Origin of the sequence: Mesorhizobium sp. M7A.F.Ca.US.011.01.1.1 (assembly GCF_003998295.1) — a bacterium.
Taxonomy (GTDB): Bacteria; Pseudomonadota; Alphaproteobacteria; order Rhizobiales; family Rhizobiaceae; genus Mesorhizobium.
Genome location: NZ_RZRT01000019.1, coordinates 28,030 through 83,317, shown reverse-complemented (window position 1 = coordinate 83,317; position 55,288 = coordinate 28,030). Strand labels below are relative to the sequence as shown.

56 protein-coding genes are annotated in these 55,288 nt (G+C 63.1%); 29 read left to right on the top strand and 27 right to left on the bottom strand.

Annotation, left to right across the window (positions count from 1 at the left end; genetic code table 11):
• The first annotated feature begins 125 nt into the window (after positions 1-125).
• The 5 genes from EOA13_RS18915 (at position 126) to EOA13_RS18895 (ending at position 6,593) form a co-directional block, all read left to right on the top strand.
• Positions 126-1,169 carry a LacI family DNA-binding transcriptional regulator gene (locus tag EOA13_RS18915; RefSeq protein ID WP_127294884.1) on the top strand — a complete coding sequence of 348 codons (1,044 nt, stop codon included), beginning with the start codon at positions 126-128 and terminating at the stop codon, positions 1,167-1,169.
• A gap of 63 nt (positions 1,170-1,232) precedes the next feature.
• Complete coding sequence (locus EOA13_RS18910) at positions 1,233-2,480, top strand: sugar ABC transporter substrate-binding protein (RefSeq protein ID WP_127294882.1); 1,248 nt, start codon at positions 1,233-1,235, stop codon at positions 2,478-2,480.
• Positions 2,481-2,812: 332 nt separating this feature from the next.
• Complete coding sequence (locus EOA13_RS18905) at positions 2,813-3,733, top strand: sugar ABC transporter permease (RefSeq protein ID WP_127294880.1); 921 nt, start codon at positions 2,813-2,815, stop codon at positions 3,731-3,733.
• Positions 3,733-4,590 carry a carbohydrate ABC transporter permease gene (locus tag EOA13_RS18900; protein ID WP_127294878.1) on the top strand — a complete coding sequence of 286 codons (858 nt, stop codon included), beginning with the start codon at positions 3,733-3,735 and terminating at the stop codon, positions 4,588-4,590. Before EOA13_RS18905 ends, EOA13_RS18900 begins: the two co-directional genes overlap by 1 nt.
• Positions 4,591-4,613: 23 nt before the next feature.
• Positions 4,614-6,593: a glycoside hydrolase family 127 protein gene (locus tag EOA13_RS18895; RefSeq protein ID WP_127294876.1), complete on the top strand. Its 1,980-nt coding sequence runs from the start codon at positions 4,614-4,616 to the stop codon at positions 6,591-6,593.
• Here EOA13_RS18895 and EOA13_RS18890 read toward each other — a convergent pair.
• Entirely contained in the window at positions 6,580-7,731 is a 1,152-nt protein-coding gene (locus EOA13_RS18890) for an acyltransferase (protein ID WP_127294874.1), read from the bottom strand. The two genes, EOA13_RS18895 and EOA13_RS18890, sit on opposite strands and share 14 nt — an antisense overlap.
• Before the next feature lie 213 nt (positions 7,732-7,944).
• A complete protein-coding gene (locus EOA13_RS18885; RefSeq protein ID WP_127294872.1) occupies positions 7,945-8,655 on the bottom strand; it encodes a gamma-glutamylcyclotransferase in 711 nt (236 codons plus the stop codon).
• A gap of 158 nt (positions 8,656-8,813) precedes the next feature.
• On the opposite strand from EOA13_RS18885, the gene EOA13_RS18880 reads away from it, so the two are divergent.
• Positions 8,814-9,506 (top strand): DUF2270 domain-containing protein, encoded by a 693-nt coding sequence (locus EOA13_RS18880; RefSeq protein WP_023809351.1) that lies wholly within the window; start codon positions 8,814-8,816, stop codon positions 9,504-9,506.
• Positions 9,507-9,610: 104 nt separating this feature from the next.
• Here the strand turns inward: EOA13_RS18880 and EOA13_RS18875 are convergent, their stop codons facing one another.
• Positions 9,611-9,754 carry a hypothetical protein gene (locus EOA13_RS18875; protein WP_127294860.1) on the bottom strand — a complete coding sequence of 48 codons (144 nt, stop codon included), beginning with the start codon at positions 9,752-9,754 and terminating at the stop codon, positions 9,611-9,613.
• 441 nt (positions 9,755-10,195) lie between these two features.
• Here EOA13_RS18875 and EOA13_RS18870 point away from each other — a divergent pair, with 441 nt between their 5' ends.
• The 3 genes from EOA13_RS18870 (at position 10,196) to EOA13_RS18860 (ending at position 12,468) form a co-directional block, all read left to right on the top strand.
• Positions 10,196-10,639 (top strand): SRPBCC family protein, encoded by a 444-nt coding sequence (locus tag EOA13_RS18870; protein ID WP_127294858.1) that lies wholly within the window; start codon positions 10,196-10,198, stop codon positions 10,637-10,639.
• Between the two features lie 163 nt (positions 10,640-10,802).
• Positions 10,803-11,951, top strand: a complete 1,149-nt coding sequence (locus EOA13_RS18865; protein WP_127294856.1) for an amidohydrolase — start codon at positions 10,803-10,805, stop codon at positions 11,949-11,951.
• A 43-nt stretch (positions 11,952-11,994) separates the two neighbouring features.
• On the top strand, positions 11,995-12,468 hold the full coding sequence (locus EOA13_RS18860) for a VOC family protein (protein WP_127294945.1): 474 nt from the start codon (positions 11,995-11,997) through the stop codon (positions 12,466-12,468).
• Between the two features lie 20 nt (positions 12,469-12,488).
• Here EOA13_RS18860 and EOA13_RS18855 read toward each other — a convergent pair whose 3' ends face one another.
• Together EOA13_RS18855 and EOA13_RS18850 are read right to left on the bottom strand one after the other, a co-directional pair.
• Positions 12,489-13,490 (bottom strand): NADP-dependent oxidoreductase, encoded by a 1,002-nt coding sequence (locus tag EOA13_RS18855; protein WP_127294854.1) that lies wholly within the window; start codon positions 13,488-13,490, stop codon positions 12,489-12,491.
• 66 nt (positions 13,491-13,556) lie between these two features.
• A complete protein-coding gene (locus tag EOA13_RS18850; RefSeq protein WP_127294852.1) occupies positions 13,557-14,372 on the bottom strand; it encodes an oxidoreductase in 816 nt (271 codons plus the stop codon).
• Between the two features lie 103 nt (positions 14,373-14,475).
• Between EOA13_RS18850 and EOA13_RS18845 the strand changes: the two genes are divergently transcribed.
• Complete coding sequence (locus EOA13_RS18845; protein WP_127294850.1) at positions 14,476-15,039, top strand: TetR/AcrR family transcriptional regulator; 564 nt, start codon at positions 14,476-14,478, stop codon at positions 15,037-15,039.
• Positions 15,040-15,096: 57 nt separating this feature from the next.
• Here EOA13_RS18845 and EOA13_RS18840 read toward each other — a convergent pair whose 3' ends face one another.
• From EOA13_RS18840 to EOA13_RS18830, 3 genes are all read right to left on the bottom strand, one after another.
• Positions 15,097-16,026, bottom strand: coding sequence for a sigma-70 family RNA polymerase sigma factor (locus tag EOA13_RS18840; protein WP_127294848.1), 930 nt, complete (start codon positions 16,024-16,026; stop codon positions 15,097-15,099).
• Positions 16,023-16,781, bottom strand: a complete 759-nt coding sequence (locus tag EOA13_RS18835; RefSeq protein ID WP_127294846.1) for an SDR family oxidoreductase — start codon at positions 16,779-16,781, stop codon at positions 16,023-16,025. The genes EOA13_RS18840 and EOA13_RS18835 overlap by 4 nt, the downstream gene beginning before the upstream one ends.
• 212 nt (positions 16,782-16,993) lie before the next feature.
• The gene (locus EOA13_RS18830) at positions 16,994-18,055 is read right to left on the bottom strand and encodes a hypothetical protein (protein ID WP_127294844.1); all 1,062 of its coding nucleotides are present in this window, start codon (positions 18,053-18,055) and stop codon (positions 16,994-16,996) included.
• A 74-nt stretch (positions 18,056-18,129) separates the two neighbouring features.
• On the opposite strand from EOA13_RS18830, the gene EOA13_RS18825 reads away from it, so the two are divergent.
• On the top strand, positions 18,130-19,332 hold the full coding sequence (locus tag EOA13_RS18825) for a cytochrome P450 (protein ID WP_127294842.1): 1,203 nt from the start codon (positions 18,130-18,132) through the stop codon (positions 19,330-19,332).
• 83 nt (positions 19,333-19,415) lie between these two features.
• Here the strand turns inward: EOA13_RS18825 and EOA13_RS18820 are convergent, their stop codons facing one another.
• The 4 genes from EOA13_RS18820 to EOA13_RS18805 form a co-directional block, all read right to left on the bottom strand.
• The gene (locus EOA13_RS18820; RefSeq protein WP_164780162.1) at positions 19,416-20,999 is read right to left on the bottom strand and encodes a GH3 auxin-responsive promoter family protein; all 1,584 of its coding nucleotides are present in this window, start codon (positions 20,997-20,999) and stop codon (positions 19,416-19,418) included.
• Positions 20,989-21,732, bottom strand: a complete 744-nt coding sequence (locus EOA13_RS18815) for a hypothetical protein (RefSeq protein ID WP_127294838.1) — start codon at positions 21,730-21,732, stop codon at positions 20,989-20,991. The genes EOA13_RS18820 and EOA13_RS18815 overlap by 11 nt, the downstream gene beginning before the upstream one ends.
• Before the next feature lie 401 nt (positions 21,733-22,133).
• Positions 22,134-22,331, bottom strand: a complete 198-nt coding sequence (locus EOA13_RS18810; protein ID WP_023809368.1) for a hypothetical protein — start codon at positions 22,329-22,331, stop codon at positions 22,134-22,136.
• Between the two features lie 120 nt (positions 22,332-22,451).
• Positions 22,452-22,685 carry a hypothetical protein gene (locus EOA13_RS18805; RefSeq protein ID WP_127294837.1) on the bottom strand — a complete coding sequence of 78 codons (234 nt, stop codon included), beginning with the start codon at positions 22,683-22,685 and terminating at the stop codon, positions 22,452-22,454.
• Positions 22,686-23,092: 407 nt separating this feature from the next.
• Between EOA13_RS18805 and EOA13_RS18800 the strand changes: the two genes are divergently transcribed.
• Genes EOA13_RS18800 through EOA13_RS18785 form a run of 4 tightly spaced genes read left to right on the top strand, consistent with a single transcriptional unit; the run spans position 23,093 to position 26,980 of the window.
• Entirely contained in the window at positions 23,093-24,097 is a 1,005-nt protein-coding gene (locus EOA13_RS18800) for a substrate-binding domain-containing protein (RefSeq protein ID WP_127294835.1), read from the top strand.
• On the top strand, positions 24,094-25,095 hold the full coding sequence (locus EOA13_RS18795; RefSeq protein ID WP_127294833.1) for an ABC transporter permease: 1,002 nt from the start codon (positions 24,094-24,096) through the stop codon (positions 25,093-25,095). Before EOA13_RS18800 ends, EOA13_RS18795 begins: the two co-directional genes overlap by 4 nt.
• Complete coding sequence (locus tag EOA13_RS18790; protein ID WP_109660272.1) at positions 25,092-25,856, top strand: ATP-binding cassette domain-containing protein; 765 nt, start codon at positions 25,092-25,094, stop codon at positions 25,854-25,856. The genes EOA13_RS18795 and EOA13_RS18790 overlap by 4 nt, the downstream gene beginning before the upstream one ends.
• Positions 25,857-25,894: 38 nt before the next feature.
• Entirely contained in the window at positions 25,895-26,980 is a 1,086-nt protein-coding gene (locus EOA13_RS18785; RefSeq protein ID WP_127294831.1) for a Gfo/Idh/MocA family oxidoreductase, read from the top strand.
• Between the two features lie 15 nt (positions 26,981-26,995).
• Here the strand turns inward: EOA13_RS18785 and EOA13_RS18780 are convergent, their stop codons facing one another.
• A complete protein-coding gene (locus EOA13_RS18780) occupies positions 26,996-27,271 on the bottom strand; it encodes a hypothetical protein (protein WP_127294829.1) in 276 nt (91 codons plus the stop codon).
• 150 nt (positions 27,272-27,421) lie between these two features.
• Between EOA13_RS18780 and EOA13_RS18775 the strand changes: the two genes are divergently transcribed.
• Positions 27,422-29,443 (top strand): amidase, encoded by a 2,022-nt coding sequence (locus EOA13_RS18775; RefSeq protein WP_127294827.1) that lies wholly within the window; start codon positions 27,422-27,424, stop codon positions 29,441-29,443.
• A 10-nt stretch (positions 29,444-29,453) separates the two neighbouring features.
• Here the strand turns inward: EOA13_RS18775 and EOA13_RS18770 are convergent, their stop codons facing one another.
• From EOA13_RS18770 to EOA13_RS18735, 8 genes are all read right to left on the bottom strand, one after another.
• Positions 29,454-29,939 (bottom strand): hypothetical protein, encoded by a 486-nt coding sequence (locus EOA13_RS18770; RefSeq protein WP_245490424.1) that lies wholly within the window; start codon positions 29,937-29,939, stop codon positions 29,454-29,456.
• Positions 29,940-29,991: 52 nt separating this feature from the next.
• Positions 29,992-30,639 (bottom strand): ThuA domain-containing protein, encoded by a 648-nt coding sequence (locus EOA13_RS18765; RefSeq protein WP_127294825.1) that lies wholly within the window; start codon positions 30,637-30,639, stop codon positions 29,992-29,994.
• A gap of 42 nt (positions 30,640-30,681) precedes the next feature.
• The gene (locus EOA13_RS18760) at positions 30,682-31,704 is read right to left on the bottom strand and encodes an LLM class flavin-dependent oxidoreductase (RefSeq protein ID WP_164780166.1); all 1,023 of its coding nucleotides are present in this window, start codon (positions 31,702-31,704) and stop codon (positions 30,682-30,684) included.
• A 70-nt stretch (positions 31,705-31,774) separates the two neighbouring features.
• A complete protein-coding gene (locus EOA13_RS18755) occupies positions 31,775-32,662 on the bottom strand; it encodes an ABC transporter permease (RefSeq protein WP_127294821.1) in 888 nt (295 codons plus the stop codon).
• Positions 32,659-33,618 (bottom strand): ABC transporter permease, encoded by a 960-nt coding sequence (locus EOA13_RS18750; protein WP_127294819.1) that lies wholly within the window; start codon positions 33,616-33,618, stop codon positions 32,659-32,661. The genes EOA13_RS18755 and EOA13_RS18750 overlap by 4 nt, the downstream gene beginning before the upstream one ends.
• Positions 33,619-33,625: 7 nt before the next feature.
• On the bottom strand, positions 33,626-35,263 hold the full coding sequence (locus tag EOA13_RS18745) for an ABC transporter substrate-binding protein (RefSeq protein ID WP_127294817.1): 1,638 nt from the start codon (positions 35,261-35,263) through the stop codon (positions 33,626-33,628).
• Positions 35,264-35,297: 34 nt separating this feature from the next.
• The gene (locus EOA13_RS18740; RefSeq protein WP_127294815.1) at positions 35,298-36,074 is read right to left on the bottom strand and encodes a DUF427 domain-containing protein; all 777 of its coding nucleotides are present in this window, start codon (positions 36,072-36,074) and stop codon (positions 35,298-35,300) included.
• Between the two features lie 14 nt (positions 36,075-36,088).
• A complete protein-coding gene (locus EOA13_RS18735; RefSeq protein ID WP_127294813.1) occupies positions 36,089-37,447 on the bottom strand; it encodes an LLM class flavin-dependent oxidoreductase in 1,359 nt (452 codons plus the stop codon).
• A gap of 190 nt (positions 37,448-37,637) precedes the next feature.
• On the opposite strand from EOA13_RS18735, the gene EOA13_RS18730 reads away from it, so the two are divergent.
• The 13 genes from EOA13_RS18730 to EOA13_RS18675 all read left to right on the top strand — a co-directional run bounded on the left by EOA13_RS18730 (position 37,638) and on the right by EOA13_RS18675 (position 49,776).
• Entirely contained in the window at positions 37,638-39,446 is a 1,809-nt protein-coding gene (locus tag EOA13_RS18730; RefSeq protein WP_127294811.1) for an ABC transporter ATP-binding protein, read from the top strand.
• A gap of 162 nt (positions 39,447-39,608) precedes the next feature.
• Positions 39,609-39,977: a hypothetical protein gene (locus EOA13_RS18725; RefSeq protein WP_245490423.1), complete on the top strand. Its 369-nt coding sequence runs from the start codon at positions 39,609-39,611 to the stop codon at positions 39,975-39,977.
• 126 nt (positions 39,978-40,103) lie between these two features.
• A complete protein-coding gene (locus EOA13_RS18720) occupies positions 40,104-41,546 on the top strand; it encodes a multicopper oxidase family protein (protein WP_127294809.1) in 1,443 nt (480 codons plus the stop codon).
• Positions 41,547-41,587: 41 nt separating this feature from the next.
• Positions 41,588-42,028: a DUF411 domain-containing protein gene (locus tag EOA13_RS18715; RefSeq protein WP_127294807.1), complete on the top strand. Its 441-nt coding sequence runs from the start codon at positions 41,588-41,590 to the stop codon at positions 42,026-42,028.
• A 195-nt stretch (positions 42,029-42,223) separates the two neighbouring features.
• Positions 42,224-42,751, top strand: coding sequence for a TlpA disulfide reductase family protein (locus EOA13_RS18710; protein ID WP_127294805.1), 528 nt, complete (start codon positions 42,224-42,226; stop codon positions 42,749-42,751).
• A gap of 13 nt (positions 42,752-42,764) precedes the next feature.
• Complete coding sequence (locus EOA13_RS38795; RefSeq protein ID WP_245490422.1) at positions 42,765-43,085, top strand: hypothetical protein; 321 nt, start codon at positions 42,765-42,767, stop codon at positions 43,083-43,085.
• A gap of 56 nt (positions 43,086-43,141) precedes the next feature.
• A complete protein-coding gene (locus EOA13_RS18700) occupies positions 43,142-43,831 on the top strand; it encodes an SCO family protein (RefSeq protein WP_127294938.1) in 690 nt (229 codons plus the stop codon).
• Between the two features lie 27 nt (positions 43,832-43,858).
• Complete coding sequence (locus EOA13_RS18695; protein ID WP_127294803.1) at positions 43,859-44,647, top strand: DsbA family protein; 789 nt, start codon at positions 43,859-43,861, stop codon at positions 44,645-44,647.
• Entirely contained in the window at positions 44,644-44,898 is a 255-nt protein-coding gene (locus tag EOA13_RS38350) for a hypothetical protein (RefSeq protein ID WP_206535294.1), read from the top strand. Before EOA13_RS18695 ends, EOA13_RS38350 begins: the two co-directional genes overlap by 4 nt.
• A gap of 2 nt (positions 44,899-44,900) precedes the next feature.
• Positions 44,901-45,167 carry a hypothetical protein gene (locus EOA13_RS18690; protein WP_206535293.1) on the top strand — a complete coding sequence of 89 codons (267 nt, stop codon included), beginning with the start codon at positions 44,901-44,903 and terminating at the stop codon, positions 45,165-45,167.
• A gap of 153 nt (positions 45,168-45,320) precedes the next feature.
• Positions 45,321-45,743, top strand: coding sequence for a hypothetical protein (locus EOA13_RS18685; RefSeq protein ID WP_127294801.1), 423 nt, complete (start codon positions 45,321-45,323; stop codon positions 45,741-45,743).
• A gap of 281 nt (positions 45,744-46,024) precedes the next feature.
• The gene (locus EOA13_RS18680) at positions 46,025-47,887 is read left to right on the top strand and encodes an ABC transporter ATP-binding protein (RefSeq protein ID WP_127294799.1); all 1,863 of its coding nucleotides are present in this window, start codon (positions 46,025-46,027) and stop codon (positions 47,885-47,887) included.
• Positions 47,887-49,776, top strand: coding sequence for an ABC transporter ATP-binding protein (locus tag EOA13_RS18675; protein ID WP_127294797.1), 1,890 nt, complete (start codon positions 47,887-47,889; stop codon positions 49,774-49,776). The genes EOA13_RS18680 and EOA13_RS18675 overlap by 1 nt, the downstream gene beginning before the upstream one ends.
• 26 nt (positions 49,777-49,802) lie before the next feature.
• Here the strand turns inward: EOA13_RS18675 and EOA13_RS18670 are convergent, their stop codons facing one another.
• From EOA13_RS18670 to EOA13_RS38790, 6 genes are all read right to left on the bottom strand, one after another.
• On the bottom strand, positions 49,803-50,585 hold the full coding sequence (locus tag EOA13_RS18670) for an ABC transporter ATP-binding protein (protein WP_127294795.1): 783 nt from the start codon (positions 50,583-50,585) through the stop codon (positions 49,803-49,805).
• A gap of 10 nt (positions 50,586-50,595) precedes the next feature.
• Entirely contained in the window at positions 50,596-51,363 is a 768-nt protein-coding gene (locus tag EOA13_RS18665; protein WP_206535292.1) for an ABC transporter permease, read from the bottom strand.
• 100 nt (positions 51,364-51,463) lie between these two features.
• A complete protein-coding gene (locus EOA13_RS18660) occupies positions 51,464-52,471 on the bottom strand; it encodes an ABC transporter substrate-binding protein (RefSeq protein ID WP_127294934.1) in 1,008 nt (335 codons plus the stop codon).
• A 200-nt stretch (positions 52,472-52,671) separates the two neighbouring features.
• On the bottom strand, positions 52,672-53,970 hold the full coding sequence (locus EOA13_RS18655; protein WP_127294793.1) for a hypothetical protein: 1,299 nt from the start codon (positions 53,968-53,970) through the stop codon (positions 52,672-52,674).
• Positions 53,971-54,076: 106 nt separating this feature from the next.
• Positions 54,077-54,808 carry a histidine utilization repressor gene (hutC, locus tag EOA13_RS18650; protein ID WP_127294791.1) on the bottom strand — a complete coding sequence of 244 codons (732 nt, stop codon included), beginning with the start codon at positions 54,806-54,808 and terminating at the stop codon, positions 54,077-54,079.
• Between the two features lie 32 nt (positions 54,809-54,840).
• A partial coding sequence (locus tag EOA13_RS38790; RefSeq protein WP_245490421.1) for a zinc-binding dehydrogenase occupies positions 54,841-55,288 on the bottom strand: 448 nt, incomplete at its 5' end.

Here is a 55,288-nt window from a genome sequence, read left to right as displayed (position 1 = left end):
TCGATCTGGCTTAGCTTCATTTGAGAAAAGGTTTTCCCAATCAATCGTCGTCGGGCTCGGCCACCTGCCGGGCCTCATCCGGCTCGGCAAGAGAAAACCTTTTTCCAACCAAGGATCTCGGCGCGATGCCATCGGACGATCTGCCTGTTCCGGTCTTTTCCAAGCCAGTCACCTTGCGTGACGTGGCCGCCCAGGCCGGAGTCAGCGTCGCCACCGCATCCAAGGCGCTCAACGGCCAGGGCCGGATGACAGCCGAGACGCGCGAACGCATTCGCGAGACCGCCCGGCGGCTCGGTTTCCGGCCCAACAGCCTGGCGCAAAGCCTGCTCCGGCGGCGCAGCTTCACCGTCGGCCTGCTCACCAACGATACCTATGGCCGCTTCTCGCTGCCGTTGATGTCGGGCATTTCGGACGCGCTGGTCGACAATGGCGTCTCGGTGTTCCTGTGCAATGTCGAGGAGGATCCGCGGCTGGGCCAGATGCATGTCGACGCCATGCTCGACAAGCGCGTCGACGGCATCATCGCCACCGGCAAGCGCATCGATCGCCATCTCCCCGTCGACCTCTCCGATCTGCGCGTCCCGGTGATCTATGCTTTCACGCAGCCAGATCCCGACGCCGTCGCTTTCGTCTCGGACGATGTTGGCGGCGCCCGGCTGGCCGTCGAGCATTTCTGCCGGCTGGGCCGGAAGCGCATCGCCCACGTCACCGGGCCGGCGAGCTTTGCCGTGGTGCACGCGCGCGTCCAGGCCTACCGCGACGTGCTCGTCGAAAACGGCCTGACGGTCAGCGAGCCGCTGCTCGGCTCCTGGTCGGAAGCCTGGGGTCACCAGGCGGTTGCGCAACTGTTCGACGGCAAAAGCGAAAGGCCGGACGCGATCTTCTGCGGCAACGACCAGATCGCGCGCGGCGTCATCGATGCTCTGCGCGAACGCGGGCTCGACGTCCCCAGTGATGTCGGCGTCATCGGTTTCGACAATTGGGAGATCGTGGCCGAGGCGACGCGCCCGCCGCTGACCTCTGTCGACATGAACCTGGTCGCGCTCGGGCGCGAGGCCGGGTTGACCCTGCTTTCGCTGGTCGGCGGCAAGCCCGCCGCGCCAGGCATTCGAAAACTGCCGTGCCGGCTGGTGGTGCGGCAGTCATGCGGCCATCCGCCGGGTGGCTGAAAACGAAGCGCCGCGCAATCGGCGCCAAGCCGCGGATCGCGGCCAACCTTGGAGGAGGAGAACATGAGGAACCTGATTGCCAAACTGACCCTGGCCGCTGCCGTTCTGGGTGGCGGTCTCGGCACTGCCGCCGCCGAGACGGCCAACATCTGGGTGCGCGCCGACGGCTCGAATTTCATGCCGAGGATCGTCGATGCCTACAACAAGGCGCACACCAACCAGGTCAAGCTCGACATCATTCCCAATGCCGAGATCATCCCGAAATACGGTGCCGCGGCCGCCGGCGGCACGGCGCCCGACGCGCTGTCGCTCGACTTGATCTACACGCCGTCCTTCGCCGCAGCCGGCCAATTGGAGGACATCACCGACTGGGCAAAGTCCCTGCCCTATTTTGCCAGCCTGTCGCCGGCGCATGTGAAGACCGGCACCTACAAGGATCACATCTATGGCCTGCCCTTCTCCGCCGACGCCTCGGTGCTGATCTGGAACAAGAAGCTGTTCAAGCAGGCCGGCCTCGACCCCGAAAAAGGTCCGGCCAACTGGGCCGAGATCGCGGCCGATGCCGAGAAGGTCAACGCGCTCGGCGGCAACATCAAGGGCTTCTACTTCTCCGGCAATTGCGGCGGCTGCAACATCTTCACTTTCACACCCCTGATCTGGGCGTCGGGCGGCGACATCCTGAGCGAAGACGGCTCGAAGGCGACGCTGGACAGCCCGCAGCTGCGCGGCGCCATCGATCTCTACCGCTCGATGGTCAAGGAGGATCTGGTGCCGGCGGGCGCGCAGACCGATACCGGCGCCAACTTCTTTGCGGCATTTGCCGCCGGCAATATCGGCATCTCGCCGTCCGGCGCCTTCGCCATCGGCGCGCTCAACACCCAGTATCCCGATATCGACTACGGCGTCACCTTCCTGCCGGGCAAGGACAGCGGCTGGTCGTCCTTTGCCGGCGGCGACAATTTCGTCGTCACCAAGGGCACCACGAAACTGCCGGTGGTGAAGGAGTTCCTCGACTTCGCCTATTCGCTCGAGGGCCAGACCATCCTCGCCAAATACGGCAGCCTGCCGGTGCGCGGCGACATCGCCAAGGAGGCGCTGAAGGATCTCGATCCGCGCTACCAGATCGCCGCCGAGGCCATGGCCAAGGGCAAGACACCCTATTCGGTGGTGTTCAACGACCTGATCAACTCCGCCAACGGGCCGTGGACGCAGATGATCAACGAGGTCTTCTTCGGCGACGATGTCGATGGCGCCATAGCCAACGCACAAGAGACGATGCAGTCGATCATCGACCAGGCGCCGCAAAAATAGCGGACGCCTGCCGGCCGCCCGCCTGTCTCCCTGGGCGGGTGGCCGCCCCAACTCCCCTTGAGGGGAGGATGACATCGCATCCGTCAATGCAGGCTATTCGACATGGAAGCTTTGAGACATCCGCTCGGCCTATCCAACTTGGGTTCCTCGCCCCCACGTGAGTGGGGGAGAGGTGGCTCGGCGAAGCCGAGACGGAGAGGGGGACTGCGCCCTACGAAGGCCCCCTCTCCGGCCGCTTCGCGGCCACCTCTCCCCCGCCTCTGGCAGGGGCGAGGAACCCAAGCTGGAATTCCCTCCTCACAAGGGGAACGGAAAGCAAGAGCAGAGCAGCCATGACCTCCATCGCAGTAGCAACCACCGCACCGCGCATCGGCAAACTCGCCAGCCGCCAACAATGGATCGGCCTGCTCTATGTCGCGCCGGCTGTCGCGCTGGTCGTCGTCTTTTTCCTGATCCCGCTCGGCATGACGGCGTGGATGTCGCTGCACAATTGGCCGCTGATGGGCGAGCACAGCTATATCGGCCTCGGCAATTACGTCGCCATCCTGCGCGACACCAGGTTCTGGAACGCGCTGCGCTTTACCGCCTTCTACACGGTGATCGTCACCATCGCGATCTTCGTGGTGGCCTTTCCGCTGGCGCTGTTCGTCGAACGGCCGCGGCCGCTGACCAATCTCTACCGCACCATGTTCTTCATGCCGGCGGTTGTCGGTTTCGCCTCGGCCAGCCTGCTCTGGTCGTGGTTGCTGAATGTCGATTCCGGCCTGTTCAGCCCGGCCGCTTACGACCTCGGACTGATCGACAGAAAGTTCAACCTTCTGGCCACCTTCCAGCCGGCCTTCTGGTCGATCATCGCCATGGTTGTCTGGAAGGTCGCCGGCTTCACCATGATTATCCTGATGGCCGGCCTGCAATCGATCCCGCAGGACCTGCAGGAGGCGGCCGTCATCGACGGTGCCGGGCCTTTCGCCAGGTTCAGGGCGATCACCTTGCCGCTGATGCGTCGCACGCTGGCGCTGGCGCTGATCCTGTCGGTCGCCGGCTCGATCCTCGCCTTCGACCAATTCTACATCATCCTGCGCGGCGGCCCGCGCAACCAGACGCTGACGGCGGTCTACTGGATCTTCAACCAGTCCTTCGTGTCGTTCAAGCTCGGCTATGGCGCGGCACTTTCCATGGTGCTGCTGGTTATCCTGGTGGCGCTCAGCCTCGTCCAGCTATGGTTGTTGCGCAAGCCGGAGGGTCTCGACTGATGGCGCAGGCCGCCTCCCGTAGCCGCCGGCTCCTGAGCCGCGTCGCAGAGCATTCGACCGGCATCATCGCCTCGGTGCTGTTTGCCGCGCCGATTGTTTGGGCGGTGCTGTCGGCGTTCAAGCCGGCGGCCGAAGCACGCCTGCCGCCGCTGCCGCCTTGGCCGACGTCGGGGTTCTCGCTGGAGAACTATGCCACGCTCAACAGCTTCGGTGACGGGCTGTGGGCTTCGGCGCAAAACAGCATCTATGTCTCGGTGATGACCGTCGTGCTCTCGGTCGCCGTCAGCGTGCTGGCCGGCTACGGCTTTTCGCGGTTTCGGTTTCCGTTCAAGGACCTGTTCTTCATCCTCATCCTGTCGACGATCATGATCCCGTTCCAGTCGATCCTGACGCCGATCTTCCTGGTGCTGACCAAGCTTGGCCTGCACAACACCCTGACCGGCCTGGTCGGCGTCTATGTGACGCTGCAACTGCCGTTCTCGATCTTCATGATGCGCAACGCCTTCGACGCCGTGCCGCGCGAAATCGAGGAGGCCGCCCGCATGGACGGTGCCAGCAATCTCACAATGCTTTTGAAGGTGATGCTGCCGCTGGTCTGGCCGGGCGTCGTCACCATCGCCCTGTTTGCCTTCCTCGGCGCCTGGAACGAATTCCTCGCCGCCCTCGTGCTGATGACCGACCAATCCAAGTTCACGCTGCCGGTGATGATGACCGCACTGCAGTCGGGCCGCTTCGGCGCCATCGACTGGGGCGCGGTGCAGGCTGGCGTCACCGTGATGATGGTGCCGTGCCTGATCCTGTTCCTGGCGCTGCAGCGCTTCTACATCCGCGGCCTGATGGCCGGGGCCGTCAAATAGACAGACCGAATGGAGTAAGTTTCATGACCGCATCGCCATCCGCAAAAACCGGAAACCCGAAGCTCGCCTTCCGCCCGCTGCCGGTGCCGCAGGTCGACGTGTACGGCTTCTGGGGCGACCGCGCCGACGCTGTCGCCACATGCACCGCCGACATCCTCTACGAGCGCTGCGTCGAGGCCCGCATGCTGGAGCAGATCGATCCGGACCGCCCCTCGCCCGGCATAGTCATCCCCTTTCACTCGCCCTCTCCCGACGAAGCCGATCGCCAGGGCGCGGAATTCACCGGATCGACGGTGACCACGCAGATGTTCTGGGATTCCGATCTCGGCAAGACGATCGAGACTGCGGCCTATTCGCTTTACCGGCGCAAGAACCCCGAACTGGAGAAGAAGATCGATGCCGTCATCGACATGTATGGCAAGCTGCAGCAGGAGGACGGCTATCTCTCGAGCTGGTATCAGCGCATCCAGCCCGGCAAGCGCTGGACCAATCTGCGCGACTGCCACGAACTCTATTGCGCCGGCCACCTGATCGAGGGCGCGGTCGCCTACTACCAGGCGACGGGAAAACGCAAGCTGCTCGATATCATGTGCCGCTATGCAGATCATATCGCGTCCGTGCTCGGCCCCGAGCCCGGCAAGAAGAAGGGCTATTGCGGTCATGAGGAGATCGAGCTGGCACTGGTCAAGCTGGCGCGGGTGACCGGCGAGCGGAAATACATGGAGCTGGCCAAATACTTCATCGACCAGCGCGGGCAGCAGCCACATTATTTCGACGAGGAGGCCCGCGCCCGCGGCGCCGACCCGAAGGCCTATCATTTCAAGACCTATGAATACAGCCAGTCGCACATCCCGGTGCGCGAACAGCACAAGGTCGTCGGCCATGCGGTCAGAGCGATGTACCTCTATTCGGGCATGGCCGACATCGCCACCGAATATGGCGACGACACGCTACGGTCCGCACTCGACCTTCTGTGGGACGATCTCACCACCAAGAGCCTCTATGTCACCGGCGGACTGGGACCATCGGCGCACAATGAGGGGTTCACCAGCGACTACGACCTGCCCAACGAGAGCGCCTATGCCGAGACCTGCGCAGCGGTGGGCCTTGTGTTCTGGGCCAGCCGCATGCTCGGCATGGGGCCGAACGCGCGCTACGCCGACATGATGGAACGCGCGCTCTACAATGGTTCGATCTCGGGCCTGTCGCTCGACGGTTCGCTGTTCTTCTACGAGAACCCGCTGGAAAGCCGGGGCGCCCACAACCGCTGGAAATGGCACCGCTGCCCCTGCTGCCCGCCCAATATCGGGCGCATGGTCGCTTCGATCGGCAGCTATTTCTACAGCCTGGCCGACGATGCGCTGGCCGTTCATCTCTATGGCGACTCGACAGCTCGCTTCGACATATCAGGCGTCCCGGCCAGCCTGACGCAGACGAGCAGGTATCCCTGGGACGGCGCCGTCGAGATCGCGCTCGAACCGCAGGCGCCGGTCGAATTCACCTTGCACCTGCGCATTCCCGCCTGGAGCGCCAGTGCCCAGTTGAAGGTGAACGGCGAGGCCATCAAGCCGGCTGAGATCACCAGCGACGGCTACGCCGCGATCAAGCGAACATGGACGAAGGGCGATGATGTCCGGCTCGATCTCGAAATGCCGATCGAGCGGCTCTATGCCAACCCGCAGGTGCGCCAGGATGCCGGCCGCGTCGCGCTGTCACGCGGCCCGCTGATCTATTGCGTCGAGGCATCAGACAATGACAGCCAGCCGCATCGCCTGACGCTGCCGCGGACGGCCACCATCGAAGCGCAGCAGCGGCCGGAACTTCTCGGCGGCGTGGTGACGCTGTCGACCGCGGCACTTGCCGATGTCCCCGACGGCTGGCAGGACGGGCTCTACAGGCCCGAGCCGCCGACCACCGCCGAGACGCGCCTGACCGCCATTCCCTATTTCGCCTGGGACAACCGCGAGCCCGGCGAAATGCTGGTGTGGCTCAGGGACGGCTGAACGAGGTCGGTCTACGGGCGATAACCGATCCAAGCTCAGCCGCGGTCGATGCCGCAGTTTCGGGCTTTCGGTCCATATAGCGCAGACGTAGGCGCAGGAATGGCGCCTCGACGCACGTGTAGCTGAGATAGCCGATCGGGATCGTCGCCACGAAGCACAATGCGGACCAGAGGCATGCGACGTAGAAATTGCTGATGCTCATGACATTCGTGTCTATGAACGCCGCCAATTGCATGACGAAGAACAGGTGCAGAAGATAGATCGAATAGCTGTAGGCCCCCGCCTTCTCCAGTATCCTGAACGGCGGGCTTGTTCGCTTTTTCGAAAAGCTCGTGTCGTAGTAGGCGATGCCGAATGAATAGGCTGCCGCCTCCAGGGTCGGCAGGATGATCCATATCCAATGAGGCGACGGATAGCGGCCCAGCTGGTAAAATCCGCCGGCTGCATCGAACCACCAGAAGAACCCCGAAAAAGCCATGAGAACGGCCAGCGCCAGCCAGTGTTGGTTCTTCGCGTGGGCACGCAGGTGGAAGGCAAGAATGCCGGCCAGGAACTGATCCGCATGGCCTATGATGGTTACGGACGCCACCGACTGCACTTCGCCGATCTGCACATACAGGACGGACCTCAGCACAATGGCTGCCGCGATGAACAGCAAGGGCGCGAACACAAACCGCCTGGATGCCATCAGCAAGAACGGCAGCAACAGGTAGAAGTGCGCTTCGATCGTTACCGACCAGCCGCCATTCGGGAGGGTGGGAAAAAGAAACCCCAATCCGACGCCCGTGAAATACCCGTCGAGGGACTGTCCGGCCAGGTACCTGCGGCAAGCCTCGATACATATCACGACCAGCAGAAGCGGAAGCAGCCTGAGGGCCCTGTTGGCAAAGAAGGGCAGATAGTTGATCTGCTTTCCATCGAGCAGCTTGGCGAACAGGTACCCGGAAAGCGCCATGAACAGGGAAACGCCAGTATGCCCTTCATCCAGAACGCTGAAGAGGGGAAGAGCCGGCATGAAGTCATAAGGCACCGGGCCTTCAGGAGACGCATGAAGGAAATGCCAGGAAAAGACAAGAAAGGCCGCCAGGCCACGAACATGATCCAGCGCTGGGTAATGCTCTCCGGTCGAGGATTTCATGATTGGCCTACGCGCACCGTGTCCTGCGCCGGTGTTCAGGTCATCGTTGGGCCAGAACTGTTTTCAATTCATTAAATCCTCACTGTAGAGACTTCCGAAATCAGAGATTTGCTTCGCAAGGTGCTGTGGCCTGCAAACATCCGAGGCCGAACACGACTGAAGCGTGCCGCGTCTGAACGGATCACTTCTGGGCGGATCACTTCTGGGCGATGGTCAGCCCGATCTCCACGGCACCAATTCCTGCAACCGCCACAGATTGCGGTCGCGGATGCCGCAGGCTTCGAGGTGGCGGATCGTCTCGAAAAGATATTGCGCGCCCGAGCCCCAATGACCGGCGGCTGTCACCAGCGTCGCCGCGATCGCCTGCTTGTCGAGCTTGCCGGCATAACGCGGATTGGCGGGATCGACGACGAAGCCAAGCGCGCGACATGGGCCGCCTTCGGTCCTGACCTGCAGCCAGCGCGGCACGTTGACGGCGGGCAGGATGGTCATTTCGCGGCGCAGCAGCGCTTCGAGGTTAGCCGCCACCGGCTCCGCGATCTCGAACACCATGCCCTGGCACTGGCCGCCGCGATCGAGCGCCATCATCAGGCCGGGCTGCTCGACCGTGCCGCGAAAACGCTGCACCGTGAAGCAGAACGAACGATGCCAGCCGCTGGCCACCGCGCGTTCTCCGCCCCTCACCTCGCCGGCGGGCTTCCACAACAGCGAGCCATAGGCAAATAGTTTCAGCGGCCCGGCCGGAGCGCCGGCCAGCACCTCGTCGCGGATGCGCGCATAGTCGGCATCGGTCATGTGAACCATGCCCGGCGTCGGCCCGGCATCCTCGACAGCACGCATGGTGCGCGCGATGAGATCCTCGGTCAGCGCCATCGGCGCCTTGCGCGGGACCCTCGATGATGCGGTGGAAATAGCCTTGCTCATCTTCGCGCTCCCAGTCCTACCGCCATGTTGCCGAAGGCTGAAGGATTCTCAAGGGCCGTGCAGCCGAGATAGATCACGAGTGGCCGATGCCGCTCTTGCGTGACGCGTCTTGGAACGATGTTGCCGGCAAACTGTTCTGTTCCTTGCCGGAGGATGCCATGAACGACGCGTCGGCAAAGCCCGCTGGCCCCGTCCTGTCATCGGCGGAGCGCGTCAACACGCTGTCCCATTTCCACCGCGCCGAGATCGCTCGCATGGCGGGATGGCGCGACCGACTGGACAGGACGACCAACTGGGCGATCACCGTGGTGGCGGCGCTGCTTTCTGTGTCGCTGTCGACAGCCAGTGCGCATCACGGCGTTCTGCTGTTCGCCATGCTGCTCATCCTGCTGCTGCTGTGGATCGAGGCGCGCCGCTATCGGTTCTTCGATTTCTATCGGGCTCGCGTGCGCCAGTTCGAGCGCCACTATTTCGCGCAGATCTTCTCTCCGCAACCCGACTTCGCCTCGGATTGGCTGCTCATCGTCGGCGAAGGCCTGCGCGCGCCGAAATTCCTGCTGTCGCAACGTGTCGCGCTGGCGCGCCGCCTGCGGCGAAATTACCTCTATCTCTTCCTGATCCTGCTGCTGGCCTGGGTGCTGAAGATATCGACCCCCAGCCTTCAGTCCGCAGGTGTCAGGACCGGCTTTGTCGGCTCGCTTCGCGAGGCCGTAGACAGCGCCGCCCTTGGCCCGATTCCCGGTGTGGCGATCGTGGTCTTTGTGGCGGCTTTCTATGTCGGGCTGCTCGCCTTCGCCTTCTTTGCGGCCGGCGACGACGGCGAACTGTCCTTTGGCGACGTGCATGTTTGACGTTGATGTCCGGCGACACGCCGCTGCAATGTCAACGGCGCCCCGCGGCGTTGACATGGTTGGTCCGCCGGGACGCTTGGGGAACGGAAGACCTGTCTTCGCGGCTAGATGCCGAAGAACTGCCTGCCAATCATGTAGCCCAGTGCCGCCACGACCAGCGGAAAAAGTGCCGGCGCGGCTTTGCCAAGAAGGGAGACCTGCTGGTCCTTCGCTGGCGTATGACGTGCATTGCCGAGGTTCTTGGTCATTGCTTGCCTCAGGTTCGAAAGACTTATTAGCAAGCGCTGATTAACAGCATGGCCGCATTAACGGCCAGATAGGAAATCAACTCTGATCAGATGCAAATTCTAATGATCGGCACTTGGACGGCAAAGACGCGCTGCCCTATTTAGCGGCACACGAAGCATTGGCCGCGGACGCGCGGCCGTTCGCGCCAATCGGGAAAACCGCGCCTGAACAACAAGATGGCTCAGGAACCCGATTTAGCAGGTGAACGCCAGCTCCAGAGCCGGTGCAGTTCGTCCGCCACCTCGCCCGACAGGCGCGGGGTCGAACGGTATGACTGTGGGTACGCAGGCCGTGCGCCCTCAAAAAATTTGCAAACCCAAAAAATTCGCAAACCAATGTCGGACTGGCTAGCCTTCGTCCGTCCTTGGGGTATCGAACAGGCATCATGAAAGGATCCAGCAATGCCCGGCACCGTACGTTTGCACCGCGTTCTGACGACCAGCCCGGAAAAGGTCTATCGCGCCTTCGTTGAAGCGGACGCGCTGGCCAAGTGGCTTCCGCCAAACGGCTTCACCTGCACGGTCCATAGTTTCGAGGCAAAGGTCGGCGGCACGTTCAAGATGTCGTTCCGCAATTTCACCACCGGCGACAGCCACTCCTTCGGCGGCGAGTATCTCGAACTTGTTCCGGGCGAGCGCCTGCTTTACACCGACAGGTTCGACGATCCCAACCTGCCCGGCGAGATACGAGTGACCGTGGTCTTGAAAAAAGTGTCGGTCGGCACTGAAATCGACATCACCCAGGCGGGCATTCCGGACGTCATTCCGGTCGAGGCCTGCTATCTCGGCTGGCAGGAGTCGCTCAGAAATCTGGCAAAGCTCGTCGAGCCCGAGATCAATCAATAGGCTGAGAATGGCTGGGAGAACGGTCGTTTCTGGCCTGCCGAAGCCCGAAACTTGGACTGTGGCGGGAACTGCCCTTTATCGCTAGCAATTTATCATTGCGTTTGACACCCCCTGGGACTGGACGTGTCAATGAAATGAAGAGTGCAGCGGAGGCTGAAAAAGCATGACTTTGACCAATCGAGACATTGTCGAACTAACCGAATGGCGGCGCAAGCTGCATCAGCAACCGGAAATCTCGAATGAAGAGGAGAAGACCGCAAAGGAGGTCGTCGCCTTCCTCGCCGATACGGGGCCGGACAAGGTGCTGACACAGCTCGGCGGGCATGGCGTCGCGGCCATATATGACAGCGGCAAAGCGGGGCCGACGGTGCTGTTCCGTTCGGAACTCGATGCCTTGCCTATCGAAGAACTTTCAGGCGTGCCGCATTCGTCGCGCGTACCGGGCCAGTCGCATATGTGCGGCCATGACGGACACACCGCGATCCTGGCATCCCTCGGCCGTCAGTTGGGGCGCGAGAGGCCTGCAAGCGGCCGCATCGTGCTGATGTTCCAGCCGGCGGAGGAAACCGGCAATGGCGCGGCTGGCGTCGTCGCCGATCCGCGCTTCGGCGAGATCGCACCGGATTTCGCTTTCTCATTGCACAACCTGCCCGGCGTGCCGTTCGGCGAGGTGCGGCTCAAAGCCGGCGTGGTCAACTGTGCATCACGCGGCATGCGCATCGTGCTGGAAGGCAAGACCGCCCATTCGTCCATGCCGGAGACCGGCATCTCGCCGATGCTGGCGATCAGTGAGCTGATGCCGGCGCTGCCGGCGCTCGGGCGCGGGACCTTCGCCGATGACGACTTCTCCATGCTGACGGTCACCCATGCCGCAATGGGCGAAGCCGTGTTCGGCATCGCGCCGGCTCACGCCGAGGTGTGGGCAACGCTGCGCACCCGGCGTGACGAGCGCATGGCAAACCTGTGCGCTGCTGCCGAAGCACTGGTCGCCAGGATCGCGGGCGAGCATCGCCTTTCCGTCCGCTGGGACTATCACGAGATCTTCGTCGCCAGCGTCAACGCGCCGGACGCGGTGGAGCATCTGAGGCGCGCGCTCGATGAAGAGGGCGTCGCGCACGGCGAAGAAGCCCTGCCGATGCGCGCCTCTGAAGATTTCGGCCTGTTCGGCCATAGTGCCAAGTCGGCGATGTTCTTCCTCGGTGCAGGCGAGCGGCACCCTGCCTTGCACAATCCCGACTATGACTTTCCCGACGACCTGATCCCGATCGGGTCGAGGATCTTCATGCGCACGGCACGTAATTTGCTGGGCTGACCTGCGCCAACTCTAATACCGAAAGGAACACGCAATGCCAACGATGCCAAAGAACACGATTTGCCTCTGGTTCGACAAGGACGCCGAGGCTGCGGCTCGCTTCTACGCGGAGACCTTTCCCGACACCAGGGTGGGCGCCGTTCACCCTGCGCCGAGCGACTTTCCGTCCGGCAAGAAAGGCGACGTGTTGACGGTCGAATTTACCGTTGCCGGGATTCCCTGCATCGGATTGAACGGCGGCTCCACATTCAAGCAGAGCGAGGCCTTCTCGTTCCAGATCGCCACCGACGATCAGCAGGAAACCGACCGCTACTGGAATGCCATCGTCGGCAATGGCGGCCAGGAGAGCGCGTGCGGCTGGTGCAAGGACAAATGGGGCGTGTCCTGGCAAATCACGCCGCGCACGTTGACCGAGGCCATGGCGGCCGGCGGCGAGGAAGCCAAACGCGCCTTTGATGCGATGATGGAGATGACGAAGATCGACGTCGCGGCGATCGATGCAGCCCGGCGCGGCTGACCTCGATCGCAGCTGAGTTGCTATCTGACCTTGATGACGACCTTGCCCTTGGCGCGTCCTGTTTCGACATAGGCCAGCGCCTCGTTGGTCGCCTCGAAGGGAAAGACCCGGTCAACAACCGGGCGGATCGAACCGGCTTCGATGAGCGATGCGATCTTGCTCAACTGCTCGCCCTGCGCCCACATGAAGAGAAACGAGAACGTCACGCCACGGCGCTTGGCTCTCGCTCGAATACCGCGGCTCAGCAGGCGAAGCACCAGCTTCAGCACCATGTTCAATCCCTTTTCCCTGGCGAAGTCGGGATCCGGTGGGCCGGAGATGGAGATGAGCTTGCCTCCCGGTTTCAGCACATTCAGTGACTTTTCAAGTGTCTTTGTGTCCTGGCTGTTCAAGACGACGTCGTAGCCCGACAGCACTTTTTCGAAATCGTCTTTCCTGTAATCGACGACGACATCGGCGCCGAGCCCCTTGACCAGACCGGCACTCGCCGCGCTGGCGGTGGTCGCAACGGTCGCGCCGAGATGCTTTGCCAGTTGGATGGCGAATGTCCCCACGCCGCCGGATCCGGCTTGAATGAAGACCTTCTGTCCCCTCTTCAGGTTGGCCCTTTCGATGAGCGCCTGCCAGGCGGTCAGGCCGACCAGCGGGATCGAGGCCGCCTCTTCCATGCTGAGGTTCCCGGGCTTCAGCGCCACGTCCGCCTCGTCCATGGCTATGAACTCGGCGAATGTCCCGATCCGGCCATCGCGCGGCCGCGCATAGACGTCGTCGCCGAGTTTGAACTTGCGGACTTTCGATCCCACGCGGACAACCCTCCCGGCCACGTCGTGACCCAGGATGAATGGTCGGCGATAGGGCAGGATCAGCTTGAACTCTCCGGTTTTGATCTTGGAATCCAGCAGGTTCACCGCCGCGGCGTGGACCTCGACCAGGACATCGCTGTCCCCGAGTTTCGGCTCCGGCATTTCGGCCAGCCGCAGCGTGCCGTTCTTGCTATATTTGTCGACGACGAATGCTTTCATGGCAGTGACTTTCTGAGAGTATTTTTGGCTAGTCGCATGTGCGTGAAATCCTCTGCTCGCTGTCGTTCAGACCGGCAGGCGGAACTGTTTGCGCAGGCTCTTGTCGAATATCCCCGCAGGGGCAAAGCGGCGCAGCAGGCTGACTTGGCGCGCTGCCTTGCCGGCGGTGTAGCGCCGTTGCGGACGGGCATCGGTCGCTGCTTTGACGACCACCTGCGCCACCACTTCGGGCCGATCGGCGACAGGCATCACATCGCGAAGCAGCGCTTCCAGCGTAGCTCGAGCCTGATCGTATTCCTGCAAAGGCGAATCCGGCTGGATCCCGTTCTGGTCGAAGACAGTACGAACGAATGCCGGCTCGATGACCGAGACGCGGATATTGAAGGCACGAACCTCATGGTCGAGCGATTCCGAATAGCCCTCGAGCGCGTGCTTGACTGCCGAATAATGCGCTGAATACGGCGCCGGCACCAGTCCCAGCACAGAGCCGATATTGACAATGCGCCCTTCGCCACGCCGCCGCATCGACGGCAGCACCGCATTGGTCACGCGGATGACGCCGAACAGATTCACGTCAAACAAGGCCTGCACCTGTGCAATCGAGAATTCCTCGGCGCCTCCAAGCTGGCCGACGCCGGCATTGTTGACCAAGAGGTCGATCCGGCCGGTCTGCGACAGCACCGTCGAAACGAGTGCGGCAACGGCTTCACCGTCGGTCACGTCGCAAACCAGCATGGTCACCCCGTCCGGGCCGTCGTCGGCCTTGCGCCGGCTGGTTCCGAAGACCGTGAACCCCGCCCTTGCCAGAGCCTCGGCACTGGCGCGGCCAATGCCCGAAGAGGCTCCCGTTACAACAGCGGTTTTTCCGGAATTCGCATTCATTTCGTGCTCCAAAATCATGAGGGCTAGCTTTTTTGCGCCCGTTGAATTACAGTCGTAATATCAGATTACGTTCATAATGCAATAGCAGAAAGGAATAGCAGCCATGCGCTACGAAAAGGGCCGGAAGGACGCCTCGCGCGGACGGATCATGGAGGTCGCAGCGGAACGCTTTCGCGGCGACGGCATCGCCGCGTCCGGACTGGCGACCATCATGAGCGACGCCGGGCTGACGAACGGCGCCTTCTATCCACACTTTCAATCCAAGGCGCAGCTTGTCCGCGAAAGCGTGGCGGCAGCGATGGAGCTTCAGGCGCAGCAACTGGCGGAAGCATTGGCTTCGGGCGTGGAGATGGCCATCGACACGTATCTGTCGGCCGAGCACCGGGACAATCCCGGAAAGGGCTGCGCGTCAGCTGCGCTGCTGCCGGAGCTCGCCCGTCAGCCGCCTGAAACGCGTGAAGCCTATACAGACCACCTGCTGGCTTTGGTGCGCCAGTTGGCGGAAGCGCTACCGCAGGCCAAGGATCCGGAGGGCGTGGCGCTGGCTGTCTTCGCAACGCTCCTCGGCACGCTGCAAATGGCCCGCGCCGTGGGCGGAACGGAATTGTCCGATCGCATCCTCTCGGCGGGGAAAGACGCGGCGAAGACGCTGATCGAGCAGCGTTAGCGCGGCAGTGTGCAAAGCGGTTCCGCTTCGATCAAACGAAGACTCGCTGTGGGATGGTCAGGGGCCGCGACCGAAAGATCCGGCATCCCTGGCCAGAACCAGCTCGGCATTGTCGGCGACATAGCGGACATGGCGATAGTCGCGGATGAAGGTGATCCGCCCTTCCCGCCACTCGAACCACATAAAATAATCGGGTGTTGGAGCGTCCGGGTCTTCGAACACCGCGATCACCTCGCGGCCATCGAGCCAGGCCGGCGTCAGCCACACGCGGTCGCTTTTGGCGTAGACCGTGAAGAACATGCCGACATCCGCCGCACCCGAGCGCGGCTGGTGCATGGACTGATGAAGCCTGACGTCGTCGGCAAGCAACGCGCGCAAGCCATCCCAGTCGCGCTGATTGAACAGGGTCGCATAACGGACCACGGCGGCCGACGCGATGCGCGCACCGGGAAGTGCGGGCGCAGTGGCGTCGATCTCCCTCAACCGGGCACGACCACGCGCCAAATGCCCTTTCACCGCATCGACAGTGATGCCAAGCAGGGCGGCGACCTCGGCCAGCGGCTCGTCGAGCACATCTCTGAGGATGACGACACTGCGCTGGAGCACAGGAAGCTCCGCAAAGCGCGACACCGCGGTCTGTACAGCTTGCCTGCGCATCAGCGTCTCCACCGGGTCGGCTTTGGTGTCGTCGGCAATTTCAAACGCCGCCTCGATAGGCTCCGCCGCGCGGATTGCGCGGCTGCGCAGCAGGTCCAGCGCACGGTTGTGGGCGATGCGGAACAGCCAGGGCCTGAGCTGCGGCACCTCGCGCAGCTCGTCCAGCGCAACGAAGGCGCGCGCAAACGTGTCCTGCACGACATCCTCGCCGTCGATGACCGAGCCCATCAGACGTGCGCAGTAGCGGTGCAGCTCTGGCCGCATCGCGGCGGCAAGGGCAAGCAGCCCTTCCCGTCGGTCGCGGTCCACGGCGGGATCTCGTTCGCTCAAGCCGCAGCACCCTCCATCACGGTTATGCCTGCATCGCCATTGAGGCCGAAGACGACGCCCTCGGCATATTGCGGGTCTTCCAGCACGGAAACCACCCTGTCGCCGAAGGCCCGGGGCGGCATCGGCGCACCGAAGCGGGTGACGAATTGCTCCGGCGTGATGCCCATGGATCCGGCATAGGCGCCGGCCGCCGCATCGCCGGTTCCGGTGCCGAGGATCATCTGCCGCGGAACGATCACCTGAAAGCGGATGCCGAGCTTCTTCTCCTGCGAAACGCCATTGGCGTACTTCGCCATGAACCACAGCATGCGCTTGGCGCCGCCATAGCCGCCCGACATCTGCGACCCGGTGACGGCAGCACCGCTTGATCCCACCAGAACCCGGCTGCCCGGCTTGAGCGGCAGGTTGAGCGCCGCCTGCAGCCAGTAGAGCCCGGCCTTGACGTCGGTTTCCCAGGCGATTGAAAAATCTTCCCAGCTCAGTTGGTCCAACCGGCCCATCCGGGGCGTGACACCAGCATTCAGGACCACGACGTCAGGACGAACCTCGCCAAGAATGCGATAAGCCGCGCCCTCCTCCGCAACGTCGGCGCGGATGGTGGCGACCCCAAGCCGGGCTCCAACCGCCTCCAGGGCCTCGGCACCACGGGCGACCACCGTCACGCTGGCGCCCTGTTCGACCAGCGCCTCGACCAATCCGAGGCCAAGCCCACGGCTGCCACCGGTGACCACGATCTTCCTGTCCTTGAGGTTCATTTGACCCTGCTCCTTAGCTTCACTGTAGCTAAGACGTTTGAGGGTCGGAAAAAGAGCCAGGGTTTGGCGAGGCGCGCTGTCGCGGCGACGATCCGCGACGTGCCGGCAATGCTGGCGATAGGGCGCAAGAAGCATGATGCCGCGCCGCGTGGGCAGTAGAGCGATCAGGGGCTGCATTGGATTAAGTGTGAAGCCCACCAATCGCGCTCATGTCACCCCCAGCCAAACAGCCGCGCCAGCCGCTTCTTCAGCGGTCGCAGGGACAGGCGCCGCCGCCGGGAGAATCCCGCAATCCTCTGCCGCACCGCATGCATGGCATCGGCGTGGATGGCATCGACGCTCATGGTGCCGTCGCCGAGCAAAAGGTCGGGGCCCGAGACCGGGCGCATGATGCCACGCAGAGCCCGCTCATGCATCTCGGCGTAGCGGCTGTAATCCACCCCCGCCTCCCAGCCAGGCGGTCGCGTCAGAACGGACGGGTTGTTATTGATTTCGAAGGTCTGGACCTGGCCGTCAACGATGCCGTAATCAATGCGCCCATAGTCGATGCCGGCCAGGGCGAAGACACGCCCGACCTGCTCGGCATGAGGATTGTCGTCCACGTAAGCGCGGCTTTCGGCCCTGTCGGCCTCGGTGAAGCGGGTGCTTGGAAACTTGATGAACCAGTTCTCATTGATGAAGCAGTGCTGCGGATAGACGGTTGGGCCGACCTTGTAAGCCGAGTATTTTCGGAACCGCCCATCGGCCGAGGGAGCCGTGCCGTATTCGACGATCATCAGGTCCGGGTCTTGACGGACATGGCCCGGCAGACGGGCAATCGCTGCTTCCAGCGCATCCGCGCCGTCGATCAGCCCGGTCAGCGGCGGCTCATGCTGGCTTTCCCAGCGCACGAAAACTGGAAAGCGGCGTACAGACTTGCGCTCACCCAGCCGATGCACATCGAAATGGTTGAGGCCCGCGGCCTTCAGGCGTTTCAGCAAGTCGAAGCGGCGTGGCACGATTGCTGGATCGTTGAGCAGCAACAGGCCCGGATTGCGCGAGGCGATGCGCTCGTGGAGGGAGACCGCGGCCTGCAATTGCGCCGGCGCCAGCCTTTCAAAATCCGTAAAGATGAAGGTGCCGGGAGCGAGGGGGCCGAGCCTCGCGGCCAGCTCGTAGGGAATGATCCGGACAAGATCACCAAGCCCATGCTGGTAATAGCCAAGCAGTACGCCCATCGTGTAAGCGTGTTGGCGCGTGCAGAAATAATAGATCGGCCCCTGATTGTTGGTCATGGCCGGGTGTCGATATCCGGGCGTGCACGACACACGACTGTCTTAGCCCACAAAATTGGACTTCCCGCAAGGCAATGCATACCGAATCCCCCTCCAATGCTCTGTTCAAATCCGGCCGGCATCCCTGGCAAGGGATTCGCGCCGGTGCTTTCGAAGGTGCCGCGGACACCTATGCTATCCACGATGAAATGCGACGGCGCGCTCCGGTCTGGCAGGCGCCGTGGGGCGATGTCTATCTCACCGGCTACGATCTCGTTTCGAGCAGCCTCGCCAATCGCAAGCTTTCGCACGTGCCGCCGGCCGACGTAATGGCGGATCCGCAATCCGCGATACGCGACTGGCTGATCTATCAGGAGGGTAGCGCTCACGCCGCCCTGCGCCAGGCCCTGCAGCAGCCCTTTGTCGGCAAGGGCATGCCGGCTTTGCGTCCCATTGTAGCTGAAACGATCGAAGACCTCATGGGCGATTCCGGCTTGTCCGGGACGACCGAAGTGGTGGCCGCCTTCACGCGCGCCGTGCCTGAACGTGTCATCTGCCGCCTGCTTGACGTACCGGACCAGGACATGCCGATGATCCGGGCATGGTCGGGTTCGATCCGCGCCCTTCTCGATACTGGTTTCGACGATGCCTTCGGCGGCGCCAACTCCGCCGACGAGATGTCCTGCTACTTCGTCGAGCATCTGCGCCATCTGCTTGCCATTGGGCGAATGCCGCCGCTGCTGACCGGGCTGGCCGGTCTGGTCGATACGTTGGGGCTGACGGCTGCCGGTCGCAACATCGCCTTCCTGGCCTTCGCCGGTCACGAGACCACGGTGCACCTCATCGGCAACATGCTGTTCCATCTTGCTCACCAGCCCGCCCAGTGGGCGGCCCTGCGGGCCGATCGCCGGCTTGCTGCCAGGGCCGTTGCCGAAACGCTGCGGCTGGAAAGCCCGGTGCAGAAGATCTGCCGCTGGCCGCTCGAGCCTGTAATCATCGGCGGCCAGGAAATCGAAACGAACCGGCTGATGGTGCTGCTTGTCGGCGCTGCCAATCGCGACCCGGCCCAGTTTGCCGACGCATCGCGTTTCGACCTCGGCCGGGCCGGCAGGCAGAACCTGGCCTTCGGCCGAGGCGCGCATGTCTGCATCGGCAGGGCGCTGGCCGAAATGGAAGGTGTCGCGGTGCTGGAAGCCGTACTCAGCCACTGGAGAACCGTCGAGCCTGTTGCCGCATGTTGGATGGACAATTCCTCGATCCGCGGCCTGGATGCGCTGACGTTGCGGCTGACAGCCTGACCGGGTGGTCGCTTGTCCGTTTCCATGCCTTTGCCTGGCAACCCGGGATTTTCGATCCCGTGACAAGTGGATGCGGCATGATCCTAAGTCTCCCCCTCGCCCGCTTCGAGTGCGGCGAGAAGCGCTGCGTCCGCTCGAGTGAGCAGAACCGGCGCCTTCATTCCGGCAATGCTCGTGCCGCCCTTCATGCGGTGGCGCTTCAGCCTGCCATAGAGGTCGTCGACGCCGGTCGTCCTCAGCGGTCCCAACTGGCCGATGCGGCGGGCATACTCATATTGCGGATTGGCCTTGAGCGCATGGTCGAGGCCGCCGCCAAGCACCTCAACGGCCTGCTCCTGACCGGTCTCGACGAAAAGCCGGTAATGCGGATGCGGCGTCGCGACCGCCGCCAGCAGTGAATAGGTACGATGGTCGAGACCGGCCTCGGCCAGCGAGCGCACGACAAAGGCTTCCGTGAGCTTTTCGCCACAGAGATCGGACACCATGCCGGTACGCCCGCCGAAGCGCAGGCGCGGCGTGTCGCCGGTGAACCCGGTGACTTCGACCATGTCTTGCGTATCGTAGCGATAGAGGCCGGAGCCTGTGGTCACGATAAGCCTGTAGGTCAGGCCTGTTTCCAACTGCCACGCGAAAAGGTTGGCACCGCTTTCATCGACAAATTCAAAGAACCCGCTTTGCGATGCCAGGATGCACCCGGACCCGTCGCTATAGGGAAACGAAACGGCAGCTTCGGTAGACATCAGTCCCTTGGACTGGATGAAGACATGCGGAAATTGCGCCTGCAATGCGGCGGCAAAGCCACTGCTGGAAGCGTCTGTCCAGCAGCTGATCGTGTCGAGGCGAGGCCAGATCGCCGACAGCTGCGAACTTCCAAGCGCGCCCTCCAGCGCAGCAATGCGACGACGCACCACGTCCGCCGGCCGCACGGCGCCCAGCCTGTCCGCGAGTTCCGGCAACAGGCTCTCGGCATCGCGCTGCATCGCGCGCAGGATTTCGGTGAGATAGGTCGGGCTCCAGACCCAGATCAGGCTCAGGTCCTCGGCCGCCAGCAGGTGCAGGCAGGTCTGCCTTTGCCACTCGGCGAAATCGCTGAGCAGCCTCAAATCCATCGGCACCGCCGAAAGTTGAATCAGGTTATCGCGCAAGGCGCCGAAATAAGCAAAAGGAACGGGACTGCCCAACCTGCGCGCACCGACGCGCTCGCTTGCGCCGCGACCTACCGGGCTTAGCGCGAAATAGCTGTGCCCTTGCGCAACGCCCGGCCGGCGCCGTATCAGTTCCGACATCCAGGGATAGAGACAATCGGTGTAGGCCTGCAGGCCCATGTCGGTATAGGGGATGTATTTCGCGCCACCGGAACTGCCGCCGGTTTGCTCGATAAACCGGACCGGCTCGGCAGTCAGCACATTCTCCTCTCCGGCGACGATACGATTGATGTATGGCGACAAGGCTTCGTAGCCGCAGATCGGCACGAGATCGCGAAAGGACTCGGCCGAAGCGACGTTGGCAAAGTTGTGGTCACCACCAAACACGGTCGCAGGATTGGCTTCTACAAGCCGCCGCAGGAGGGAGCGCTGCGTGGCCTCGAGCTGACCGAGCCGCGCTCGAAAACCGGCATCTCCGGCCGCGGTCGCGCCGGCAATCCGTGCCCAGGCTTCAGCGCCCATCTTGCAGCCCTTCGGCAAAACTCGCGGCAGCATAGCGCTTCAGATTGCCGAGTTCGAATTCCGCGAGGCAGGCAAGTTCGACACCTCGGAAGTAAAAGGGATTGGCCCGGAGAAAGAAGGCGGCAAAACGGTTGCGGAATGCTGTTTCCTCGACATCTGCCCACTGTTCCCGCAAGTGGCCCTGCGACAGGCCGAAGTCGATCAGTCCGGTCGACGGCTCGAATTGACGCCCGTACCGGGCAGTTGCGATTGCATCGCGGATCGTCTGCAGACGGGCCGAAACCGGACCATCGACGGCTGGAACGAAGTCGCGGAAAAAATTGGGGAGAATGCGGAACGTCCTATGCCCTCCGATGATGGAGAACCAGAACAAACGGCCCGCCACCGCGGCCTTGGCGGCGCCGGCCGCTCGAAAGAAGCCACGCAGCAACACGGGGTCGCCCCAACGCGCGGAATGGAGAACGGTATCGCCGGAGAAGAGATAGTGGACAGTCTCCCCGCCGACGGTATGTGGCCTGACAAGATAAGTCGAAAAGCCGATAATCTCCCGGTCGCACCGGATGATCACGACAGCATCCTTTTCAGTGAGATCGCGTTCGAAGACATTGCGATCGACTGTCTCGTAATACGTCTCATACAAGGCAAACATCCGGTCGCGCTCGGCAGGCGTCAGTTCCCGCACCGGCGTGGTTGTCGAGCCAATGGAACCGATCTCATCCGCAGTACATTGCACGCAGTCTTGCCGCCTATGTCAGACCCCAACAAATCGAGTATCAGTCATAGGCTCAGCAGTTCAACCCGCACCAACCCGAATCTTTACGAGCATTTGTCCCGGCATTCCGGGCAATGGCTCTTGCGAGTTCGCCGTCCCACCCGACACTGTCGGTCAAAGCGGCCGCATTCAGCCGCCATGGCATAGTGCATTGGACGGCGGCCGGCGATCACACTACCGGTCGCCCGCGAAATTGTTCGACCGTTACTCTCGGCTTTGGTCTGCTATCTTCATCGGAAGTCCAAAGCTGCCTGTCCGCTTCGGCCTAAAATGCGATGCCCGATATTGGACGCATTAAGGTTAGAGGCTACCGGCGATGAAAGCGCTGCCGGTGCATGCGGCGGCATCCCAGCCGATTTTGCTCAGAAGTCGAGAGCGACCATCATGCCGCGGACTTCGGCCATTTCCAGCAGCAAGTCCTGCAGTCTTTCGTCCAGCGCGGCACCGGTCAGCGCCAGAAGCTCGGTGATGCTCTCTCTCATCGATATGACGGCGGCGCCTGTCTTCTCGGCGAGCAGCCGTCCGATGGCAGCTCGGATCAGGTCGTCCTGATCAGACATTGCTTCACCTCCCGACGCACTGCAACCTCCCCTTGCTTTCCATGCCTCACCGCCGCTTTCGACAACAGGGCGTGATTTCCCATACGGTATGATTTTCGATGCGACATCGGGCAGCTTTGCTCATGCCAGCAGATCGTCTCGATGGGCCCGCCAGTCATTCAACACCGACAATGAGGGCAGCAGCGAAAAATGGCCGGGCTGGACCGTTTCAACCGCTGCAAGCAGCGCCAGCGGCACTTTGTGCCGATAAAGCCCAATGCACACGCCCCCTTCGACCGCTGCCGGCAATTCCGTGATTGTGTCGAAAGTCGAAAACGTACCCGTTGGCTCTTCCACGATTTCGAAACGCCCCACCCGAAACCTCCCTCTGCACAAAAGTAGCGACCAACGCGGACATCCCCCTTCTGGTTCCCTGAGGCCGGCACTTTTTTCGCGCCTTGGTTGTAGCGCATGCCAACAGGACAGTCATGCCCCAAGGGCGCATAGCCAAAATCGCTACGCACATTTTAAATCTTGACGCGTGTCAATTTTTTATGAAACATGCGCAAACGCCGGCATGGCATCGACCGGCGCTCTGGGAGGAGCAATGCCTGACGTCGAAAGTTCCCGAACCTGGGCTGCAAGTCCGCACATCCCAAGCGGGCAGCATTCTGTTGGCGAGACCATCGCGCCGGGCGCCGGGCTCGCGCCCCGTCGGACATTGCAGTCGCCGGCCAGCGACATTGATGCAGCCCATAAAACAATCAGGAGGAGGAAAAACCATGCGTATGTTCAATTGCCTGAAGCTTGGCACGAACCTGCTTGGCGCAGGCATGCTTGCAGCCATCGTCGCAGCGCCCGCCCATGCCGAGGATGCGGCGAAAGTCGCGGCCATCGTCAAAGGCCTCGACAATCCGTTCTTCCAGACCATGCAGAAGGGCATCGAGGAGCAGGCCAAGGCAAACGGCGTGAATGTCAGCGTCCAGGCCGCCGCCAACATGGGTGACGCCACCGGCCAGGCCGACCGCCTGACCGCCATGGCCATGCAGGATTTCGATTGCTACCTGGTCAACCCGATCAGCGTCTCCAATCTCGTCCAGGCGCTGGTGCCGGTCGCCCAGAAGAAGAAGCCGATCGTCAACATCGACTCGACCATCGACCCCGAGCAGGCCAAGGCCGCCGGCTTTGCCGTCTCGACCTATATCGGCACCGACAATGTCGCCGCCGGCGCGCTGGCCGGCGAAGAGATGCTGAAGCTGGTGCCGAAGGGCTCCAAGGTCGCGCTGGTCGCCGGCATCGTCGGCGATGTCGGCTCCAACGCTCGCATCAAGGGCTTCAAGCAGGCAGTGGAAGGTAAACTCGACATCGTGGTGATGGTCAGCGCCGACTGGGATCGCGAAAAGGCGCTGACCGCCGCAACCGATATCCTCGCTGCCCATCCGGACCTCGCCGGCTTCTTCGCCGCCAACGACATCATGGCACTCGGCGTCGAGCGCGCCGTGCGGACCTCGGGCAAGGACGTCAAGGTGATCGGCCTCGACGGCATCGTCGACGCGCTGAAATCGATCGCATCAGGCGAACTCACCGCCACCGTCGCTCAATATCCCTATGTCGTCGGCGCCATGGGCCTCGAGGCCTGTGCAGTGGCCGCCAAGGGCAAGGAATTGCCCGCCAACGTGCCAGCACCGGTGCTGTTGATCAACAAGGACAATGCCGAAGCCTCGCTGAAGAACTTTCCCCGCCCCGGCGGCGACTATCCCGATCCCTTCCGCGAGATGCTGAAGTGAGCACACCTGCAGACAACGCGCCCGCCGCCCATTCGGCGGGTGCGGAGGAGAGCCGTCCCTCCCTGGCGGCTCTCCTCCTCGATCCCTCCTTCTGGGCCGACTGGGCATCAGTCGTCGGCCTGGTCGGCCTCGTCATCGTCTTCGGCATCGCCCAGCCGGTCTTTCTCAGCGTCGCCAATCTGCAGGCGCTGTTGCTGGCGGCTGCGATCCTGGTCGTGCTGTCGATCGGCCAGACCTTCGTCATCGCCACCTCGGGCATCGACCTGTCGCTGGCGGCAGCCGTCATGCTCGGCGCCATCATCCTCGGCCTCGTCAATGCCGCCGGCTACGGCATCTTCATCGCCTGCATGCTCGCGGTTCTCGCCACCAGCGCCGTCGGCTTCCTCAACGGGCTTATCATCACGGCAGGCAAGATCCCCGACTTCGTGGTGACGCTCGGCACGCTGTCGGGCATCACCGGCCTTGGCCTCATATTGTCGGGCGGCGAACCGACCATGGTCGGCTCGACCTTCCTGCTCAAACTCGCCTCCGGCTCGTTCGGACCGTTCGGCTATCCGGTCTGGGTGGCGATCGCAGCCATCATCGTCGCCCATATCGCGCTCTACCACACGCGCTTCGGCGTGCATCTGCTGGCGACCGGCGGCCAGGCTGAAAGTGCCGGCGCGCTGGGCATCCGCACCAACCGGGTCAAGATCGCCGCCTATACGATTTCCGGTCTCTGCGCCGGCATCGCGGCCATTCTCCTGGTCGCCCGCATCGGCTCGGCCGAACCGCAGATCAACACCAGCCTGCTGCTCAATTCGGTGGCGGCGGTGGTGCTGGGCGGCGTCAGCCTGTTCGGCGGCCGCGCCAGCATTCTGGGACCGGCGATCGGCGCGCTGATGCTCACAGCACTCGTCAACGGCCTGACCTTGCTCAACGTCTCGGCTTTCTACCAACCGCTTGCCGTGGGGGCCATCGTGGTGCTGGCGGCGCTGATCATGCGGTATCAGAAATGAGCGCTCCCCATCATATCCCCGCCACTGAGGCGATCATCGCTTGCGAAGGGCTGAGCAAGCATTTCGGCGGCATCCGCGCCTTCACCGACGTCGCCTTCCAGGCCCGTCGCGGCGAGGTCACCGCCGTCATCGGCGACAATGGCGCCGGCAAATCGACGCTTATCCGCAGCCTGGTCGGCGTGCATCAGCCGGACGCCGGCAATTTGTTCTTCGACGGCCGCGCGCGGCCCTTCGCCAACCCGGACGAGGCGCGCAAGGCCGGCATCGAGACCGTGCACCAGAACCTGGCGCTGATCGACGAACTGACGGTCGCGCAGAACCTGTTCCTCAACCGCGAGATCGTGCGCCGCATCGGCCCGTTCGCTTTCCTCGACCGCAAGGCGATGAAACGCGAGGCCCGCTCAATGCTGTCGCGGCTGTCGATCAACGTGCCGTCGATCAACCAGCGTGTGCGGCGACTGTCGGGCGGCCAGCGGCAGGCGATCTCGATCTGCCGCGCTGTCGGCTCCGGCGCCAAGCTGGTGGTGATGGACGAACCGACGGCAGCCCTCGGCGTGCAGGAGACGGCCAATGTCGAGGCGCTGATCCGGCGCCTGCGCGAGCAGTCGGTCAGCGTCATCCTGGTCAGCCACAATTTCGATCAGGTCCGCCGCCTGTCCGACCAGATCTGGGTGATGCGGGCAGGAAAGATGGCAGCGACCGTGCGCGCTTCCGAAACGTCCGGAAACGAGCTCGTCGCGCTGGTTACCGGCGCGGCATAGTCCTGCAGCATCAGACTTGAAATCAAAGGAGTTCGCCTGTGGCACCAATTCGTGTCGGACTGATAGGTCTTGGAGAGGTCGCGCAGTCGATCCATCTGCCTGTGCTGGGCGATCAGCGCGACCGCTGGGTGATCGCGGGCGTGTATGACGTGTCGCCCAGCCTGGTGTCACTCGTCACCTCCGAATTTGCGACGGCAAAGGCCTTCGACACGGCCGAGGCGCTGATTAATTCGCCCGACATCGACGCGGTGTTCGTGCTGTCGTCCGACGACACCCACAGCCGCTTCGTGCGCGCGGCGATTGCTGCCCACAAGCACATCCTGCTGGAAAAGCCCGCTTGCCTCACGGTGCGCGAAATCGACGATCTGCTGGCGCTGATGCCGGGCTACGACAAAACCCTCTTCGTCGGCTACATGCGCCGCTACGCGCCGGCCTATCTTGCGGCCAGGGACGAGCTGCCCGTCTTCGCCGACATCACCCATGTCCGCATCTTCGACCTGATCTCGGAAGGCCGGCACTTCCTCAAGAAGAGCCAGAAAATCCTTTATCCCCAGGACATTGACCCTGCCCTGCTGGCGCGTGGCGCAAGCGAACGCGACGCGCTGATCCGCGAAGTGGTGGGCGCCGACGCGCCGGCCGATCTGGTGCGAGCCTATCGCGGGCTGACCGCGCTCTCCTCGCACCACATTTCGGCGATGCGCGGGCTGATCGGCGAGCCGGCGCGCGTGCTGGCCGCGCACCGGACCAATGGCGGCGCCAACACCAGCATCACCTTCGACTACGGCCATTTCGCTTGTCTGTATGACGCGGTGGTCGATGATCTCGGCCTGTTCGACGCCATGATCGAGGTGCGCTCCAACACCAGGCGGGTGCGCATCATCTACGACACGCCCTACATCCGCAGCCTGCCGACCCGGCTGGAGGTCACCGATGCCGGCCCGCTCGGCCCAGTGACGAAAACCTTCGGGCCGCTCTACGGCGATGCTTTCTCGAATGAACTCGAGACTTTCCACCGCCACATCACCGAAGGCACAAAGCCGTTGACCGACCTCGCCGATTCCCGCCGCGACCTGGCGCTGATGGCCGAGATCATCGAGCGGATGAAGGAGAGTGGCGGGCGCTGAGGCGCTGCCTGCCGCCTACTTCCCACAGTGATGATCGTTGATCTTGTTCAACGCATTCGCGTCCGGTCCGACGCGATGATAGGAGCACGCGCCGGCTGCTGTCGTGACCAACTGCTGATCGTAGTAGCGCGGGCCGCCGAACAGGATGTCGATGAGATCGCCTTCGGCGGGAACGTAGCGTTCGGAGTGGACCCTGCGGTCGAGATACCGGTCGCCAGCGAAAGCCGGGGCGCAAACGCTTGAGCCCATGACGACAGCGAGAGCTAGGATCGCAACGCATTTCGTGGTCATCGCCAATACCCTCCTGGCCATTTCCGGAATCACACCATACATCCAAAATCGCCAGCCGGACAAAAGTTCCGGAGAAGACCGCGATAGGCTCTTGCCGAAGCCAGCTGCCTCGCTCATCCATAGGATTGTAACGAAAGCCTGGAACCAGTGATGACCGACGCCAGCCTTCACCTCGTCGAAGCGACGATAGACCAACTGCGCCGTGCGCTCGATGACGGCACCGTAACCAGCGTCGAACTGGTCGGGGCATATCTCAGGCGCGTCGCGCATTTCGACCGGCACGGCATCAGCCTCAATGCCGTCCCGGTGCTCAACCCTGACATGTTTGAGGAGGCGGTGGCCTCCGACCAGCGCCGCCGCAACGGCACCGTGCTCGGGCCACTCGACGGCATCCCCTACACCGCCAAGGACAGCTACAAGGTATCAGGCCTGACGGTCGCCGCCGGCTCGCCGGCCTTCGAGCATCTCATTGCCAATGAGGATGCCTTCACCATCGCCCGGCTGCGCGCCGGCGGCGCGGTGCTGATCGGGCTAACCAACATGCCGCCAATGGCCAATGGCGGCATGCAGCGCGGCGTCTATGGCCGCGCCGAAAGTCCGTACAATGGCGACTATCTCACCGCCGCCTTCGCATCGGGCTCGTCCAATGGCTCCGGCACGGCGACAGCAGCCAGCTTCTGCGCCCTCGGGCTTGGCGAGGAAACCTGGTCGTCCGGCCGCGCGCCGGCCACCAACAATGCGCTGGTCGCCTACACGCCGTCGCGCGGCGTCATTTCGGTGCGCGGCAACTGGCCGCTGGTGCCTACCATGGATGTCGTCGTGCCGCACACGCGCAGCGTCCCCGACATGCTCGAACTGCTCGACGTGATCGTCGCCGACGACCCCGAGACGCAAGGCGATTTCTGGCGCGCGCAGCCCTGGGTCAAGCTGCCGAAAAGCTCCGATATGCGGCCGCCGCGCTATACCGACCTCACACTGGCGGGGTCGTTGAAAGGCATGCGGCTCGGCGTGCCCAGAATGTATATCGGCCTCGACAGCGAGGCCGATGCGCCGATCGAAACCCGCGCCTCGGTGCTTGCCCTGTGGCAACAGGCGGCGGCCGATCTCGCGCGGCTTGGCGCCGAGGTGGTCGAGGTCGATTTTCCCGTCGTTTCCAACTATGAGCGCGACCGCCCGGGTGCTCGCACCATGGTCGAGCGCGGGTTGATGCCTCAGGGGTTCGCCGAGCGCGAACTCTGGGATCTCTGCATCTGGGGCTGGGACGACTTTTTGCGCGCCAATGCCGACCCGACTTTGCCCGATCTCGTCTCGGCCGACGGCCCAAAGATCTTCCCGCAACCGCCCGGCACGCTGCCCGACCGCTACGAGGGCGGCTTCGACTTGAGGGAATATGTCGAGCGGGCACGGTCCGGCGTCACGCCCGTCACGGAAATCCCGACGATTGAAGAAGGCCTGAAAGGCCTCGAAGCGACAAGGCGGATCGATTTCGAGGACTGGCTGGACGCCCATGGCATCGACGCCGTGGTGCTGCCTGCCGCCGCCGATGTCGGACCGGCCGATGCAGACATCGACGAGGCGTCCGCCGCCCTTGCCTGGCGCAACGGCACCTGGGTCGCCAACGGCAATCTGGTTTGGCGCCATTTCGGCATCCCGACCGTCACCGTGCCGATGGGCACGATGGCCGATATCGGCATGCCGGTCGGCCTCACCTTCGCCGGCAAGGCCTATGATGATGTCAGGCTGCTGCGCATGGCCGGCGATTTCGAACGTGCCACGCAGCGCCGCACCCGCCCGCCGCGCACGCCAGAACTTGCCGACGATATGTTTTCAGGCCGCCCCGCCCGAGCCGACGACAGCAAGGCGCCAGCGTTCGCCATCACGCTTGCCGCCGAGACGCGGCCTTCCGGCGATCAGGACGAGATCGTCATCACGCTCGACCTGCCAAATGAGGTGTCTGGGACGGCCAGCCTCAAGGTACATGTCAACGGAGAGGCCGTCGCGCTGCAGCGAAGGGGTGCGCGCTTCAGCGGGCATGCCTTCATTCCGGCCGCCGAACATCAGCGGTTCCACAGCGTCTGGCGTGGCTCCTACGGTTCGATCGTCACAGCGGTGGTGCGGCTGGAGGATGGGCGCACCACTGGCGCCTTTGCGGTCACCGGCGGGATAAAATGAGTGCTGGGCACTAGGAGGGCAGAGAGGCCAGCCATTCTTCCCAAAATTCCTGCTGCATGTGGACGAAAACCGGAACCACGTCGACGCCGTCGTCAAATATGTCGACCAGATCCGTCTCTTGGGGAAATTGTCCCATCTTCACCTTGCAGGCCATCAATCCGCGACTCTTCTCCATCACTGTATTTTCGGGATAAACAAAGGCACTCGCCCCGTAGCAGAAGGGCAGCAAACCATCGGCTTCGAGCTCCTGACGTATCTGGAACAGAGCTTCGAAAAAGTCTTCCTCTTCGGCCCTGATCACCTTGTCCCGGTAGCCGCATGTCAGGCTGCAGACGGCGCCCTCTACATGCAGTGTAAACACGGCTTCCTCGTCTCCGCCCGTGCCCGCTCCAACCAAAAATACTGTCCGCTGATGATCCATTCCGCCCCCCTTGCTGTTCACCGGATGGTAGTTCGACAGCGGCCGGCTTTCTAGCCATTGCAGGGATTCAGACATCGCTGCCTCCACGGTTCGCCGCTCGCCTTTCGCAATTGGTGACGGACAGAGGCTACCCCCGCGCCGCCCAAAGCAAACCCCGCTCCACCATCAGCGCCATTTCCGGCACCGCGAACTCATCCGCCGTGTGGCCAAGGGAACTGTAGAAAACCTTCCCCGCCCCATAGCGCCGTTTCCAGACGACCGGCATGACGACGCCGCCTATCCTCGGAAAATGTGTGTCGCTGAAAGTGGTCGTCGCCAGCACCTCGTTGCTTGGGTCGACATGCATGTAATATTGCTCCGACCTGTAGGCGAAATCGCTGATGCCCGATGTGATCGGATCGTCCGGCCTGGTGATGGCGACGTGATAGTCGATGATATTGCCGGGATGCGCCACCCATTGGCCGCCGGTCATGAACTGATAGTCGGGCTCATTGCGGAAACTGTCGCCCATCGTCCCGTGGAAACCGCCGAGTCCGCTCCCCCCGCGAACCGCATGCATCAGGTTCTGCAGTTCGGTCTTTTCGATCTTTGACATCGTGATGACAGGCACGATGAGATCGAAGGAAGCAAGCTCCGGATCAGCGAACATCGCCGTGCCCTGGCCCAGCGTGACGTCGAAGCCGTTTCGCTCAAGCAAGGTGCGAACGATCTTCGCGCTCTGCTCCGGCGTATGGCCCTCCCAGCCGCCCCAGGCGATCAAGGCCTTCTTTGGCATGGTGTACCTCCCTTGGAGCACTCCGCGTCGATCGATCCGGCGTCAGCGCCAGCCCAGAGCCGGCGCGACATGGGTCAGGATCGCCTCGATGACATGCGCATTGTAGTCGACGCCGAGCTGGTTGGGCACGGTGAGCAGCAGCGTGTCGGCCTCGGCGATCGCCTCGTCCTGCGCCAATTCCTTGATCAGCACATCCGGCTCAGCGGCGTAGCTGCGCCCGAAGATCGCCCTGGTATTCTCTTCGATGAAGCCGATCTGATCGCGGCTCTCATCGCCGCGCCCGAAATAGGCGCGGTCGCGATCGTCGACCAGCGCGAAGATGCTGCGGCTGACCGAGATGCGCGGTTCGCGACTGTGACCGGCAGCCTTCCAGGCTTCGCGATAGATGCGGATCTGCTCGGCCTGCTGGATGTGGAACGGCTTGCCGCTCTCGTCGAATTTGAGCGTCGAGCTCTGCAGGTTCATGCCGAGCTTGGCCGCCCATTCCGACGTGGCGTTGGTGGCCGCGCCCCACCAGATCCGCTCGCGCAAACCCTCCGAATGCGGCTCGAGGCGCAAGAGGCCGGGCGGATTGGGGAACATCGGCCGCGGATTGGGCTGGGCGAACCCCTCGCCCCGCAGCATCTCGAGGAAGACCTCGGCATGATGCCGCGCCATGTCGGCGTCGCTTTTGCCTTCCGGCGGCGCGTAGCCGAAATGGCGCCAGCCGTCGATCACCTGCTCGGGCGAGCCACGGCTGATGCCAAGCTGCAGGCGGCCACCGGCGATGATGTCGGCGGCACCGGCATCTTCCGCCATGTAGAGCGGATTCTCATAGCGCATGTCGATGACCGCGGTGCCAATCTCGATGCGGCTGGTCCTGGCGCCAACGGCGGCCAGCAGCGGGAACGGCGACGCGAGCTGGCGGGCGAAATGATGCACGCGGAAATACGCCCCATCCGCGCCAAGCTGTTCAGCGGCGACGGCGAGGTCGATGGATTGCAAAAGCGCGTCCGATGCCGAGCGCACTTGCGATTGCGACGAGGGCGTCCAGTGCCCGAACGACAGGAAACCGATTTTCTTCATAGCCATGCGATATAAGGATGCGCGTCAGGCTTCAATGCAAAAGAGATTTTTCGACACGCCCGATCGAGGCTCATGCATCGCTATTTTCAAACGCGCCGATGCCTTGCGCGATCAGGTTGGTCGCCATGACCAGCGAGACGATTGCCGCGGAATTGAAGACGACGACCCACCATTTGCCCCCGGTCAGGAAGCCGTAGCCGTCGGCGACGGCCAGTCCCCAGTCGGCCGATGGCGGCTGGATGCCGAGGCCGAGAAAGCTCAGCGTCGCGATCGAAAAGAACGCGTAGCCCAGCCTTGTGACGAGTTCGATGAGGATCGTTTCCCTGATGTTGGGCAAGATCTCCAGGAACATGATGGCGAGCGGGCCTTCGCCGCCAAGCCGCGCGGCGCTGACATAGTCGCGCTGCTTCTGCTCGCGCGCGGCGGCGCGAACGGTGCGTGCCACCAGCGGCGCATAGGCGATGCCGATCACCAGGATGACGGTCAGGTTCGACGGGCCGATCGCCACCAGCGTCATGGTGACGAGAACGATGAACGGAAACGCCATCAGCGTATCGAGCAGCCGTGCGCCGATGGCATCGGTGAGGCCGTCGAAATAGCCGAGCACCAGACCGATGATGCTGCCGGCGGCAACGCCGGCCAGCGTCGCCAGCGGCGCAACCAGCAGGATATCGCGCGACCCGACGATGATGCGGGACAGCACGTCGCGGCCGAGCTGGTCGGTGCCGAACCAGTGCGCGGCATCGGGCGGCGTCAGCATGGCGAGGAAATCCTCGGCATAGGGATCGTATGGAACGAAGAGGTTGCCGAACAGCGCGCAGGCGACCCAGAACAGAAGCAGCAGCGATCCGACCACGACCGAGGGGGCCAGTCCGGAGAAGGCACTGCGGACCCTGCGCACAGCCGGAAAGCCGACCACGGCGCGCCGTGGCGCGGGAAACTCCGCCATATCCGTCATGGCGAGGTCCGGCGGCGTTGCCGCGGATCGAGCAAGGCCAGCACGAGGTCGCCCGCTGCTGCCGACAGCACGAAGATTGCCGCCATCACCAGCACGCCGGCCTCGAGCATCGGGAAATCGCGTGCCTTGGCCGCGTTCAAAACCAGATTGCCAAGCCCCTGGATGCCGAACAGCGCTTCGATCACCACCAGCCCGCCAAGCATGTATCCGGTCTGCGTCGCCAGCACCGCGATGGTCGGCGTCAGCGCATTGCGCAGCACGTGCCGGAAGATGATCTCGCGCCGCTCGAGCCCTTTCAGGACGGCGGTGCGTGTGTAATCGGCGGCCATCGCCTCGATCACCCCTGCCCGCGTCATCCGGGCGATGTAGCCGGCAAGGTTCAGCACCAGCGGCAGCGCCGGCAGGATTAGATAATAGCCGTTCGTCCAGAAGCCGGCACCATCGGGGGCGACGCCCGAGATCGGGAACCAGTTCAGCCACAGGCCAAAGACGATAAGCAGCATCAGCCCAGAGACAAAATCAGGCACAATGCCGAAGGAAACGCCTGCCATCACGATCAGCCGGTCGATCAGGCGGCCGGCATTGAGACCCGCGATGACGCCGGCACCAACGCCCAGCGGAACGAGGAAGAGCAAAATAATCCCGGCAAGGGCCGCGGAACGCTTGAGGCTTTCGAGCACGAACGGCGCCACCGGCCCGCGCATAGACAGCGAGGTGCCGAAGTCACCGGTCACGGCCTTGCTGAACCAGAGCCAGTACTGGACGAGAATCGGCTGGTCGGCGCCCAGCCGCTTGTTCAGTTCCGCCACCGCCTGCGCGTCGGCAAACGGCCCGAGCATGACGCGACCAACATCGCCGGGCAGCACCTGCCCGGCGAAGAACACAAGGATGCTGACCAGCCACAGCGTGAGGACAAGTGTGCCCAGACGCGCTGACAGAATGCGGCCGGTCAGCATGTCGCGATCATGCCTGGACGAAGGAAACGCGGTCGAGCAGCAGATGCGAAATCGCGGTGAAGCGCACGCCCTCGACCTTCGAGCTGACGATCCGGCTGTATTGCGAGAAGTAGCTGATGATCGCCGGCGTCTCGTCGAGCAGCAAGGTCTGGATCTTGCCGGCAACGAGGCGCTGTGCCTGCAGATCACGCGCCTTCGAGTAGTCGAGCAGCAGCGCATCATAGGCCGGGTTGTTGAAATGCGCCGCGTTCCAGGCTCCCGAACTCTTCAACGTCGCGTTGAGGAAGATATCGGGCGTGCCGCGATGGCCGTAGTCGGTGATGCCGAGCACCGAATCCAGCCAGGGCGAGCTGCCGAAGGTCGCCGAGCCGTAGTAGGCGTCCTGCGGCAGGACATTGAGCTTGACGTCGATGCCTGCCTTCTTGGCGAAGTTCTGGATGATCACCGCATAGTCGGGAATGTCGTAGGCGCGCTCGGTGGTCAGCGTCACCTCGAAGCCGTTCGGCACGCCCGCCTCGCCAAGCAGCCGCTTGGCTTCGGTGATGTCCTGCTTGCGCTGCGGCACCGACGGATCGGCCGAGGGGAAGATCGGCGCGAACGGCGTATCGTTGCCGACGATGGCGCGGCCCTTCAGCAGGCCCTTGACCACCTCCTCGCGGTCGATGGTGAGCGCCAGCGCGCGGCGGATGCGCTTGTCGGTGAACGGCGCCTGGTCGGTGCGCAGATGCACCTGGTCATGCGAGCTTGCCTGCACGCTCAGCAGCTTGAAGTTGGGATTGCCCTCGATCGCCAGTTCCAGGCGCGTCGTGCTCGGGATGACGTCGAGCTGACCAGCCTGCAGGGCCAGCACCTGCGCCTGCTCGTCGTCGAAAAACTTGATCTCGACGCGGTCGGGCAATGCCTTGTCGCCCCAGTAATCCTCATTGCGCACAAAGCTGGCGCCCTGCTTGGGGCGGAAGGATTCGAGCTTGAACGGGCCGGTGCCGTTGAAATTCTTCTCGAAATCGCCGGCATAGTCGGCCGGCAGGATGACGGCATTGTAGACGTCGGAGGAGACATAGAAGGGGAAGTTGCTGTTGGGACCGTCGAGATCGAAGGCGACCGTCTCGTCGTCGACCAGCTTGGCGCCGCCCTTGGACAAGATGCCCTTGTAGGCGGACAAGGCCGACGAGCCGCTGGCCGGATCGACCAACCGCTCGAAGCTCGCCACAACGTCTTTGGCGGTGACCGCGCGGCCATCGTGGAATTTCACGCCTGGCCGCAATTTGAAGGTCCAGCGGCTGGCCGTCTCGTTGGCTTCCCAGGACAGAGCGAGCTTCGGCTGCAGCCCGTCCTTCGGATCGTCGAGGATCAGATACTCGCCGACCTGGCTGATCACCCCGATGCTGGCCGGATCGGTGACCGAAACCGGATCGATCGCCTTGGTCGGCTGGCCGAGCCCGACACGGACCGTGCCGCCAGCAGCGGCCGCAGCGCGTGCGCCTCCCAGCCCCTGCGAGGCGGCAAAGCCGGTCAGGCCGAGCAATGCTGCGTATTTCAGGAGATCGCGGCGCTTGAGAAAACCGCCCTGATATTCGTCGACGGCGACATTCCAGATGCCCCCCGACAGGTTGCGAACTGCGTCGATATCTCTGTGTTTGGTCATGTTAAACCCCTGCTCTGAAATGAAGATTGAAAACCTATGCGACGGGTTCGCCGTCGAGATGGATGCGGTCGACGGCCTGCGGATAGAAGGCGATGAGGCCCTTGATCTTGGGCATTTCCTCGATGGGATCCCGGTAGCTCCAAGCGATGTCAGGGCGCACCGAACCATCGCCCAGCAGGCCGGACCAGTAGGAGGCGATGCCCTTGTAGGGACATCGCGTCGTTGTGGCCGACGCCGTCAGCCGCTCCAGCCGGATGTCTTCCGCGGGCAGATAGAAGCGCGTCGGCAGATGCGTCTCGAACAGCAGCACCGGGCGATGGCTGTCGGCGATCGGCTCGCCATCGAACCAGATTTGCACATGGCTCGAGCTTTGCAGCACGTCGATGCGCGCATAGGGATCGCGGGCGTGGACGACGACTTCCTCTTCCTCCTCGAACCATTGGTCGACGGCCTTCCAGGTGAAGGCGATGCGGCCGGCCAGCGGCGCCAGGTTTTCATCCGGCGGCGACACGAACGACCAGGCCGCGTTGGCGCTTCGCCTGTCGCCGCTGTCGATATCCCAATAGGCGGTTTCGCCACCGACCGGATGCGGCTCGCGATGCAGCGAGGGTTTCAGCACCGACGGATCGACCGCCGACGGCGGGATGAAATAGATCGGCAGGAAATGGTTCGAGCGCAGCACCAGCACGTTGCGGCTGTCGGCGATGGTACGGCCGCCGAATTTGACGCGCACGCGCTTGGGGCTGTGCAGGACATTGACGAGCCGCGGCGCGGTTGCTTCGCGCGGCTGCAATCTTGGTGCGACGGTCATGATTGGTCTCCCGGTCAGGACACGGCGCGCGCATTGTCGCGCTGTTCGGCGAAGCGGTTGGCCGGCCGCGCCAGGCCGAAGCGGTCGCGCAGCGTTCCCGGCGCGTATTCGAGGGGGAATACGCCACGGCGCTGGAGCTCCGGCACCACCTGTTCGGCGAAGTTCACCCAGTCCTCGGGCAGCAGCGGGAACATCAGGTTGAAGCCGTCGGCGGCACCCGAAACGAACCAGTCCTGCAACTGGTCCGCGATCTGTACCGGCGTGCCGGCAACCGTCGGCACCGAACCGCTGTTGGCGAGCTTGCGGGCGATCTCGCGCAGGCTGAGATTCTGCTTCGCCCACTGCTTGACCCGGTTGAGCGATGTGCGCCCGCCATTGAACGTGCTTTCGTCCGGCAGCGGCGGCAGCGGCCCGTCCGGCGGGAACAGCGACAGGTCCAGCCCGCTCCAGCTCGACAGAAGGTCGATGCCGACCTGGTCGGGCAGCAAGGTCTGCAGATACTCCTGCTTCTCCCGCCCTTCCGCTTCGGAGGCGGCGACGATCGGCAAGATGCCGGGCAGGATCTTAAAGCTCTCCGGCCGCCTGCCGTGGCGGGCGAGGCGCTCGTTGATATCCTGCCGGTATTTTATGCCGTCTTCCTTGGTGCTGTAGATGGCGAAATGCGCATCGGCCTGGGCGGTGGCGAAGTTCTTGCCGTCCTCGGACGATCCGGCCTGGACGATCAGCGGATGGCCCTGCGGTGGCCGTGAGACGTTGAGCGGCCCGCGCACCTTGAAATGCTTGCCCTTGTGATCGATTGCGTGGACCTTGTCGGGGTCGGCGAAATAGCCCGACGCCTTGTCGATCAGCAGCGCCTCGTCTTCCCAGCTGTCCCACAGCGCCTTGACGATATCGAGGAATTCGGCCGCGCGCTCATAGCGGAACGCATGTTCGATGTTGCCGTCGCGGCCAAAATTGCGCGCCTCCTCGTCCATTGCCGAGGTGACGACGTTCCACGACGCCCTGCCCTTGCTGATATGGTCGAGCGAGGCAAACATGCGCGCCACATTGTAGGGCTCGCTGTAGGAGCTCGACGCCGTGGTGATCAGGCCAATATGCTTGGTCACGCCAGCCAGCGCCGACAGCAGCGTCAGCGGTTCGAGGCGGGCATTGGCATAGTGGGCGACGCCGCTCTTGACCGAATCCCAGATCGACACGTGGTCGGCGACAAAGATGGTGTCGATCCTGGCGCGTTCGGCCGCCTGCACGAGATCACGGTAGAACTCGAAGTCCAGCACCTCGCGGCCCGGCGCCCGCGGATGGCGCCACGACATCCGATGATCGCCCTGCGGGTTGAAGAAGAATGCGCTGAGGATCATGTGGTCTCGAGCCATGCCGGCCTCCTTCCAGATCTGCTCCGGAGACCGTCGCGCTGCCTGCGCAAGCGGCGACAATCTCTGCTGATCCGAGAAAGGTAGATTGCGCTTCGGCTTAATCCGAGTAATTTTATAGAGATAATGCATTGCGAAAGCGGAAGCGATTGCCCTCGATGGCGGCGCTGGAAGAAAGCGGTTTCAAGTCCCCATGTTCTCCTCGGTTCTGAACGTAGACCAGCTCTCCATCGCCTATGACGGGCGCAAAGGATCGCATCCCGCCGTCAGCGGCGTGTCGCTGCACATCGGTGAAGGCGAAGCGCTCGGCCTGGTCGGCGAGTCGGGATCCGGCAAAAGCTCGGTGGCGCTCGCCATATTGCGCTATCTGCCGAAGAACGCCCGCATCGCGGCATCCGCGCTGGAATTCCAGGGCCGCGAAATCCGCGACCTCTCCGCCGAGCAGCTGCGCCAGCTCAGGGGAAATCATATCGCGGCCGTCTACCAGCATCCGGGCGCGGCCCTCAATCCAAGCATGACGATCGGCCGCCAGATCACCGAGACGATCATGCGGCATCGCCCGGTTCGCCTCGACGAGGCGCGCGAGCGTGCCGCCGAACTGCTGGGTCGTGTACGCGTCAGCCATCCGGAGCGTGTGCTGGATCTCTATCCGCACGAATTGTCCGGTGGCATGCAGCAGCGCGCCAACATCGCCATTGCGATTGCGCTCGATCCGTCGCTGCTGGTGCTGGACGAGCCGACGACGGCACTCGACGCCAGCGTCCAGTCCGAGATCATCGCCATCCTGCATGATCTTCGCAAGGATCACAAAACCAGCATCCTGCTGATCAGCCACGACATCCACATGATCCGCCGCTCCTGCGACCGGGTGGCGGTGATGCAGGCGGGAACCGTGGTCGAAAGCGGCGTTGCGGGCGATGTCTTCGACAACCCCTCTCACGCCTACACCAAGGCGCTCATCGCCTCGATCCCGGCGCTCAACTACACCAAGCGGGACGGAAGACTGGCGGAGACGGACGGCATGCCAGCGCACCCCACAGCCCAAGGCGAAGACGCCGGCTTGCCAAAAGAACGCCGGATCGCGATCACCTGCAAAGGCATCAGTCATGCCTTCGGCAGCCAGCCAGTGCTGCACGGCATCGATCTCGACATCGGCCAGGGCGAAACCTTCGGGCTGATCGGCGAGTCCGGTTCCGGCAAGTCGACCCTGGCACGGATCGTTACCGGCCTGCAGACACCCAGCGCCGGATCGGTCGAACTGTTCGGCAGGACGGTCGCACCGCGTGTCGAGAAGAGAAACCCCGCCGAACGCCGCGACGTGCAGATGGTCTTCCAGTCGCCCGATCGCACGCTCAACCCGCGCCAGCGGATCGGCCGCATCCTCGGCCGCCCGCTGCGGCGGCTCGCCGGCCTGCGCAGGAGCGAGGTGAGAGCGCGCGTCAGCGACCTGCTGGCCTCGGTCCGCCTCGCCGGCGCCACGGCCGAGCAGAAATCGCGGTCGCTGTCCGGCGGCCAGCGGCAACGGGCGGCGATCGCGCGCGCCTTTGCCGGCGTGCCGAAGGTCGTCGTGCTCGACGAACCGACCTCCGCGCTCGACGTCTCCGTCCAGGCGACCGTCCTCAACCTGCTCAACGACCTGCAGCGCGACAAGGACACGACCTATCTGTTCATCAGCCACGACCTCAGGGTCGTGCGCTACATGGCCGACACGATCGGCGTGCTCTATCGCGGCCGCCTTGTCGAGACCGGCTCATCCGACCAGATTTTTCGCGGCCCCAACCACCCCTATACGGCCCTGCTTCTGGCCGCGTCCTCCGACGAGGCCGAGCCAAAGACATCCGCTCCCATGGAGATCGAGGCAGCCGGCATCCCAAACACAGGATGCTCCTTCGCCGACCGCTGCCCCCTGGTCCTGCCTGACTGCCGAAAGGCAGAACCATCAGCCATGGAGGTCGCAGCCGGCCACCGGATCGCGTGCTGGCGGCACGGCCAGGCCTTGTAAGCGGATCACCGGCAGTCCGAGGGCCCGCAGCAGCACGGTTCCTCTTCAGGCGCGATGCGATGCCGGGATTGTCGCAGCATTGGAATCCGGCTTGCAAATGCCATCTTTTGAGGCCAGCCTAGACGGATGATGGCACGCCGGTCGCCAAAACATATTCTTGTCATGCTGCTCGCGGTATTCCTGACCGCCGGGTTCAGCCTGTCTGCCGCTCAGGCGAGCGTCATGTCGGCGAAGATGATGATGACGACTGGCAGCGGCATGACCATGCCTGCCGGCACCGGCATGGCAAAGATGGCCGACACAGCCATGAATGGCGATTGCAGCGCGTGCCTCAAGGGCACCGCCGACAGCGGCAAACCGATGCATTGTCCGCCGACCTGCATCGCACCGGTGCTCGCGGTGTTGCCGCTCGAGTTCGCGGCGATGACTTTGACCCGGGCATCGCTGCCGTCGGCACTGCCGACCCCGTTCCTTCATGGGCGAAGTTCCGTACCCGACCCATTCCCTCCCAAATCCACCGATCTCGTCTGACGCCGTTTCAGCCATCCAGCGGCTGATTTCCGGCGTTTGATCGCCGCTGGCGCCTTGCGCCGGCGAGCACACGGCAACTCGACGTCGAGAGGCTCGCCGTCGATCGAGATCGCAAAGGGCTTGAGAGTGAGTATCTATTTCAGTCATTCCATTTCACGCCGCAGGTTTGTCCTCGCGGCGGCGAGCGTTGCCGCGGCCACCCTGGTGCGCCCCGCAACGCCAAGAGCATCCACCGTCGACGAGCGCCGCATCAGGATCGCGCCGGGTCACGCCAGCTTCACCGGCCCTGGCGGTCCGCTCACTCCTGTCTGGGCGTATGACGGGACGGTCCCCGGCCCGATGCTGCGCCTGCGCCAGGGCCGACCCGCTCGCATCACGGTCGAGAACGCATTAGACGAGGAGACCACGGTCCATTGGCATGGCATCCGCCTGCAAAACGCCATGGACGGAGTACCCGGCCTGACGCAGCCGCCGATCAAGCCGGGGACAGATTTCGTCTATGAATTCACGCCGCCCGACGCCGGCACCTTCTGGTACCATCCGCATGCCAACAGCCTCGTGCAGCTCGGCCGCGGGCTCGCCGGCGCCCTTATTGTCGAGGAGGCCGAACCCGTTGCCGTCGACCGCGACCTCCTGTGGTTGCTGCAGGACTGGCGGCTTGCCGACGACGGGCAGATGGCCCCCGGCTTCGGCAGCGCGATGGACGCGGCGATGTCGGGCCGCGTCGGCAACGTCGCCACCATCAACGGCACGGTTCCGGTCGACCAGAGCGTGAAGGCGGGGGAGCGCGTCAGGCTGCGGCTGGCCAATGCCTCGCTCGCCCGCATCATGGCGTTGCGCTTCGAAGGCCACCGCCCGGTCGTCGTGGCGATCGACGGCCAGCCCTGTGATCCGCACGAACCGGAGGACGGCCGTCTTGTTCTGGCGCCTGCCATGCGCATCGATGTCATGATCGACATGCAGGGCGACCCAGGCAAGCGTTACGCGGTGATCGACGACTTTTATGACGGTCTCGCCTATACGCTGACCACGCTTGCCTATGACAGCGCATCGCCGCTGCGAGCCCATCCTCTCGACGCGCCACCTGGCCTGCCGCGCAATCCCTTGCCTGAACCCGACCTTGCCAAGGCCGAACATCAGGAGATCGTCCTGCAAGGCGGCATGATGGGTGGCCGCAAGCTTGCCGGCGTCGGCGGCATGATGAGCATGGCGACACCCGGCATGAATGGTGGCGCGGCCTGGGCGATCAACGGCATGTCGATGACCGGTGACGGCCACGCCGGCATGGCGCCGCAGTTCACCTTGCCGCGCGGCGCAACCTGTCATCTCACCATGCGCAACGAAACCGCCTGGTGGCACCCGATGCACATCCACGGCTTCAGCATGCTGGTGCTTGCGCGCAACGGTTCGCCGGTGCCGCACCGGCAATGGCAGGACACGGTGCTGCTGGCCCCCAAGGATACGATCGAATGCGCCTTCGTCGCCGACAATCCCGGCGACTGGATGCTGCACTGCCATGTCGCCGACCACCAGATGGCCGGCCTCATGACCGTGTTTCGAGTGACCTGATTTTCTCGTCAAGCAACGTCAAGACAACAAGGAGAACTGCAATGAAACTGACTTACTCCCTCGCCGCCTTCGCCGTCGCGATCGCCATGCCGCTGCCGGCTGTCGCGGCGACGATCAACGCGGTGATGTACAAGAACCCGCAATGCAGCTGCTGCGAATCCTATGCTAACTATCTGGAACACAACGGCTTCAAGGTCGACATCAAGCCTGTCAACAACCTGTCCCAGATCAGCAGTGATGCCGGCGTGCCAGCCGACCTCGAAGGCTGCCACACACTGATGGTCGATGGCTATGTCGTCGACGGGCTGGTGCCGGTCGATATCGTCAAGAAACTGCTGACCGAACGGCCCGCCATCACCGGCATCACGCTGGCCGGCATGCCGACCGGCGCCCCCGGCATGGGCGGCGAGAAGGCCGGCCCTTTCATCGTCTACGCCTTCACTAAGGACGGCAAGGCGCCCACCGTCTACGCAACGGATTGAAAGGCAATCGCCATGTCTGCCGATAGGTCCGATTGCCCTGCCCGAACCTGGCTCGCCATGACGTTCCTTTCCTTTGCCGGGTTTCTTGTACTGTTGCTCCTGCTGCTCGCCATAACGGCGAAAATACTTGCTGACAGGTGGTCAAATCCCAAACGGTCGCGCGGACCTGCGGCCCGAATCGAAGGACCGGCAGCCATGCAGATGGTCGCTCTCGCTCTCTTCGGCGCACTGCTCTCGGTGCCTGGACCTGCGACGGCCGGCGAGCCGCCGCAGAATTTTACCGTTCAGGCGACCCCACAGCCGCTTCCGGAGATTCAGTTCCAGGACGGTGATGGGCAACCCAAAACGCTTGCCGATTTTTCCGGCAAGGTCGTGCTGCTCAACATCTGGGCGACGTGGTGCGCTCCCTGCCGCCAGGAAATGCCGACGCTCGACAGGCTGCAGGCCAAACTCGGCGGGCCGGACTTCGAGGTCGTCGCGCTGTCGATGGATCGCGGCGGCCTGGACAAGGTAAAAAAGTTCTTCGCCGAGATCGGTGTCGAGCGTCTCGCCCTCAACATCGACACGTCGGGCAAGGCGATGTTCGCGCTGGGCGCCCCCGGCCTTCCCATGACATTGCTGATCGACAGCCAAGGCAAGGAAATCGGACGACTGATCGGCCCCGCGGAATGGGATTCGCCCGACATGATCGACTTCATCCGCAGCCATTTTTCTGTCCATTGAGAAAGAAACCGCCATGACCATCATAGGATCGACCCCGGCCTCGCAAACTGCATCGAGCCGTGACGCCTTTACCGCTACCCGCCACTATCTTGGCGGCCGGCGCGGCCTGATCGCAGCGGCCGCCGCCGCTGCTGTCGCAGGCCTTGCATTCAACTGGGCCTGGCTAGTCGCCGCCGGCATCGCGCCGCTGCTTCTTAGCGTTTTGCCGTGCGTTGCGATGTGTGCGCTTGGCCTGTGCATGCACCGGATGACCGGTCGATCGTGCAAGACCGATGACGCTTCACAAAAAGCTGTCGACGATCCGAACCCTGCCGATCTGAAAGGCAATGGTTGATGTTCGGCCAGGTCGAATACAAGTCAAGGCACGCTTCGTCGGCTTGGGACGGATGCATGCACTTGCTCGGAAGCCTGATCGCGGTGGCGACGCTGATTGGGGGCCTGGTGCATGGCGCGCAAGCCCACTCGCTCGAAGAACTCGATGCCATGCTCCAGGGGGACGAGAAGTATTTCCAACCGATCGACAGGCCAGCACCAAATTTCACGCTACGCACCGCCGAAGGACGCCTCGTTCGTCCGGCTGATCTGCGCGGCAAAGTCGTGGTCCTGCATTTCATCTACACATCGTGCACGGACGTCTGTCCCCTGCATGCCGAGAAAATTGCCGAGATCCAGAACATGGTGAACGGCACACCGATGAAGGACCAGGTCACCTTTGTCAGCATCACCACAGATCCGACGAGAGACACGCCGGATGTGATGCGAAAGTACGGATCAACGCATGGGCTCGATCTCGCCAATTGGGTGTTCCTGACCACAACCCAGGACCAGCCGGAGGACGCTACCCGCACGCTGGCGGAAGCTCTTGGCCACAAATTTACCAAAACGGACGACGGCATTCAGGCGCACGGCATCGTCACGCATGTGATCGACAAGGAGGGCCGTTGGCGCGCGAATTTCCATGGCCTGGATTTCGCACCGATCAATCTCGTCACCTTCGTCAATGCGCTGACCAATAACGTCGAGCGCCCGCACCACGAACAGCAAGAGGGCTGGCTGGCGAAATTAAAGAACCTTTTCTGAAGCATCATCCGAAGGAAGGAGAACACTATGGCCCATAGTTCAAGGCAATTGCTGAGCAAGGCCGCTGGCAAAACGGCCCGTTTCTTCATGCTGGCCATCGCAACGGCGTGGCTGGCGCTCGGTCCCGGCCTGCATGGCCAGGCAATCGCCGCAGGCGAAATTTCCCAGGACGAATTCGACAAGCGCGTCCACGACTATATCCTCGCGCATCCCGAGGTCATCATGCAGGCGCTACAAAGCCTGGACGCTCGCCAGCGCGAGGCCGACGCTAAAGAGGCAAAGGCCGTTCTGGCGGCCAAAGCCGACGAGGTTTTCCGTGACCCGACCAGTCCGGTCGGCGGCAACGCCCAGGGCAACGTGACCATGACCGAGTTCTTCGATTACAATTGCCCCTATTGCCGCCAGGTGGCTCCGCTCATGGCGCAAGCCACGGCCGACGACCCGCAGCTCCGGATCGTCTACAAGGAATTCCCCATCCTCGGCCCGGATTCCGTCTTTGCGGCCAAGGCGGCGCTCGCCGCCAACAAGCAGGGCAAATACGCGGAATTCCACAAGGCGTTGTTCGCCGTGAAGAGTAGGGTGAATGAGTCGATCGTGCTCAAGGTGGCGGCTGACGTCGGCCTCGACGTACCGCGTCTGAGGACGGACATGCAGCAGCCGGAGATCCTGGAGGCGATAGAGCAAAATGTGAAACTGGCTCAGGCACTGAAGATCAATGGAACGCCGGGCTTCGTCGTCGGCGACCAGATTTTCCCGGGCGCGACCGATCTTGCCACCATGAAGAGCCTGGTCGAGCAAGCCAGGTCCGCCAAATGAGCCTGATATCGCACCCCAGTCGACGAACGGTTCTGGGCGGCATTTTTGGGACCGCCGCGATTATGGGCTTCCTCAGGGATACGGCTTTGACCATCGCCGCGCATAACCCCGGCCTTGTGGACCGTTTCAAAGACCTCAGCCAAAACGGCAACAGCACGTGCTCGGCCAAGTTCACGGAATCGATCGCGACTATGCCGAGCGCCTCGCGGATTAAAGGCTCGTGCTGCAGCCCGATGGATACCGAGACATAGCGATGATCCCGAGCGATCCGTACGATATCCCGGCGGGCGTCGCGCAGAAGATGATGCCTTACTACGATGTGAAACTCACCAGCGCCGAACAGCAGACCTACGACTATGCGATGGCAAATTCCGAGGAGAAAGGTCCGTGCTGCTGCCAATGCTGGCGCTGGAAAGTGTATGGCGGTCTGGCGAAATACCTGATCCACGAGCACGGTTTCATCGGCAAGCAGATCGTCGATGTCTGGGACCTGTCCGACGGCTGCGGCGGCGGCATGTAAAATGTCATGGCGTGCTGACTTGGCGTAACCGGAAGCCCGGAGTTCCTACCGCAGAGCTGGGCTTCGGCGCTTCTTCACATACAAGTACATCCGTTTGTGCTAATATAAATTCGTCATGCACATTCGTTCGTGACGAACATGTGGGAGGATGCAATGAAAACCATAAATCGCAGGTCTGCAATTGCTCTCGGTGTGACGGCCGCCGCGATTACGCCTCTGTTCACCTTGGCGGCATCCGCGAAGGTCAAGAAATACGGCCCGAAGGAAGGCAAGGAGATTGCGCCCGGTGTAAGGGTGGTGGAGGTCGGCACCGGCGACTCCGACATCGCCGCTTACAAGAGCATCGCGATCGTCGATGTGGTGTTTCAGCCCGGCGCACACGCGCCTCAAATGATGATGGACAACGACATGGTATGCACCATCACATCAGGCGCGTTCACCATCAAGAAGGCAGACAAGGAATTCAAGCTCAACACGGGTGACATGTACACCTGCGCCAAGGGCAAGACCGACGAGGCGACGAATACAAGCAAAGAGGTCGGCGTGCATCGTATCGCCGTCCTGATACCTGCGTAGCAGTTGGAGTTCCGGCCGGACAGGCGGCCTGCATGCTGTCCGGCCGTCGTTTGCGTATCGCCGGGTGCTAGCCTCGTCCGGCCAACGCCCTTCAGCAATCCGCAGGATCCCGCCGCTGGTGAAACCGGATCGCAGTCGCATGCTCGCTTTCCGTTCAGGCACAGTGCGATACCGGAATTGGCCCTTGAAGGGTCAAGTCGGACACGCGTAACATCGCGCCATCTGGATTGAGTCTGCTTTATTAGTCCGGGCTAACCTCCGGATTGGTTTGGATATTTCCCTTGAGCACGCAAGCAATCGGCGGCGCGCCGGAGCGCGGCAAATCGTTTGCCCATGTGGCGGAAGCCTCCTGGGGCAAGGGCCTCAGCACCTTGCTCCGCATCGTGCGCATGACACTGCGCCATCCCTGGCAGGTCGCCATCACCATCGTCTCGACCTTCATCGCCGCGACGCTGCAGCTTTTCATCCCCCGCCTGCTGGGACGCGCCATCGACCAGGCGCAGGGCGTCATGGCGGCCGGGGCCGGTACTGCTGCGGAACAGGCGCTGTGGAATACGGCGCTGACGCTGCTCGTCGTCTCGATCCTGCGCGGCCTCTTCACCATGGCACAGAACTACTATGGCGAGGCCGTCGGTCACCGCACCGGCTATGAACTGCGCCTGGCCTTCTATGAGAAGATCCAGCGGCTGAGCTTCGCCTACCACGACAGGGTCCACACCGGCGATCTCATCACGCTCGGCCTGCTCGATCTCGACGGCGTGCGCATGTTCTTTTCCACCGGCATTTTGCGCGTGGTGCTGCTCGGCGTGCTGATCGGCGTCGGCGCCTATCTCCTGATCAGCACCGATCCCGTGCTCGGGTTGCTCAGTCTGAGCTTCGTGCCGTTCGTCGCCTGGCGGTCCTCGGTCACCCAGCTCAAACTGCGCAGCACCTGGCTGACGTTGCAGGAGCGCCTCTCGGTGCTGAGCCGGGTGATGGATGAGAACCTCGGCGGTATCCGTGTCGTGCGCGCTTTCGCAGCGCAGCGGCATGAGCTGGAAAAATTCGATCGCGCCAAGCGCGATGCACTGGACCTCGCCAATGAGCGCGTCGACATCCGCGTCGCCAACACCAGCGTCATGAACTTCTCGTTCCTGGCCGCCATGGGGCTGGTCCTGTGGTTCGGCGGCCAGAAGGTGATCGCAGGCCAGATCAGCGTCGGCACGCTGGCGCAGTTCCTCACCTTCATGACCATCCTGCAGATGCCGGTGCGCCAGCTCGGCCTGATGGTCAATTCCTTCGCCCGCGCCTCGACCTGCGGCACCCGGCTGTTCGAACTGCTCGACGCCGAACTCGATATCGAGGACGCGCCCGGCGCCACGGACCTCGTCATCACCGATGGCGTGCTGCGCTTCGACAATGTCGGCTTTCGCTATGAGAGCGCGGGCGACCGCCCGACGCTGTCGGGCATCTCCTTCGAGGCCAGGTCCGGCGAGACCATCGGCATTGTCGGCCCACCGGGCAGCGGCAAGTCGACCATCGCGCATCTGATCCCGCGCTTCTACGACATCACTTCGGGCACGATCACCATCGACGGCCAGGACATTCGTGAGGTGACGCTGCAATCGCTGCGCAAGGCCGTCCGCGTCGTGCAGCAGGACGCGTTCCTGTTCACCACCTCGATCGAGAACAACATCGCCTATGGCAATCCCTGGGCGCGCGAGACCCGCATCGGGCAGGCAGCCGAGTACGCCCAGCTGCACAATTACATCATGGGCCTCCCGGCCGGTTACACCACGGTTGTCGGCGAGCGCGGCGCGTCGCTTTCCGGTGGCCAGCGGCAGCGCCTGACCATCGCCCGCAGCCTGATGCTGCGGCCATCGGTGCTGGTCTTCGACGATTCGACCGCGGCTATCGACGCCGGCACCGAGCAGCGCATCCGGGCGGCGATGAAGCGCTTCGCCAAGGATCGCGTGACGCTCATCATCTCGCACCGGCTAAGCTCGCTGATGCATGCCGACCAGATCCTGTTCGTCGAAGGCGGCCGGATCGTCGAGCGCGGCACGCATGAGGAACTGCTGGCGCTCGGTGGGCGCTATCGCGCGCTCTACGATTTGCAGCTGCGGCCGGACGACGATCAGCCTGTCGTGGCGGGAGCTGAGTGATGTCGACGCACGCCGACGACAAGGAAGACACCAGCGGGCGGCCGACAAAGGCCGTCGTCGGCTCGCACCGCGACGACGAAGAGGTTTTCGGCAAAGCCTACGACCCGCGCATCGTCAGGCGCATCTGGAGCTTCGTGAAACCGTATCGGAGCCGGATCTTCATCTCGGTCGCCGCGGTGCTGGTATTCACGCTGACGCAATTGGCGATCCCGCTGGTCATCCGCTACGCCATCGACCACGGCATGACGGCAGGCAAGCTCGACCAATCGGTGATGATCGCTGCGATCGGCGCTTTCTCGGCGATCATCCTCATCAATTATGCCGCCTCCTATGTGCAGGAAAGCGTCGTCGGCAAAGTGGCCGAGAAGGTGCTCTCCGACCTGCGCCGCGCCATGTTCAGCCATCTGCAACGGGTCTCGCTGAGCTTCATGGACAAGACCGAGGTCGGGCGGCTGATGTCGCGCCTGCAGGGCGACGTCAATTCAATGCAGGAATTCCTCGAAACTTCGGTCATGTCGGTGGGCGACATCGTGCTGCTGTTCGGCATCGTCAGCGTGCTTTTGTGGCTGGATTTCCGGCTCGGCCTGCTGACGCTGTCGACCATGCCGGTGCTGTTCATCGTGCGCCTGTTCTGGCTGCCGCGCGCCAAAGTCGCCTTCATGGCCGCGCACGAAACCAATTCCATCGCCAACGGTGCGCTGGCGGAAGGCATCCACGGCGTACGCACGGTGCAGAGCCTGGAGCGCCAGCACGTCAATTTCGACCTCTACGACGAGAAGGTGCTGGCCAATCTCAATGCCCATCTGACCTCGGCGAAATACGCGCAGGTGATGGTGCCCATCGTGGACACGCTGACCGGCATCGCCATGGCGACCGTCATCGTCGTCGGCGGTTCGATGGTGCTGTCGCACAGCCTCGACATCGGCGTCATGGTGGCATTCCTGTTCTACATCCAGCGCTTCTTCGACCCGATCCGCTCGCTGACCATGCAATACAGCGTCATGCAGCGCGCCATGGCTTCGGGCCAGCGCATCTCCGAAGTGCTCGACGTGCCGGTCGACGTCAGCGACAGGCACGGTGCCGTGGCGCTGTCGCGCGACATGGACGGTTCGGTCGAGTTCAGGAACGTCACCTTCGGCTATCGGCCGAACCAGCCGGTGCTGAAGAACATCTCGTTCCGCGTCAATCCGGGCGAGACCGTGGCCCTTGTCGGCCCGACCGGATCGGGCAAGTCCAGCTCTATGGCGCTGGTGCACCGCTTCTATGATGTCTGGTCGGGCGAGGTTCTGGTCGGCGGCCATGATGTGCGTGACCTGACCCAGGATTCGCTCGGCGATCAGGTGGCGATGGTGCTGCAGGAGCCGTTCCTGTTCTCCGGCTCGGTGCTGGAAAACATCCGCTACCACAAGACAGCAGCCAGCCGTGAGGAGGTTGTTCGCGCCGCGCAGGCCGTCGGTGCGCACGATTTCATCGAGAACCTGCCAGATGGCTACGATACTGAACTTGAGCAGCGCGGCGGCAATCTCTCGCTCGGCCAGCGCCAGCTGATCAGTTTTGCGCCCGCATTGGTGGCCGACGCCAAGATCCTGGTGCTCGACGAAGCCACGGCCAGCATCGATTCCTACACCGAGATGCTGATCCAGAAGGCGCTGATCACGCTGCTGGAAGGCCGCACCGGGCTGGTCATCGCCCACCGTCTTGCTACCATCCGCGGCGCCGACCGCATCATCGTGCTGCAGAACGGCGAGATTGTCGAAAGCGGCAACCACGACCAATTGATGGGCCGAAAAGGCCTCTACGCCCGCCTCTACAACATGAACTACGCCTCGTTCGACGATATTTCCGAAGGCGAGCTGGAACTGGACGCGGCGGTCGGCAAAGCGACGTGATTGGGCCTACTGATGACCACAGGCGCCTACGCCATTTCGGGGCGTTTTGAACCTTCGCGGATGGCCTTGTGCACGCCGCGCTGCAGATCCATGAATGCAGGGCTTTCCATCACCTCTTCGCGGCGCGGGCGCTCGATATCGACATTGAAGGTCTGCGTGATGCGTCCCGGGGCGATGCCCATGACGACGATGCGGTCCGACAGATAGACGGCCTCCTCCACATCATGGGTGACAAACAGGACGGTCAACCTGTGTTCCTCCCAGATCTGGGTGAGCAGTTCCTGCATCTGATGCCGGGTCAAGGCATCGAGCGCGCCGAAGGGCTCGTCCATCAACAGCATCTTGGGCCGGTAGGAAAGCGCGCGCGCAATGGCGACGCGCTGTTTCATGCCGCCCGAGAGCTCAGCCGGATAGCGGTCGGCGCTATCAGCCAGCTTGACGAGTTCGAGATGCTCCAGCGCGATCCTGCGGCAGGTCGGGCGATCATAACCGGCGGCCTTGAGGGCAAACTCGATGTTCTGCCGCGCCGTCAGCCAGGGAAGCAGCGTGTAAGACTGGAAGACGACGCCACGGTCGAGACCCGGCTGCAGGATCGGCGCGCCATCGATGCTGAGATCGCCGGCGTCGAAGTCCTGCAACCCGGCCACGATCGACAGCAGCGTGCTCTTGCCGCAGCCCGACGTACCGACCAGGGACACAAACTCGTTGTCGGCAAGATCGAGGTTGATATCGCGCAGCACTTCCGTACGCCGCTCGCCGGTGCCGAAGCTCTTGTGCAGACCGGCGATCCGCAATTTGGGGGGGCTCATCGGCTGGACCTCATTGCGAGCGGCCCTCTTGCTTGAACAGCACCTTTTCCAGCGCCTTCATCACCTGGTCGGTGATGAGGCCGAGCAGGCCAAGCAGCAGGATGTAGCCGATGATGGTGTTTGTCTGGAAATAGCGCTGCGACACGGTGATGCGATAGCCGAGCCCCGAAGTCGCGGCGACAAGTTCGGCCAGCACCAGCCAGGTCCATGCCCAGCCCAGGCTGATGCGCAGCGTATCCCAGATACCCGGCAAGGCACTGGGCACGACGATGCGCGTCAGGATCTTGCGATCCGGCAGGCCGAGCGTGCGCCCAAGGCCGATGAAATCGGCTGGAACCCGTTTCACATTGTCCATGATCATCAGCACCTGCTGGAAGAAGGTGCCGATGAAGATGATCAGGAATTTCTGCGAATCGCCGGTGCCGGCCCAAAGGATGGAGAGCGGCACGAAAGCGACGACCGGCATGTAGCGGATGAAATCCACCAGCGGCTCGATGGCCGCTTCCCAGGAACGGAAACTGCCGATCAGCACGCCGATCGGTATCGACAGGGCCGAGGCGATGAGGAAGCCGATGGAGATACGGTACATCGAGGCTTTGAGGTCCAGCCACAACGTGCCGTCGGCAGCGAGCTTGGCGATCTGCGCCGCGACGCTGCCCGGCGAAGGCAGGAAGATCGGCTTTACCAACCCCAGTCCGGTCGCCGCCCACCAAGCAAGGCCCAGCCCGACGAACACGGCCACCGCGATGATCAGAAAGCGCGACCTGGCGATGGGCACGCCGATCCCGGAGGACCGGCGGCGCCTCGCCTGTTTCGCGATCGGTCCTGGCGCCGGTCGCTCCCCGGGCATCTGTGTCACCACCGCGATCCGGCCTTGATCATTCCGCCGCCTTGACGAAGGACGGGTCGATCATCTGCTCCGGCGTCACATCAGCCTGCAGCAGCTTGGCGTTCTTGGCGGCGGCTTCGACATCGGCGAAGGTCTTGGTGGTGAAGTCGCCTGTCAGCGCCGTCTTGTTTTCGGCGAGTGAGTAGTAGCGCACGCCGTCAAAGGCGGTGCTGAGGTCCTTGACGTCCGAACCGACGGCCTTGGCGATGATGGCGCGCCCACCGGGCGTGTCGGCATTGTAGTCCTTGAGCGCCGCGTCCCAGCTCTTGATCATGGCCAGCACCTGGCCGGGCCGCGACTTGATCACCTCGTCACGCACCACCAGCACGTCGCTGATCAGGCCGGGATCCTCGCCGGCGGTGAACAGAAGCTTGAGGTCCTTGTTCTGCGCCATGGCGACGGTGAGGTACGGTTCATAAGTCACCGCGACCGGCACCTGGCCGGCGATCAAGGCGCTGCCGGCATCGGACGCCGGCATCGGGACCGGCTTCACATCGTCGATCGACATGCCGTTCCTGGCGAGCGCGTATTTGAGCAGGATGTCGCTCGTCGTGCCTTCCTCGAAGGCGACCTGCTTGCCCTTGAGGTCCGCGATGGAGGTGACGTCCTTGCCGGCGATGATGGCGTCGGCGGTCATGGAGACGTCGAGCAGCAGCACGATCTTCACCGGCAGGCCGGCCGCAACCATGCCCATCGCCGTGTGGGTGGCGATGTTGGCGGCGTCGAGCTGGCCGCTTGCAAGTGCTGCATTGATGTCCTTGTCCTCGGCGAAGTTGACGATCTGGACGTCGCTCAGCCCGTTTGTCTTGAACAGACCCTTGGCCTCGGCGACATGCCACTGGCCATAGCCGAGCCAAGGCTCGATGCCGATCTTGAACGCTCCTGCCTCGGGCGTGGTGGGAATGGCCGCATCGGCCGCGTAGGCTGCCGGGGCGGCGGCGAGCCCGATGGCGGCGGCCATCACAAGCGCGCGAAATTGTCCTGTTAGGTTACGCATCATCTTTGTTCCCCTTGATGATCAGACCGCTTTTTCTAACTGAGGTAGCCGGTCTGGTGAGACTGCGGGTTTCTGCTCTTGCGGCACTGTGCCTCGGCGTCTTACCTGCCACTTCATGGTGAAGTGCGAGGATATTTCAGCGTCAGCGGGAGCGGATGTCAAGGCTAAAATACATACATGCATATACAAGTTGGAAAGACTCAATTTTCCACCTTGGCCGGATCGATCCGGTCGAGGAAACCTGTCACCCGATCGGCTCCGGCAACGGGTTCGCTGCCGACCATGACCGCGACTGAAAAGGCAATGAGGGAAGAGAGCGGCGTGTGGCTGCGCGCGCCGGCGCGCAGGTTCATAACCAGCGTCGGCGACAGGAAAAGACCGGCCCGCAGCACCGCGCGCCAATCGGCCGGCAGCATGCCGCGCCGTTTGAGCTCCAGCAGCAATGGCCGCCACAGCGCTGTCGCCTTGACCTCCAGCAGGTCGCGGCGGACGAGGCTCAGGTCCCAGTCCGTGTCGACATGGAGCAGGTTTCCGTCCAGCCGCGCCTGGGCGCGAAAAGCCTCTGTCGCGGTCGCCGGATCATAGAGCCAGAACGGGTGGGCGAAGATATTGTGGAACGTCGCCTTCACCTCCGCCAGCAGTGTCGGGATGTGCGAGCCGGCAAAGGCGGGATCGAAGAAGGACAGCTCCGCCCTCCCCGCCTTCGCCGTGTACCAGACATTGGCGTTGTGGGCGTCGCCATGCGCGACCACGCCGCCGGCATCGGCAAGCCGGTCCGGCCGTAAGCGCACAGCCGCGGCATCGAAAAGCTCACCGATGCTGTCGGTGTACTGCTGGTCGTTGATGACGAATTTCAGCCGGGAAAACCGATCCCAATCCAGCTCGGCACCGGGAAAGACGAACGGCTTGCCGACATAGAAATCGGCCAGCCTTCCGCCTGGTGACAAGCGTGTCTCGGCATCGATCAGCCGCTCATGAAACAGCCTGTGGATCGGCTCCGCCGCCACGTCCTCGACAGTGACGGGATGCAGCGTCTCGAGATAGACCTTGAGCAGCCTGGCCGACAGGTCGTGCTCGGCAAGAACGGCTTCTCGCCGCTTGCCGGCATCGTCCTGCCCATCCAGCGCGAACAGCACATCCGAAAATCTCGGATCCGTGCGGCGGCGATAGACAAGGATCTGCTCGCCCGGCTGGGCCGACATATGCACGGGCTGGTCGACCGGCAGGCCAGCGCGCGACAGAATCTCGGCGCGGTAATACTCGCCCGTCATCGCCTCTTCCCGCTCCTCCTGATGGAACTTGAAGAAGTACGCGTTGCCGTCGTCCTCGAAGAAGCCGTTCAGCGAATTGAGGCTGTATTTGTCGAAGTTGATGCGGACATTGCGGGGGCGCATCGCGAACAGGTCGCCCAGCAATGCCGCCAGCGCGCTTTGTGCTTCGGCAACATCATGCTGCGCGAGTGCCCGGATGCGCGCCGTGCGACTCGGTGTCTGCGTCATCTGTTGTCCTTTTTGGCCCGTCCATTCGAGAGCGAAAGCGTTCTCGTCAGCACATGTATATGCATTGACAACGAAACCGCTCCGACTTGCATTCGACCTGCTTCCGTTAGCTGCTTTTTGAAGGTGAATAGCGGCTGCCGAGCGAGTAGCGGCTGCCGGCATAAGTCAGCTTGCTGATCGTCGCCACCACCGCGCCTGTCCATGTCCGGCGGTGCAGGAAAAGGCAGCAGGCGCCGACATCGATGCCCAGATGCCGCGCCGTCTCGGCATCCGCGGGGATGGCGGAAATGATATGCTCGACCTCGGTCACCGGGGTTTTCTGCATGAGGTAGTCATAGGTCGCCGTCTTCGAAAAATCCTGCTTGTCATAGTCGGGGATGAGGCTCGGATTGACGAAACGCTCTTCCAGTTGCACCGGCAGATCGTTCTCGAAATTGACGACGACGGAATGATAGATCGACACACGCTTTGGAAACTCGAACGACAGCGCCAGCTCCTTTGTTGGCATCATGGTTTCGAGGACGAGGACTTCGGAGCGATGCGTGTTGCCGCGCTCGACGATCTCGGCCGCGATGTTGTTGATCTCGATCAGCGTCGATTGCGGCCGCGGTGGCGCGATGAAAGTTCCCACACCTTGCAGACGGATCAGGAACCCGGCCGAGGTCAACTCTCTGAGCGCCCGGTGAACCGTCATCCGCGACACGCCGAGTGAAGCCACCAACTCATTCTCGGACGGCAGCTTGCGATCCTTGCCCCACCGGCCCGTTCCGATGTTGGCCAGGATGTAGTCCTTCACCTTCTCGTAGAGAGGGCTGGCCGTGTCAGGCAAAGTGATCATTTCCAAAGTCCTTTCCGGCGATTCATCGGAAATCACGACTGCTCGACAGGTTGCCGCATGCGGATGATTGTTTTCAAGCCGTCGCTGTGTCCCGCCAACAGCCGCTCATAGGCAGCCGGAATGTCATCCAGGCCAATCTCCTGGTCGATCAGCGCCAACAGCGGTTCGCTGAGCTCACCCAGCATCCGCACGGCCTCGGGCAGCTCATCGGCAAAGGCGTGGCATCCCAGCAACCCGATTTCGCGTTCGACCAGCGTATTGGGATCAATGTCGAGGCGGCCGTGAAAGATGCCCACCATGGCGATCGTGCCGCCGGGATCGAGAACGCCGAGCAATTGATTGAGTGCCGCGATGCTGCCGGTCGCTTCGATGGCTGCGAGCAGCGGGGCATTGGCGGTTGCGGCGGCAACGGCATCCCGGTTCAGATCGACGATCGTGGCACCCGTCACCCGCGCCACCCGGGCGCGGCGGCTCTGGTTC

What these genes read in the sequence shown, in the direction of transcription:
- EOA13_RS18915 (WP_127294884.1), top strand. Translation starts at nt 126, where the DNA reads ATGCCATCGGACGATCTGCCTGTTCCGGTCTTTTCCAAGCCAGTCACC.
- EOA13_RS18910 (WP_127294882.1), top strand. Translation starts at nt 1,233, where the DNA reads ATGAGGAACCTGATTGCCAAACTGACCCTGGCCGCTGCCGTTCTGGGT.
- EOA13_RS18905 (WP_127294880.1), top strand. Translation starts at nt 2,813, where the DNA reads ATGACCTCCATCGCAGTAGCAACCACCGCACCGCGCATCGGCAAACTC.
- EOA13_RS18900 (WP_127294878.1), top strand. Translation starts at nt 3,733, where the DNA reads ATGGCGCAGGCCGCCTCCCGTAGCCGCCGGCTCCTGAGCCGCGTCGCA.
- EOA13_RS18895 (WP_127294876.1), top strand. Translation starts at nt 4,614, where the DNA reads ATGACCGCATCGCCATCCGCAAAAACCGGAAACCCGAAGCTCGCCTTC.
- EOA13_RS18890 (WP_127294874.1), bottom strand. Translation starts at nt 7,731, where the DNA reads ATGAAATCCTCGACCGGAGAGCATTACCCAGCGCTGGATCATGTTCGT.
- EOA13_RS18885 (WP_127294872.1), bottom strand. Translation starts at nt 8,655, where the DNA reads ATGAGCAAGGCTATTTCCACCGCATCATCGAGGGTCCCGCGCAAGGCG.
- EOA13_RS18880 (WP_023809351.1), top strand. Translation starts at nt 8,814, where the DNA reads ATGAACGACGCGTCGGCAAAGCCCGCTGGCCCCGTCCTGTCATCGGCG.
- EOA13_RS18875 (WP_127294860.1), bottom strand. Translation starts at nt 9,754, where the DNA reads ATGACCAAGAACCTCGGCAATGCACGTCATACGCCAGCGAAGGACCAG.
- EOA13_RS18870 (WP_127294858.1), top strand. Translation starts at nt 10,196, where the DNA reads ATGCCCGGCACCGTACGTTTGCACCGCGTTCTGACGACCAGCCCGGAA.
- EOA13_RS18865 (WP_127294856.1), top strand. Translation starts at nt 10,803, where the DNA reads ATGACTTTGACCAATCGAGACATTGTCGAACTAACCGAATGGCGGCGC.
- EOA13_RS18860 (WP_127294945.1), top strand. Translation starts at nt 11,995, where the DNA reads ATGCCAAAGAACACGATTTGCCTCTGGTTCGACAAGGACGCCGAGGCT.
- EOA13_RS18855 (WP_127294854.1), bottom strand. Translation starts at nt 13,490, where the DNA reads ATGAAAGCATTCGTCGTCGACAAATATAGCAAGAACGGCACGCTGCGG.
- EOA13_RS18850 (WP_127294852.1), bottom strand. Translation starts at nt 14,372, where the DNA reads ATGAATGCGAATTCCGGAAAAACCGCTGTTGTAACGGGAGCCTCTTCG.
- EOA13_RS18845 (WP_127294850.1), top strand. Translation starts at nt 14,476, where the DNA reads ATGCGCTACGAAAAGGGCCGGAAGGACGCCTCGCGCGGACGGATCATG.
- EOA13_RS18835 (WP_127294846.1), bottom strand. Translation starts at nt 16,781, where the DNA reads ATGAACCTCAAGGACAGGAAGATCGTGGTCACCGGTGGCAGCCGTGGG.
- EOA13_RS18830 (WP_127294844.1), bottom strand. Translation starts at nt 18,055, where the DNA reads ATGACCAACAATCAGGGGCCGATCTATTATTTCTGCACGCGCCAACAC.
- EOA13_RS18825 (WP_127294842.1), top strand. Translation starts at nt 18,130, where the DNA reads ATGCATACCGAATCCCCCTCCAATGCTCTGTTCAAATCCGGCCGGCAT.
- EOA13_RS18820 (WP_164780162.1), bottom strand. Translation starts at nt 20,999, where the DNA reads ATGGGCGCTGAAGCCTGGGCACGGATTGCCGGCGCGACCGCGGCCGGA.
- EOA13_RS18810 (WP_023809368.1), bottom strand. Translation starts at nt 22,331, where the DNA reads ATGTCTGATCAGGACGACCTGATCCGAGCTGCCATCGGACGGCTGCTC.
- EOA13_RS18800 (WP_127294835.1), top strand. Translation starts at nt 23,093, where the DNA reads ATGCGTATGTTCAATTGCCTGAAGCTTGGCACGAACCTGCTTGGCGCA.
- EOA13_RS18790 (WP_109660272.1), top strand. Translation starts at nt 25,092, where the DNA reads ATGAGCGCTCCCCATCATATCCCCGCCACTGAGGCGATCATCGCTTGC.
- EOA13_RS18780 (WP_127294829.1), bottom strand. Translation starts at nt 27,271, where the DNA reads ATGACCACGAAATGCGTTGCGATCCTAGCTCTCGCTGTCGTCATGGGC.
- EOA13_RS18775 (WP_127294827.1), top strand. Translation starts at nt 27,422, where the DNA reads ATGACCGACGCCAGCCTTCACCTCGTCGAAGCGACGATAGACCAACTG.
- EOA13_RS18770 (WP_245490424.1), bottom strand. Translation starts at nt 29,939, where the DNA reads ATGTCTGAATCCCTGCAATGGCTAGAAAGCCGGCCGCTGTCGAACTAC.
- EOA13_RS18765 (WP_127294825.1), bottom strand. Translation starts at nt 30,639, where the DNA reads ATGCCAAAGAAGGCCTTGATCGCCTGGGGCGGCTGGGAGGGCCATACG.
- EOA13_RS18760 (WP_164780166.1), bottom strand. Translation starts at nt 31,704, where the DNA reads ATGAAGAAAATCGGTTTCCTGTCGTTCGGGCACTGGACGCCCTCGTCG.
- EOA13_RS18755 (WP_127294821.1), bottom strand. Translation starts at nt 32,662, where the DNA reads ATGACGGATATGGCGGAGTTTCCCGCGCCACGGCGCGCCGTGGTCGGC.
- EOA13_RS18750 (WP_127294819.1), bottom strand. Translation starts at nt 33,618, where the DNA reads ATGCTGACCGGCCGCATTCTGTCAGCGCGTCTGGGCACACTTGTCCTC.
- EOA13_RS18745 (WP_127294817.1), bottom strand. Translation starts at nt 35,263, where the DNA reads ATGACCAAACACAGAGATATCGACGCAGTTCGCAACCTGTCGGGGGGC.
- EOA13_RS18740 (WP_127294815.1), bottom strand. Translation starts at nt 36,074, where the DNA reads ATGACCGTCGCACCAAGATTGCAGCCGCGCGAAGCAACCGCGCCGCGG.
- EOA13_RS18735 (WP_127294813.1), bottom strand. Translation starts at nt 37,447, where the DNA reads ATGGCTCGAGACCACATGATCCTCAGCGCATTCTTCTTCAACCCGCAG.
- EOA13_RS18730 (WP_127294811.1), top strand. Translation starts at nt 37,638, where the DNA reads ATGTTCTCCTCGGTTCTGAACGTAGACCAGCTCTCCATCGCCTATGAC.
- EOA13_RS18725 (WP_245490423.1), top strand. Translation starts at nt 39,609, where the DNA reads ATGCTGCTCGCGGTATTCCTGACCGCCGGGTTCAGCCTGTCTGCCGCT.
- EOA13_RS18715 (WP_127294807.1), top strand. Translation starts at nt 41,588, where the DNA reads ATGAAACTGACTTACTCCCTCGCCGCCTTCGCCGTCGCGATCGCCATG.
- EOA13_RS18710 (WP_127294805.1), top strand. Translation starts at nt 42,224, where the DNA reads ATGCAGATGGTCGCTCTCGCTCTCTTCGGCGCACTGCTCTCGGTGCCT.
- EOA13_RS38795 (WP_245490422.1), top strand. Translation starts at nt 42,765, where the DNA reads ATGACCATCATAGGATCGACCCCGGCCTCGCAAACTGCATCGAGCCGT.
- EOA13_RS18700 (WP_127294938.1), top strand. Translation starts at nt 43,142, where the DNA reads ATGCACTTGCTCGGAAGCCTGATCGCGGTGGCGACGCTGATTGGGGGC.
- EOA13_RS18695 (WP_127294803.1), top strand. Translation starts at nt 43,859, where the DNA reads ATGGCCCATAGTTCAAGGCAATTGCTGAGCAAGGCCGCTGGCAAAACG.
- EOA13_RS38350 (WP_206535294.1), top strand. Translation starts at nt 44,644, where the DNA reads ATGAGCCTGATATCGCACCCCAGTCGACGAACGGTTCTGGGCGGCATT.
- EOA13_RS18690 (WP_206535293.1), top strand. Translation starts at nt 44,901, where the DNA reads ATGATCCCGAGCGATCCGTACGATATCCCGGCGGGCGTCGCGCAGAAG.
- EOA13_RS18685 (WP_127294801.1), top strand. Translation starts at nt 45,321, where the DNA reads ATGAAAACCATAAATCGCAGGTCTGCAATTGCTCTCGGTGTGACGGCC.
- EOA13_RS18675 (WP_127294797.1), top strand. Translation starts at nt 47,887, where the DNA reads ATGTCGACGCACGCCGACGACAAGGAAGACACCAGCGGGCGGCCGACA.
- EOA13_RS18670 (WP_127294795.1), bottom strand. Translation starts at nt 50,585, where the DNA reads ATGAGCCCCCCCAAATTGCGGATCGCCGGTCTGCACAAGAGCTTCGGC.
- EOA13_RS18660 (WP_127294934.1), bottom strand. Translation starts at nt 52,471, where the DNA reads ATGCGTAACCTAACAGGACAATTTCGCGCGCTTGTGATGGCCGCCGCC.
- EOA13_RS18655 (WP_127294793.1), bottom strand. Translation starts at nt 53,970, where the DNA reads ATGACGCAGACACCGAGTCGCACGGCGCGCATCCGGGCACTCGCGCAG.
- hutC (WP_127294791.1), bottom strand. Translation starts at nt 54,808, where the DNA reads ATGATCACTTTGCCTGACACGGCCAGCCCTCTCTACGAGAAGGTGAAG.